63 protein-coding genes, 1 tRNA gene and 1 pseudogene (1 of these 65 cut by a window edge) are annotated in these 53,989 nt (G+C 66.8%); 32 read left to right on the top strand and 33 right to left on the bottom strand.

The features are described 5' to 3' along the window. Positions 1-712: 712 nt before the first annotated feature. The 5 genes from C474_RS23670 to C474_RS10610 all read right to left on the bottom strand — a co-directional run bounded on the left by C474_RS23670 (position 713) and on the right by C474_RS10610 (position 4,407). Complete coding sequence (locus C474_RS23670; RefSeq protein ID WP_449404851.1) at positions 713-928, bottom strand: DUF7835 family putative zinc beta-ribbon protein; 216 nt, start codon at positions 926-928, stop codon at positions 713-715. Between the two features lie 85 nt (positions 929-1,013). Further along, positions 1,014-1,358, bottom strand: coding sequence for a DUF7344 domain-containing protein (locus C474_RS10595; RefSeq protein ID WP_152421648.1), 345 nt, complete (start codon positions 1,356-1,358; stop codon positions 1,014-1,016). Between the two features lie 103 nt (positions 1,359-1,461). After that, entirely contained in the window at positions 1,462-2,130 is a 669-nt protein-coding gene (locus tag C474_RS10600) for a helix-turn-helix domain-containing protein (RefSeq protein WP_008386638.1), read from the bottom strand. 509 nt (positions 2,131-2,639) lie between these two features. Then, positions 2,640-3,317 carry a helix-turn-helix domain-containing protein gene (locus C474_RS10605; protein ID WP_008386640.1) on the bottom strand — a complete coding sequence of 226 codons (678 nt, stop codon included), beginning with the start codon at positions 3,315-3,317 and terminating at the stop codon, positions 2,640-2,642. A gap of 448 nt (positions 3,318-3,765) precedes the next feature. After that, positions 3,766-4,407, bottom strand: a complete 642-nt coding sequence (locus tag C474_RS10610) for a helix-turn-helix domain-containing protein (RefSeq protein ID WP_008386641.1) — start codon at positions 4,405-4,407, stop codon at positions 3,766-3,768. 356 nt (positions 4,408-4,763) lie between these two features. On the opposite strand from C474_RS10610, the gene C474_RS10615 reads away from it, so the two are divergent. Continuing rightward, complete coding sequence (locus C474_RS10615; RefSeq protein WP_152421650.1) at positions 4,764-4,979, top strand: hypothetical protein; 216 nt, start codon at positions 4,764-4,766, stop codon at positions 4,977-4,979. Between the two features lie 3 nt (positions 4,980-4,982). Here the strand turns inward: C474_RS10615 and C474_RS10620 are convergent, their stop codons facing one another. Continuing rightward, positions 4,983-5,402 (bottom strand): RNA-binding domain-containing protein, encoded by a 420-nt coding sequence (locus C474_RS10620; RefSeq protein ID WP_008386645.1) that lies wholly within the window; start codon positions 5,400-5,402, stop codon positions 4,983-4,985. Further along, entirely contained in the window at positions 5,399-6,019 is a 621-nt protein-coding gene (locus C474_RS10625) for an AAA family ATPase (RefSeq protein WP_008386648.1), read from the bottom strand. The genes C474_RS10620 and C474_RS10625 overlap by 4 nt, the downstream gene beginning before the upstream one ends. Positions 6,020-6,224: 205 nt before the next feature. On the opposite strand from C474_RS10625, the gene C474_RS10630 reads away from it, so the two are divergent. The 3 genes from C474_RS10630 to C474_RS10635 all read left to right on the top strand — a co-directional run bounded on the left by C474_RS10630 (position 6,225) and on the right by C474_RS10635 (position 7,173). Next, on the top strand, positions 6,225-6,602 hold the full coding sequence (locus C474_RS10630) for a hypothetical protein (RefSeq protein ID WP_008386650.1): 378 nt from the start codon (positions 6,225-6,227) through the stop codon (positions 6,600-6,602). Positions 6,603-6,650: 48 nt separating this feature from the next. Further along, positions 6,651-7,079: a group I intron-associated PD-(D/E)XK endonuclease gene (locus tag C474_RS23555; RefSeq protein ID WP_008386651.1), complete on the top strand. Its 429-nt coding sequence runs from the start codon at positions 6,651-6,653 to the stop codon at positions 7,077-7,079. Then, a tRNA-Arg gene (locus C474_RS10635) sits at positions 7,070-7,173 on the top strand. Before C474_RS23555 ends, C474_RS10635 begins: the two co-directional genes overlap by 10 nt. 498 nt (positions 7,174-7,671) lie before the next feature. Here the strand turns inward: C474_RS10635 and thsA are convergent. From thsA to eif1A, 4 genes are all read right to left on the bottom strand, one after another. Next, a complete protein-coding gene (thsA, locus tag C474_RS10640; protein WP_008386652.1) occupies positions 7,672-9,333 on the bottom strand; it encodes a thermosome subunit alpha in 1,662 nt (553 codons plus the stop codon). 287 nt (positions 9,334-9,620) lie between these two features. After that, the gene (locus tag C474_RS10645) at positions 9,621-10,163 is read right to left on the bottom strand and encodes a KH domain-containing protein (RefSeq protein WP_008386653.1); all 543 of its coding nucleotides are present in this window, start codon (positions 10,161-10,163) and stop codon (positions 9,621-9,623) included. A 90-nt stretch (positions 10,164-10,253) separates the two neighbouring features. Beyond that, positions 10,254-11,162, bottom strand: a complete 909-nt coding sequence (gene rio1 / locus C474_RS10650) for a serine/threonine-protein kinase Rio1 (protein WP_008386654.1) — start codon at positions 11,160-11,162, stop codon at positions 10,254-10,256. A gap of 100 nt (positions 11,163-11,262) precedes the next feature. Beyond that, positions 11,263-11,553, bottom strand: a complete 291-nt coding sequence (gene eif1A / locus C474_RS10655; RefSeq protein ID WP_008386655.1) for a translation initiation factor eIF-1A — start codon at positions 11,551-11,553, stop codon at positions 11,263-11,265. Positions 11,554-11,646: 93 nt separating this feature from the next. Here eif1A and C474_RS10660 point away from each other — a divergent pair, with 93 nt between their 5' ends. After that, positions 11,647-11,826 carry a DUF7470 family protein gene (locus C474_RS10660; protein WP_008386656.1) on the top strand — a complete coding sequence of 60 codons (180 nt, stop codon included), beginning with the start codon at positions 11,647-11,649 and terminating at the stop codon, positions 11,824-11,826. On the opposite strand, the gene C474_RS10665 is transcribed toward C474_RS10660, so the two are convergent. Both C474_RS10665 and C474_RS10670 read right to left on the bottom strand, forming a co-directional pair. Continuing rightward, a complete protein-coding gene (locus C474_RS10665; RefSeq protein ID WP_008386657.1) occupies positions 11,827-12,615 on the bottom strand; it encodes an alpha/beta hydrolase in 789 nt (262 codons plus the stop codon). Positions 12,616-12,716: 101 nt separating this feature from the next. Then, a complete protein-coding gene (locus tag C474_RS10670) occupies positions 12,717-13,712 on the bottom strand; it encodes a tyrosine--tRNA ligase (RefSeq protein ID WP_008386658.1) in 996 nt (331 codons plus the stop codon). Between the two features lie 236 nt (positions 13,713-13,948). On the opposite strand from C474_RS10670, the gene C474_RS23325 reads away from it, so the two are divergent. Next, a complete protein-coding gene (locus tag C474_RS23325) occupies positions 13,949-14,074 on the top strand; it encodes a hypothetical protein (RefSeq protein WP_275039811.1) in 126 nt (41 codons plus the stop codon). An 82-nt stretch (positions 14,075-14,156) separates the two neighbouring features. Beyond that, positions 14,157-14,456: a PLDc N-terminal domain-containing protein gene (locus C474_RS10675; protein ID WP_008386659.1), complete on the top strand. Its 300-nt coding sequence runs from the start codon at positions 14,157-14,159 to the stop codon at positions 14,454-14,456. 285 nt (positions 14,457-14,741) lie between these two features. On the opposite strand, the gene C474_RS10680 is transcribed toward C474_RS10675, so the two are convergent. Further along, positions 14,742-16,721, bottom strand: coding sequence for a DUF460 domain-containing protein (locus C474_RS10680; protein ID WP_049916910.1), 1,980 nt, complete (start codon positions 16,719-16,721; stop codon positions 14,742-14,744). A gap of 171 nt (positions 16,722-16,892) precedes the next feature. On the opposite strand from C474_RS10680, the gene C474_RS10685 reads away from it, so the two are divergent. Then, a complete protein-coding gene (locus C474_RS10685; protein WP_008386661.1) occupies positions 16,893-17,831 on the top strand; it encodes a prohibitin family protein in 939 nt (312 codons plus the stop codon). A gap of 1 nt (position 17,832) precedes the next feature. Next, entirely contained in the window at positions 17,833-18,189 is a 357-nt protein-coding gene (locus C474_RS10690; RefSeq protein WP_008386662.1) for a hypothetical protein, read from the top strand. Here the strand turns inward: C474_RS10690 and C474_RS10695 are convergent. Continuing rightward, entirely contained in the window at positions 18,181-19,053 is an 873-nt protein-coding gene (locus C474_RS10695) for a PhzF family phenazine biosynthesis protein (protein WP_008386663.1), read from the bottom strand. The genes C474_RS10690 and C474_RS10695 overlap by 9 nt on opposite strands. Before the next feature lie 60 nt (positions 19,054-19,113). Beyond that, a complete protein-coding gene (rnz, locus tag C474_RS10700; RefSeq protein ID WP_193363651.1) occupies positions 19,114-20,046 on the bottom strand; it encodes a ribonuclease Z in 933 nt (310 codons plus the stop codon). A 95-nt stretch (positions 20,047-20,141) separates the two neighbouring features. Here rnz and C474_RS21450 point away from each other — a divergent pair, with 95 nt between their 5' ends. The 5 genes and pseudogenes from C474_RS21450 (at position 20,142) to C474_RS23100 (ending at position 23,222) form a co-directional block, all read left to right on the top strand. Continuing rightward, positions 20,142-20,681: an SHOCT domain-containing protein gene (locus C474_RS21450; protein WP_008386665.1), complete on the top strand. Its 540-nt coding sequence runs from the start codon at positions 20,142-20,144 to the stop codon at positions 20,679-20,681. Positions 20,682-20,714: 33 nt separating this feature from the next. Continuing rightward, positions 20,715-21,758: an AAA family ATPase gene (locus tag C474_RS10710; RefSeq protein ID WP_008386666.1), complete on the top strand. Its 1,044-nt coding sequence runs from the start codon at positions 20,715-20,717 to the stop codon at positions 21,756-21,758. Beyond that, entirely contained in the window at positions 21,758-22,363 is a 606-nt protein-coding gene (locus C474_RS10715) for a protein sorting system archaetidylserine decarboxylase (RefSeq protein ID WP_008386667.1), read from the top strand. The genes C474_RS10710 and C474_RS10715 overlap by 1 nt, the downstream gene beginning before the upstream one ends. A 158-nt stretch (positions 22,364-22,521) precedes the next feature. Beyond that, positions 22,522-22,587: pseudogene (locus tag C474_RS23560) on the top strand (hypothetical protein); the annotation flags it as partial. 101 nt (positions 22,588-22,688) lie between these two features. After that, positions 22,689-23,222 (top strand): glycerophosphodiester phosphodiesterase, encoded by a 534-nt coding sequence (locus C474_RS23100; RefSeq protein ID WP_008386669.1) that lies wholly within the window; start codon positions 22,689-22,691, stop codon positions 23,220-23,222. A gap of 13 nt (positions 23,223-23,235) precedes the next feature. Here the strand turns inward: C474_RS23100 and C474_RS10730 are convergent, their stop codons facing one another. Continuing rightward, positions 23,236-24,225: a methyltransferase domain-containing protein gene (locus C474_RS10730; RefSeq protein ID WP_008386670.1), complete on the bottom strand. Its 990-nt coding sequence runs from the start codon at positions 24,223-24,225 to the stop codon at positions 23,236-23,238. A gap of 123 nt (positions 24,226-24,348) precedes the next feature. Here C474_RS10730 and C474_RS10735 point away from each other — a divergent pair, with 123 nt between their 5' ends. From C474_RS10735 to C474_RS10750, 4 genes are all read left to right on the top strand, one after another. Continuing rightward, complete coding sequence (locus C474_RS10735; RefSeq protein WP_008386671.1) at positions 24,349-24,708, top strand: hypothetical protein; 360 nt, start codon at positions 24,349-24,351, stop codon at positions 24,706-24,708. A 46-nt stretch (positions 24,709-24,754) separates the two neighbouring features. Then, a complete protein-coding gene (locus C474_RS10740) occupies positions 24,755-25,318 on the top strand; it encodes a TATA-box-binding protein (protein WP_008386672.1) in 564 nt (187 codons plus the stop codon). 136 nt (positions 25,319-25,454) lie between these two features. Then, positions 25,455-25,841, top strand: a complete 387-nt coding sequence (locus C474_RS10745) for a DUF7473 family protein (RefSeq protein WP_008386673.1) — start codon at positions 25,455-25,457, stop codon at positions 25,839-25,841. A 48-nt stretch (positions 25,842-25,889) separates the two neighbouring features. Continuing rightward, entirely contained in the window at positions 25,890-26,849 is a 960-nt protein-coding gene (locus C474_RS10750; protein WP_008386675.1) for a CPBP family intramembrane glutamic endopeptidase, read from the top strand. 5 nt (positions 26,850-26,854) lie between these two features. Here the strand turns inward: C474_RS10750 and hisG are convergent, their stop codons facing one another. Both hisG and C474_RS10760 read right to left on the bottom strand, forming a co-directional pair. Further along, positions 26,855-27,700 (bottom strand): ATP phosphoribosyltransferase, encoded by an 846-nt coding sequence (gene hisG / locus C474_RS10755; protein ID WP_008386676.1) that lies wholly within the window; start codon positions 27,698-27,700, stop codon positions 26,855-26,857. Between the two features lie 101 nt (positions 27,701-27,801). Continuing rightward, entirely contained in the window at positions 27,802-28,323 is a 522-nt protein-coding gene (locus C474_RS10760; protein WP_049916921.1) for a winged helix-turn-helix transcriptional regulator, read from the bottom strand. 237 nt (positions 28,324-28,560) lie between these two features. Between C474_RS10760 and C474_RS10765 the strand changes: the two genes are divergently transcribed. Continuing rightward, on the top strand, positions 28,561-29,859 hold the full coding sequence (locus tag C474_RS10765; RefSeq protein ID WP_008386679.1) for an amidohydrolase: 1,299 nt from the start codon (positions 28,561-28,563) through the stop codon (positions 29,857-29,859). Positions 29,860-29,865: 6 nt separating this feature from the next. Here C474_RS10765 and C474_RS10770 read toward each other — a convergent pair whose 3' ends face one another. Continuing rightward, positions 29,866-30,279: a rhodanese-like domain-containing protein gene (locus C474_RS10770; protein WP_008386681.1), complete on the bottom strand. Its 414-nt coding sequence runs from the start codon at positions 30,277-30,279 to the stop codon at positions 29,866-29,868. 162 nt (positions 30,280-30,441) lie between these two features. On the opposite strand from C474_RS10770, the gene C474_RS10775 reads away from it, so the two are divergent. Then, on the top strand, positions 30,442-31,725 hold the full coding sequence (locus C474_RS10775; RefSeq protein ID WP_049916912.1) for an adenosylhomocysteinase: 1,284 nt from the start codon (positions 30,442-30,444) through the stop codon (positions 31,723-31,725). Positions 31,726-31,778: 53 nt separating this feature from the next. Here C474_RS10775 and C474_RS22620 read toward each other — a convergent pair whose 3' ends face one another. The 3 genes from C474_RS22620 to C474_RS10785 form a co-directional block, all read right to left on the bottom strand. Continuing rightward, positions 31,779-31,940 carry a hypothetical protein gene (locus C474_RS22620; RefSeq protein ID WP_008386685.1) on the bottom strand — a complete coding sequence of 54 codons (162 nt, stop codon included), beginning with the start codon at positions 31,938-31,940 and terminating at the stop codon, positions 31,779-31,781. A gap of 69 nt (positions 31,941-32,009) precedes the next feature. Then, positions 32,010-32,207 (bottom strand): hypothetical protein, encoded by a 198-nt coding sequence (locus C474_RS10780; RefSeq protein ID WP_008386687.1) that lies wholly within the window; start codon positions 32,205-32,207, stop codon positions 32,010-32,012. A 51-nt stretch (positions 32,208-32,258) separates the two neighbouring features. Beyond that, positions 32,259-33,083 carry a formate/nitrite transporter family protein gene (locus tag C474_RS10785; RefSeq protein ID WP_008386689.1) on the bottom strand — a complete coding sequence of 275 codons (825 nt, stop codon included), beginning with the start codon at positions 33,081-33,083 and terminating at the stop codon, positions 32,259-32,261. A gap of 96 nt (positions 33,084-33,179) precedes the next feature. On the opposite strand from C474_RS10785, the gene hjc reads away from it, so the two are divergent. Continuing rightward, on the top strand, positions 33,180-33,626 hold the full coding sequence (gene hjc, locus C474_RS10790) for a Holliday junction resolvase Hjc (protein ID WP_008386691.1): 447 nt from the start codon (positions 33,180-33,182) through the stop codon (positions 33,624-33,626). An 82-nt stretch (positions 33,627-33,708) separates the two neighbouring features. Here the strand turns inward: hjc and C474_RS10795 are convergent, their stop codons facing one another. Then, entirely contained in the window at positions 33,709-34,386 is a 678-nt protein-coding gene (locus C474_RS10795; RefSeq protein ID WP_193363652.1) for an SWIM zinc finger family protein, read from the bottom strand. Between the two features lie 203 nt (positions 34,387-34,589). Here C474_RS10795 and C474_RS10800 point away from each other — a divergent pair, with 203 nt between their 5' ends. After that, on the top strand, positions 34,590-34,787 hold the full coding sequence (locus tag C474_RS10800) for a DUF7472 family protein (RefSeq protein WP_008386693.1): 198 nt from the start codon (positions 34,590-34,592) through the stop codon (positions 34,785-34,787). Between the two features lie 145 nt (positions 34,788-34,932). Here the strand turns inward: C474_RS10800 and C474_RS10805 are convergent, their stop codons facing one another. Next, on the bottom strand, positions 34,933-36,069 hold the full coding sequence (locus C474_RS10805) for a DNA primase large subunit PriL (protein WP_008386694.1): 1,137 nt from the start codon (positions 36,067-36,069) through the stop codon (positions 34,933-34,935). Between the two features lie 147 nt (positions 36,070-36,216). On the opposite strand from C474_RS10805, the gene C474_RS10810 reads away from it, so the two are divergent. Both C474_RS10810 and C474_RS10815 read left to right on the top strand, forming a co-directional pair. Then, positions 36,217-36,804: a DUF7474 family protein gene (locus C474_RS10810; RefSeq protein WP_008386695.1), complete on the top strand. Its 588-nt coding sequence runs from the start codon at positions 36,217-36,219 to the stop codon at positions 36,802-36,804. Positions 36,805-36,921: 117 nt separating this feature from the next. After that, entirely contained in the window at positions 36,922-38,304 is a 1,383-nt protein-coding gene (locus tag C474_RS10815; RefSeq protein WP_008386696.1) for an MFS transporter, read from the top strand. A gap of 142 nt (positions 38,305-38,446) precedes the next feature. Here the strand turns inward: C474_RS10815 and C474_RS10820 are convergent, their stop codons facing one another. Beyond that, entirely contained in the window at positions 38,447-39,190 is a 744-nt protein-coding gene (locus tag C474_RS10820) for a DNA polymerase sliding clamp (RefSeq protein WP_008386697.1), read from the bottom strand. Positions 39,191-39,396: 206 nt separating this feature from the next. Here C474_RS10820 and C474_RS10825 point away from each other — a divergent pair, with 206 nt between their 5' ends. Both C474_RS10825 and C474_RS10830 read left to right on the top strand, forming a co-directional pair. Beyond that, positions 39,397-39,867, top strand: coding sequence for a low molecular weight phosphatase family protein (locus C474_RS10825; RefSeq protein WP_008386698.1), 471 nt, complete (start codon positions 39,397-39,399; stop codon positions 39,865-39,867). Between the two features lie 71 nt (positions 39,868-39,938). Beyond that, entirely contained in the window at positions 39,939-40,712 is a 774-nt protein-coding gene (locus C474_RS10830) for a 23S rRNA (uridine(2552)-2'-O)-methyltransferase (protein ID WP_008386699.1), read from the top strand. Positions 40,713-40,805: 93 nt separating this feature from the next. On the opposite strand, the gene C474_RS10835 is transcribed toward C474_RS10830, so the two are convergent. The 4 genes from C474_RS10835 to C474_RS10850 all read right to left on the bottom strand — a co-directional run bounded on the left by C474_RS10835 (position 40,806) and on the right by C474_RS10850 (position 44,241). Continuing rightward, a complete protein-coding gene (locus tag C474_RS10835) occupies positions 40,806-40,997 on the bottom strand; it encodes a hypothetical protein (RefSeq protein ID WP_008386701.1) in 192 nt (63 codons plus the stop codon). Positions 40,998-41,062: 65 nt separating this feature from the next. Further along, a complete protein-coding gene (locus C474_RS10840; RefSeq protein ID WP_008386703.1) occupies positions 41,063-41,782 on the bottom strand; it encodes a queuosine precursor transporter in 720 nt (239 codons plus the stop codon). Further along, positions 41,775-41,948, bottom strand: a complete 174-nt coding sequence (locus C474_RS10845) for a ribbon-helix-helix domain-containing protein (protein WP_008386704.1) — start codon at positions 41,946-41,948, stop codon at positions 41,775-41,777. Before C474_RS10845 ends, C474_RS10840 begins: the two co-directional genes overlap by 8 nt. A 112-nt stretch (positions 41,949-42,060) precedes the next feature. Then, a complete protein-coding gene (locus C474_RS10850) occupies positions 42,061-44,241 on the bottom strand; it encodes a twin-arginine translocase subunit TatC (protein ID WP_049916914.1) in 2,181 nt (726 codons plus the stop codon). A 125-nt stretch (positions 44,242-44,366) separates the two neighbouring features. Between C474_RS10850 and C474_RS10855 the strand changes: the two genes are divergently transcribed. Next, complete coding sequence (locus C474_RS10855) at positions 44,367-45,782, top strand: twin-arginine translocase subunit TatC (RefSeq protein ID WP_008386708.1); 1,416 nt, start codon at positions 44,367-44,369, stop codon at positions 45,780-45,782. Between the two features lie 6 nt (positions 45,783-45,788). Here the strand turns inward: C474_RS10855 and C474_RS10860 are convergent, their stop codons facing one another. The 3 genes from C474_RS10860 to larE all read right to left on the bottom strand — a co-directional run bounded on the left by C474_RS10860 (position 45,789) and on the right by larE (position 48,223). Beyond that, on the bottom strand, positions 45,789-46,691 hold the full coding sequence (locus C474_RS10860; RefSeq protein ID WP_008386710.1) for a carbohydrate ABC transporter permease: 903 nt from the start codon (positions 46,689-46,691) through the stop codon (positions 45,789-45,791). Between the two features lie 79 nt (positions 46,692-46,770). Next, complete coding sequence (locus C474_RS10865) at positions 46,771-47,244, bottom strand: SRPBCC domain-containing protein (RefSeq protein WP_008386712.1); 474 nt, start codon at positions 47,242-47,244, stop codon at positions 46,771-46,773. A gap of 64 nt (positions 47,245-47,308) precedes the next feature. Continuing rightward, entirely contained in the window at positions 47,309-48,223 is a 915-nt protein-coding gene (larE, locus tag C474_RS10870) for an ATP-dependent sacrificial sulfur transferase LarE (RefSeq protein ID WP_008386714.1), read from the bottom strand. 103 nt (positions 48,224-48,326) lie between these two features. On the opposite strand from larE, the gene C474_RS10875 reads away from it, so the two are divergent. From C474_RS10875 to C474_RS10895, 5 genes are all read left to right on the top strand, one after another. Continuing rightward, complete coding sequence (locus tag C474_RS10875; protein WP_008386717.1) at positions 48,327-49,409, top strand: ferredoxin--NADP reductase; 1,083 nt, start codon at positions 48,327-48,329, stop codon at positions 49,407-49,409. Between the two features lie 337 nt (positions 49,410-49,746). Then, positions 49,747-51,732 carry a MutS-related protein gene (locus tag C474_RS10880; protein WP_008386719.1) on the top strand — a complete coding sequence of 662 codons (1,986 nt, stop codon included), beginning with the start codon at positions 49,747-49,749 and terminating at the stop codon, positions 51,730-51,732. Positions 51,733-51,777: 45 nt separating this feature from the next. Continuing rightward, positions 51,778-52,101 carry a hypothetical protein gene (locus C474_RS10885; RefSeq protein WP_008386721.1) on the top strand — a complete coding sequence of 108 codons (324 nt, stop codon included), beginning with the start codon at positions 51,778-51,780 and terminating at the stop codon, positions 52,099-52,101. Positions 52,102-52,250: 149 nt separating this feature from the next. Next, complete coding sequence (locus C474_RS10890; protein WP_008386722.1) at positions 52,251-53,375, top strand: ORC1-type DNA replication protein; 1,125 nt, start codon at positions 52,251-52,253, stop codon at positions 53,373-53,375. A gap of 43 nt (positions 53,376-53,418) precedes the next feature. Next, positions 53,419-53,989: the 5' portion of an SDR family oxidoreductase gene (locus C474_RS10895; RefSeq protein ID WP_008386724.1), read on the top strand. The gene runs 134 nt beyond the window's last position; 571 of the gene's 705 nt are visible here — the first part of the coding sequence; its start codon is at positions 53,419-53,421; the stop codon falls past the right edge of the window.

The raw sequence follows: 53,989 nt of genomic DNA on the forward strand, positions 1-53,989 counted from the left end.
CGCTGGTGGACACCGGTCTGTGCCCCAATCCCCCAACGGTCGAATGTCGACCAAACAACGTCGCCTCCCCCGGGCGACGTTCACCCTACCACAACAGTTAGTCTGCCGTAGTTCACGCCTCTTCCGACGCATCTGACTGCGACAGCGACAGGCGGAGGGTCCATACGTGTGTCCCGTTAACGACCACCGTGGAAATCGTATGCCAGCGGTGTCGCTGGTCAATGAGTGATTCAGGCGATCTAACGCCCTATGAGTTCAATAAGCGGTCGATAGAGCACTTCGTAGAGACGGGCCATTCTGTCTGTAGTACCGACCACCATCCGAGAGAAAAGGGCTATTAGCTCCGACTGGCGGATTATTCTCTCCGACGACGATATGTCGCAGTAGACACGGTGAAGGCGCTGTTCTGGGGAATTTCACGGACAGTTGGTTACCGTTGTCGATTCTCTTTCCGACCGGGGTCTTACGCAGTTCAAGTGTGCTGTGCGTTTTCGTTCGTCACCATAGGTTTCGCAGTACGCAGATTCACGTCATGTGACACCGTCTGTCTCGCTTAGTGCGTCTGCGTTTAGTATACCGATCAAGTCAACGAACGGGTAGAGATATGCCAACCGTGACAAATTCAATGAATAAGCCGAATCGAGAATCACGTGCTGATGGTAACATTCGACCCGAAAAACGATAGCGTCGATGTCCGCGACGGGGTTAACCGCTACGCTCGTTCAGGACGCGCGTGACCGCAGTATGCACACTCGTAGACTCGGTGGGGTTTTCTGGCGCACTTCTCGTTTTCCGGCTTCACGTTGTCTCGCCGTACCACCGGCGTAATCGTCAGCGATATCTCGTGCTCGCGTTCCCCTCCGCAGTTCGAGCAGTGTCTGAGTACCATTCCATCCCGTTCTGGCCATTCAGATGTTGTCTTTGACATCGTTATACGAGGCTACTACTGAGCGGTCGATCTCCCGAAACGATTGCCGAGCGAGATGCGAACGCCGTACGCTGAATGCGGAGCATCAGCTATCCACCGTCTCCGTCGGAGGCTTCGACTCGCGGGCCCCGGAGCCTAGCACGGTCTCCATCTCCTCGTCGCCGTTGTACCGGACCCTCTCGGTCCGGTCGTCGACGTCGATAACGCCGCGGTCGGCCAGTATCGGAAGGTGACGATGGTACAGGTCGAGGGCGACCTGTTCTCTGTCCAAGGTCGACGACGGTCCCTCCCGCCCGATTACGTGGTCGACGAGGTCGTCGAACGATGCGGTATCGCCGTCGCTGTTCCGAACGTAACCGAGAATCTGCCGTCGCCGTTCGGTGGCGAGACAGCGGAAGGCCGAATCGGGGACAGGGTCTTTCGTTCGCATCATCCCTCGATACTCCGTCCGCCCGGTTCAGCGGTCGGGTTGACATATTCTGGTCGGGTCTTCTGAACCGAACATAGAAAGCAGCTTTAAGACGAGGCCGGTGTTACGCTTCGTCCGCCGGTTCGAGGGTATCAGAAACCAGACCAATCAGCGATTTCCGGAGGACCGTTTCGGCCCCGCGTCGAACGCGCTCGGAGGCGGCCTGTTTGGTGATACCCAACTGGTCGGCGATCTCGTCGAGTTTCGTCTTTCGAGGGACGGAGAAGTAACCCTCTTGGACGGCCATCATTAGGGCCTCGCGCTGTCCGGATGTGAGACCGAAGTTGTACTCCGTTCGGGAGGCCTCTTCGGGATCGTACACGCGGTCGATAGCGACCGGGTAGTCGTGAGCCTGATAGAACTGGTGGAACCGCGTCAGGTCGGCGTGACTCCGAAAGCGGACGGTGAACGACCACTCGGAATCGCTGTGGGCGTCCAGAATCGATCCGTTGTGCTCGCTGAGACCGTTCAGGAACGTCTCCTTGTCGGTGTCCCACTCGACGTAGTAGAGAACGCTGTCGCCGAGTCGCGTGACGGCCTCGACGTGCGTGACTATCTCGCTGTCTCGAAGATGCCGCTCGAACTGAGTGAGCTCTGTACCCGTCGCCCACAGCAAGGGGATGCGGGATTCTCTGAGGGGGACGAGTCGCTCGAGTTGGACCCGAACGCTCGGGTCCCCGCTGGTGGCCCGTCCGAACGGGAACGAATCCGAGGGGAGCGTAAACTCAAGCACGACGCTTACCGGAACGGTTCCTCCACGCGGTGAGCGGGGAGTGGACGGACGAGCTATCCGACGACCGGGGTATACGGTCGGTTCTATGGACCGGATACGTGAGTACTGTCATGCGTGACTGATGAGATTGCGGAACGTGTGTACTGAATAACATGCTCCGCGAGATTGCTACGCGAGGAGAACGAGGAGATTGTCCCCCTCAACCGGATATCTCGGTTCAAACGGCCCCTTCATAATTGGGGCGCGAACACAGGGTATGCAGCTGTAGTTCCGTACTACAAGTGAGGTGACAGAGACGGATAAATTTAGGTATTACCCACAGATGATTAATCGGAAACTATCCGAGAACGCGCCGTCGTCGTTCAGTGGCGGGCGCTGGGACGCCGAACTGAGAGTGGAGTAACACTAGTACCGATTGTGGTCCGTCTGTTGTGTTGGCTATCTGAGCAGATATGAGCTCGAAGCGGTCGACCCGTCGACATAGAAGCTACCTCGAAACGCAGCCGAACCTACCCCCTGTCTTCCGACTCGAAGTCTTCAGCGATCAGCCCGATCAGCGCCTTCCGGAGGACTGTCTCGGTTCCGCGCCGGACGCGTTCGGGCGCGGCCTGTTTGGTGATACCCACCTCTTTGGCGATTTCATCGAGGGTCGTGCCTCGGGGGACGGAGAAGTAGCCGTTTTCGACGGCCATCATCAGCGTATCGCGCTGTTCGGGCGTGAGTCCGAAACCGTACTCCGTTCGGGACGTCTCGTCGGGGGCGTACACCCGGTCGATGTGAACGGGAAAGTCGTGCGCTTGATAGAACTGGTGAAATCCGGTGAGGGCGGCGTGGTTCGGGAAGCGGACGGTGAACGACCACGTGGAGTTGCCGTGTGCTTCCATGATCGCCCCGTTTTGGTCGCTGAGACCGTTCAGAAAGGTTTCCTTGTCCGTGTACCATTCCGTCTGATAGAGGATGCTGTCGCCGAGTCGAGTGACCGCCTCGACGCGTTTGACTACCTCGCTCTCGCGGAGATGCCGCTCGAACTGGTCGAAGTCCTCGCCCGTCACCCACAGGAAGGGGATACGAGATTCGTTGAGCGGGACGAGACGTTCGAGTTGGACCCGGACGCTCGGGTCTCCGCTCGTGGACCGTCCGAACGGGAACGACTCTGAGGGGAGCGTAAACTCGACGACGACGCTCATCGAGTCTCCACCTCAAAGGAACGAACGGGCAAAACAAACGGTTTTGCGGATAGCCGGGGTGTGGGACGCGCCTCGCGGGCTGAAAGCGTGGCTTCTGTCATGTATGACTGGTCGCTGGTGCGGAACGTGATTCCCGTGTGATGGGTTCCGCGTGACGACCACGCGAGGAGAACGGGGGGGGGCTGTCTCTTATACACATCNCGCTCAGAGATGTGTATAAGAGACAGCTGCTCGACCGGGTACCCCGGTTCAAACGGCCCCTCCATAATCGGGGCGCAAACACACAACGTGCGGTCGTGGTTCCGTTACTCAGATTTTCGTTACAGAGACCAATAAATGATTGCCGCTACGAAGCAGACTGTCAACCGAGGAGGGTGTGTACTTCACCTGCCGGTCGAAGGTGTGTCGGAGTCGGGCATTCTCCCCCTCATAGTTTCCGAGGCAGCCCTTAATCCAACGCAATCGTGTTCGAGATAAGCGTGCTCGTCCCCCGCCGTATCCGAGCGGACAAGGCCTGCTGACTGATATCGAGCCGTTCGCTGAGCTCGGCCAGCGTGACGTTCTCCCCATCGGTATAGTATCCCGCCTCGAACACGAGCAGAAGTGCATCGCGTTGTTTCTCCGTCAGTCCGTACAACAGTCCGTCACGGTCGTCGCTGTTCGACAACCGCTTTACCGTGATCGGGAATCCGCCCCTGTGACAGTGGGTCTGAAACGTCTCGAACACGTCTCGACTCTCGGCGAGAAGAGTGAATCGCCACTCGCTACCTGTCGTCTTCGCCTGGAGAACCGCGAGGTCGTGAGCCTGGAGGATGTCGAGCAGTCCGTCGAGACGCTCCGTCCACTCGATCCGATAGAGCGTCGGACCTCTCGCTCCGTCGAGTTTCTGGAACGCCGCGACGCACGGCGAGTCGAGTACCGTCGACTCGAACACCTCGTGGTCGTCTGTTGTTACCCAGATATACGGGATAAAGCCATCTCCGACGGGAACGAACGGCGTGAACTCGATGCGATGCACGGCATCTACGTCCAATAACCTCCCCAAGACGAATTCGTCACTCGAGATCCCGAAGTCCAGAAGCGCCGTCATTTCCTAGCGTCGGTCGGTCGAGACCGGACGGAGTAGAAATCCCCACCGTGGCGGGTCCGATTGTGAACATTCCGTTGCTCGTCACCTGTCGATAGCGATAGGACGACCGTAGTCTGCATTCGACTTCTTATCGACGTGTACTGCTGATCTCCGTTCGGCTTGACCGGTAATCGGCTAATCTCCCCCGCTGGACATGGCAAGCACAGTTAAACCGAAACGTCGATTCCCGCTGGTGATTCTACGTTGACTGTTTCTCTCCCTCGCTGCCTTCTCTGGAACTAATTGCGTCTCGTGACAAACGCGCTTGACGCGTGGCCGGACGCGGGTATATCTCCGCACCGCTCGTAACCGACCCCGTGGCCGAGATTCGACGGTGCCCCGACTGCGGTGTGAGCATGGAGGCGATGAAGGTGCAGACCGCCGAAGGCTTCGCTCTACAACTCGTGACGAACGAGCGGAAGAAAGGAATCCTCGGCGGGTTCGGGATAAAAGAGCGACTCGAACCGACCGCGTACGTCTGCCCCGAGTGCGGATTGATACGCTCGTACGCCGAACGCGACGAGTCGGAGTGAGTCCTACTCGCGGTCGTCCGGGTGGACGGGTTTGCCGTCCTCCGTCGGCGGCGCGATGTGGTCGACGAACTCGTCGACGCCCGGGTTCTCGACGGTGACGTGCACCTCGATGTCGCCCAGTTCGTCGGGGTTGCCGACGGAGAAGTTGACGACGCCCTTGAACGCCGCCTGTTTCTTCAGCGCGAAGGAGAAGCCCGAGTCGTCGCCGCGCTTCGTGAACTCCCGCCGCGCCGTGTCGAGGATGGTCTGTTCGTGAAGCTTCTCGGAGAACTGTTCGAGCGAATGCGTCTCGCCGACGATCTGTCCCGCCTCTCGCTCGAACTCCACGTTCGGGAAGATGTTGCGCACGGCGTCTTCGACGCGGTCGGTCACCTCCGTGTCGCGCACCGGAACGACGATACGCGCGTGAGCGCTGTATATCACGTCCGACCCTCCGCTTCGGTCTCGACCCCGGCCTCGTCACCGTCTGCTTCCCCGGTGTCCGACCCCTCCTCGTCCTCGTCTTCTTCGAGGAGCGTGCGAATCCGCCCGCGGAACCGTTCGAGCGAGTCGGTGTTGTCGACGACGACGTCCGCGCGGTCCATCACCTCGTCCATGCCGAAGCCGAGTTCGCGCTCCTCCCGTTTCCGCAGGGCCTCGCGGTCCACGTCGCTGTCGTCGCGGCCGCGGTCCGAGAGGCGTTCGGCGCGGAGGTCGAACGGCGCCTCGACGCTCACGAGGACGAACTCCTCGCCGAACCGCTCCCGGAATCTGTCGAGTTCGTGCTCCGACCGGAGGCCGTCGACGAGCACCACCTCGCTCGATTCGAGTTCCACCTCGATGAGCGGAAGCGAGCGCTCGGCGATTGCGGCCGGACCTTCCTCCTCGCGAAGCGCCGTCGCTATCTCGCCGTGGTGCTCGGCGGGTTCGAGCCCTCGCTCCCGGCACTCGGAGCGAATCACGTCGCCCATGGTCACGACCGGGACCCCCGTTTCGCGGGCGACCGACGCGGCCTCCCCCTTTCCGCTTCCGGGGAGACCGACGGTTCCGATGACCTTCATCGTCGTCGCTTCTCGTCTGTCGGACTTAGGGCTGCCGCTCCACCTTTTTCCGCCTCGGGTCACACTTCGTGCGACCGCTCGGCGCAAAAATCTGGACCGAAAAACGACGCTCGCTCCCTCCGGTCGCTCGCGGTTCGACTGTTCGACTCCCCTTCGTCGGTACTTTTGCGGCGACGCTTTGCCCTCTGAACGGCTCTCTTCCCGCATGAACGAACGTTCCCTGTTGGTCCGCGCGCTGTGGTTCCTCCTCGTCGGCTGGTGGGCCATCCCCGTCATCGTCAACGCCGCGTGGGCGCTGAACGGGACCGTGGTTCTCCTTCCCCTCGGCATCAAGGTCATCAACCTCGTCCCGACGGTGCTGACGCTGATGGAGCCCCGTTCGCTGTCGGCACCGGATTCCGCGCGCGGGCAGCGCTCGCTCCCCGTCCGCGCCATCTACTTCGTCCTCGTCGGCTGGTGGCTCAGTTTCTTCTGGGCCAACCTCGCCGCGTTCCTGGCGATTACGGTCGTCGGCCTCCCCGTCGCCTACTGGATACTCAACCGCCTGCCGTTCGTCACGTCGCTGTACCGCTTCGACGGCTGATCTACACGAAAAGAATAGTTCTCTCGCGGTGTATTCACTGCTACCAGAATGCATCCAAAAGATAAGGGAGAAAAAGTGGAGGCTGCAGTCCTCTCATCGTTAGTCATGCGAGACATCGCCGTACTAACTCCATTCGGAGAGAATCATCGATACGATTTCGTTATCGAAATCGATGGCTCGTTCTATCGTCTGCAATGCAAAACTGGTCGTGATGAAGGCGACAAAATCATATTTAGCACGAGAAGCACGGGACCAAGCCGTACTGATCTCTCAACCAGCGACTATGACGACGATATCGACTTTTTCGCTGTTCGCACACTAACTAACGACCGTGTGTATCTCGTCTCTGTGGACGAAGCATCCAGTAACGAAATGACTCTTCGAACCGCACCACCCGGCAACAATCAGTCAAAGGGTATAAACTGGGCTGACGAATACACTCTGGAGAGGCGGTTACCGCAACTTTCGGGCGCGTAGCTCAGTCGGACAGAGCGTCGGACTTCTATCCCCACGCAGACTTCTGCTGGGGGAAGACATCCGATGGTCGCGGGTTCGAATCCCGTCGCGCTCGCTCGGCCTTCGGCCTCGCTCGCGCGACGACCCCCCGATCACTTCGTTCGCGGGGGTTCCGTCGCGCTCTTCTCTTCGCTTGTTGAGACTGCCGAGCGATAGCGAGACGTGTCGGAACTGTCCCTTGCGGAACTCGAATCGGAGAGTGAACGGAGTGAGCGAATGCCCCGTCCCACTTTCGATATTCGACTGCCGCGTCCGGCGAGAACGGCCTACCGAATCTCCAATTCCCGTCCGCACCCCGGACACGTCTCGTCGACTATCGTCACCTGCGCGTCGCAGTCCGGACAGAACTCCCGGTAACAGGCGCGGTCACCCATGGCCGGGTCTACGGACGCGGCGGTGTTGTATGTTACTCCGTCTCATCGGGTACGGCGAGGCGCGCCGCTCTCGGTTGGCGTCGAAAGAAATCGGATTCGGTTCGGCCCGCGTGCCGACGGTCCTGCGACGATTCGCGGTCGGGTCGGATGTGGGTGAGGTGTGCCTGTTCAGACCGACTTCACATGGCACCGCCCATGCCACCCATACCGCCCATGCCGCCCATGCCGCCGCCCATTCCGCCGCCGCCGGGCGGCATCTCGTCGTCGCCGTCGTCGTCGCCGACCTGACCGCCGGAGAGGTCGCCCGCGGCGATGACGTCGTCGATGCGGAGGATCATCACGGCGGCCTCGGTGGCCGACTCGATGGCCTGCGTCTTCACTCGGAGGGGTTCGACGACGCCCTCCTCCTCCATGTCGATGACTTCGCCCGTGTAGGCGTCGAGGCCGGCGGCGAACTCGCCGCCGTCGTGACGCGCGCGCAGGTCGACCAGCGAGTCGATGGGGTCGAGACCGGCGTTCTCGGCGAGCGTGCGCGGGATGACGTCGAGCGCCTCTGCGAACGCCTCGACGGCGAGCTGCTCGCGGCCGCCGACGGAGTCGGCGAACTCGCGAAGCTGCAGGGAGAGCTCGGTCTCGGGGGCGCCGCCGCCGGGCAGGACCGTCCCGTCGTCGAGCGTCGTCTTGACGACGCCGAGGGCGTCCACGATGGCGCGCTCCAGTTCGTCGACGACGTGGTCGGTGCCGCCGCGCAGGATGAGCGTGACGGACTTGGCGTCGTCGACGTCCTCGACGAAGATGCGCTCGTCGCCGCCGATGTCCTTCTGGGAGACCGACCCGGCGAAGCCGAGGTCGTCTTCCTCGATGTCGTCGAGCGAGCCGACGACGCTGGCGCCCGTCGAGCGGGCGAGGCGCTTGAGGTCGGAGGACTTCGCGCGGCGCACGGCCAGGATGCCCTCTTGGGCGAGGTAGTGCTGTGCCATGTCGTCGATACCGTCACCGACGAAGACGACGTCGGTGCCGATGTCGACGAGCTGGTCGACCATCTCTTTCAGCTGCTTTTCCTCTTGGTCGAGGAACTGCTGAAGCTGGTCGGGGTCGGTGACGTTGACTTCGGCGTCGATTTCGGTCTCGCGGACTTCGAGGGCGCCGTCGAACAGCGCGACGTTGGCGTCCTCGACCATGTAGGGCATGTTCTCGTCGACGCGCTCTTTGTCGACGATGACGCCCTCGACGAGCTCCGAGTTGTCGATGGAGCCGCCGACGACCTTCTCGATGGAGACGTTGTCCGTGTCGACGTTGTCTTCATCGGCGACGGCCAGCACGGCGTCGACGACGAGTTCGGCGAGGAGGTCCTTCGCGGACTCCGCGCCCTTGCCCGTCATCGCCGTCGAGGCGATTTTGACGAGCGTCTCGCGGTCGTCTTCGGATACGTCGATTGCCTCGTCCTCCAGCACTTCCTTGGCCTTCTCGGCGGCCTGGCGGAAACCCTGTGCGATGGTGGTCGCGTGGACGTCCTGATCGATGAGTTCCTCGGCCTGGTCGAGCAGTTCGCCGGCGATGACGACAGCGGTCGTCGTACCGTCTCCGACCTCGTCCTCCTGCGTTTCGGAGACTTCGACGATCATGTTCGCCGCCGGGTGGTCGATGTCCATCTCCTTGAGAATCGTCACGCCGTCGTTCGTGACGACGACCTCGCCGGAGTTGTCGACCAGCATCTTGTCCATCCCCTTCGGACCCAGCGTGGTCCGGACGGACTCGGCCACGGCCTTGCCGGCCGAGATGTTCATCGATTGCGCGTCCTTCCCTTGTGTGCGCTGGGAGTCGTCGCCCAGAATGATCATGGGCTGTCCCTGCTGCATTCGCTGAGACATATTCAGCCGATTGGTTGTTTGCGATTCTATAAAAAACTTTCTCACGACGCTCGGCGAAACCGGCGCACGGGGGCGCTATTTGCATGTTAGGTAGTGGCACGAAAACATGCCTATATATACCTTTTACCCTTCCGCGAGGGGTCGACCGGAGGCGACTGCAGGCGACTGGCCGTGGACGCTGCGTCTCGGTCGGCGAACGACGCAGTCGCTCGAACGTTTGCGTCGAAACGGGATTCGTGAGGGACGCGCCGACGGGATCAGTCCGAAGGCTGGACGTCGAAGTCGCGCGTCAGTTCGTTGTGCTTGCGTTCGAGGAACGAGTAGACGGCGCCGTGCGGCGCGCCGTCGAGGAGCATCCCCGTGGCGCGGCGGACGGCCTCGACCTCTTCGGGTTGGCCGATGATACCGAGCGTCGTCCCGCGGATGACGACGTCGGCGCCGGACAGTTCCTCCATCAGTTCGCGCGTCCGGCCGTTCTCACCGATGAGCCGACCCTTCTGTCGCTGGAGGTCGTTCTTGTTTCGCGTGTGCTGCTGTAGGTCGATGAGCTCGAACGTCCGCATGTCGTCGTCGAGAAGCGAGAGCGCCGCTTCGGGCGTGAACCCGCGACCGATCGCGCGGACGATGTCGGGCGCGAGCATCCCCGCGACGGGGTCCCCGACTTCGTCGATGGCGACGGCGCCGCTCTCTGAGTCGATATCCAGACGAACCTCGGCCCGACGCTCTATCTCGCGCATCGTCTCGCCGCCCTCGCCGATGAGGACGCCGATACGGTCCTGCGGGACCTTCACGTGTTGCATACCCCTCGCTATCCGGCGAAGCGGTTTAAGAGTTTTTCCGTCGGTTCGGACCGTGTGGGCGCGCCTCGTGGCGTCGTAGCCGATTTCGACTCAGGTGTCGCCCCCCGCCTCGCGGCCGTGCACGTCGGGATCGCCCGTCGGGTCCGCCTCCGCCTCGGTGACGAACTCGTACAGTTCGTCGGCGGAGGTGTCGGTACCCTGCCGCGAGAAGAACTTCGCCACGTTGTGGCAGTCCCGGCGCAGGAACTCGTCGGCGTTCGGGTGGTGGACGGTGACGGCCTGTCCCAGGTCGATGACGACGAGTTCGCCGTCGTGGATGATCATGTTGTACTCCGAGAGGTCGCCGTGGACGAGGCCCGCCGAGTAGAGACGGCGCATGTACTCGCGGGCGACCTGATAGGCCGTCTCGGGGTTCTCGACGTTCACCTCCGCGAGTCGCCGCGCCCGGTCTTCGACCAGTCCGACCAGTTCCATCACGAGGACGTTCCGTTCGACGGCGATGGGTTCCGGTACTCGGACACCCGCGCGGCGGGCCCGTTCGAGGTTGGCGAACTCCTTTTGGGTCCACGCGAGGACGACGCGCTTCTTGTCGTTACCGAGGCCCTCGAAGCGTGGGTCGCCTTCGAGGTAGTCGCGCATGTGGCGGAAGTTCGAGGCGTTTATGCGATAGATTTTGACCGCCACGTCGGTGTCGTCGGGACCGAGAGCCTCGTAGACGTTCGCCTCCTTGCCCGTCGAGATGGGACCGCCGAACGCGTCGATGTGGCCGTCCTGGACGAGTTTGTAGATGGCGGCGAACGTCGCGTCGTCGAACACCGACTGCTCGACTTTGAACTGGTCGGCGTCCTTCAACCGGGTTCGAAACTGGTCGAACTTGCGGTCGCGTTTCCGGGCGATGCGGTCGGCTTCCGTGTCGGAGACGTCTATCGACTCCCACTCGTCGCCGGGCGTATCCGCCTCGTCCGGCGCGATGAGGCCGAACTCTTCGCTCTCGGTCATCTATCTCGACGTACGGGACGGACCCTGAAAATCCCACAGGTCGTCGCGCCGGAGTCGACGGCGCGCACGCGGGAAGAAGAACGCGCGAAGAGGGGGAGAATCAGGCGATGTGGCCCTCTTCGCGGAGTTGGTCGGCTTCGGCCTTCTCGTAGCGCCACGCCACGTCGCCCTTCTCGTCCTGCCAGTCCCACGGGTCGACGAGGACCACGTCGTCCTCCCGAATCCAGATGCGCTTTTGCATTCGGCCGGGGATTCTGGCCGTCCGTTCGACGCCGTCGGCACAGCGCACTTTGATCCGGTTCGCCCCGAGCATGTCCTCCACGACAGCGAACACCTCGTCGCCCTCGGGCATCCGCAGGTCGCCGCGACCCGCGTTTTCGTTGTCGCTCATGGGGTCGCATTCGTTCTCGCTTCGGTTAAAACCGCCCGTTCGTTCGCGGTCGCGGAGCGGCACGTTTAGGTGACTGTCGGGGCGAGCGACGGTATGCTCGACAAACTCGGCACGAAAGGTATCGCCGGTATCGTTCTCCTGGTCATCGGTATCGCGCTCGTCGCCTACAGTTCCCCCGTCGTCGCCGCCGGCCTCGCTCTGGTCATCGCCGGACTCGCCCTCGTCGCCTCCGGCCTCATCCAGTCGGCGATGGGCGCGTTCGGGATGATGTAACTACAGCGTCCGACCGAGCCACGAGAACACCGACTCCCGAATTTCCGGGTACCAGTACGAGGAGTGGAGGTAGACGTGGTCGGCCCCCGCGTCGGTCCGCAACTCCGTCGTCGCGCCCGCCTCCGACAGTTTCGCCGCCATCCCCTCGGAGGATTCGACGGGCACCGTCTCGTCCGCTTCCCCGTGCAGGAGGAACGCCGGCGGCGCGTCCGCCGACGCGTGCGTCACCGGCGACGCCGCCGCGTACCGCTCCGGAATCTCGTCCTCGCTCCCGCCGAGGAACCGCCGGACGACGCCGTCCTCGTCCGAATCGGCCCGGAGGTCGTACGGACCGCTGATTCCGACGGCGGCGTGGACCGTCGGTTCGGGGTCGTCCTCGTCGCCGAACGACCCTATCGGCGCCACCGCGGCGAGGAGCGAGAGGTGCGCGCCCGCGGAGTGGCCGACGGCCGCGACTCGGTCGGCGTCGCCGCCGAACCGGTCGGCGTTCGCGCGGACCCACGAGAGGCACGTCCGCACGTCGCGTATCTGCGCGGGGAACGTCGCCTCGCCGCTCGGGCGGTACTCGATTTCGACGGCGAGAAAGCCCGCCTCCGCGGCGTCGAGCGCCCACCGCGAGAACTGCCCGCGCGCGCCGGACTCCCAGGCGCCGCCGTAGACGAGGACGACGACGGGGGCGTCTTCGACCCCCTCGCGCCGGTAGATGTCGACGGCGAGTTCGTCGGTCACCTCGCGGTCGCGTTCGACCACAACCGTCTCTTCCGCGTCCGTTCGGTCGGTTTCGTTCACGACTCGAACTGCGGGTCGACGGCCCGAGAAAGTGTAGGATTAGCGTTCGGCTCGGATTCGGAGTTCCCGACGGAGCGCACGGTCCGCGCTCGGAACGGCGGTCAGGAGCGCTGTTCTCGGATCTTCTCGCGACCCGGGGCGACGAGTTCGTTCAGGTAGTCCGCCAGCGCGCCCTTCGCGTCGGCGGGGTGGAGTTCGCCCGAGTCGAGGTCCGCGGCCAGCGACTCGTAGTCGTCGTACGTCAGGTTCCCGCCGTACTGCTCGGGGCGTTCGACGACGACGTCGCAGAAGCGGGGGAAGATGTGGTACTCGAATATCTGCAGCACCGGGTTGTCCCGGTCGGCGCCGTCGTCGGCCGGTTCGGGGTCGCGGGAGGGCGGACAGAACGCCTTGTTCACCTTCTCGCGGAGTTCCTCCTCGGAGTCCTCCATCGAGATGGAGACGCCCGCGGAGGAGGACATCTTGCCGACGCCCGTCGACAGGTCGGCGATGAGCGGCGTGTGCAGACAGGTCGGCGCCTCCTCGTCGATGCTCGGCAGGGTGTCGCGAGCGAGCATGTGCACCTTCCGCTGTTCCATCCCGCCGATGGCGAGGTCCACGTCGAGGTAGACGATGTCGAGCGCCTGCATCAGGGGGTAGACGGCCTGCGCCACCGTCGCGGTGTCGCCGCTCTGTATCTCGGCCATCGCGCGTTCGGCGCGCGAGAGGTTCGTCTCCAGTTCGAGGGCGTGCAGGTCTAACGTGTACTCCTCGTCCAACTGGAACTCCGACCCGAGGACGAACTCGGTGTTCGACTCGTCGAGGCCGTAGGCGACGAACTGCTCGCGCATCCGGTCGGCCGTCTCGCGAATCTCCTCGAACGTCCCCTTCCCGTTGAGGTAGGCGTGCACGTCCGCGAGGAGGACCACCACCTCGAAGCCGGCCTCCTGTAACTCGATGAGTTTGTTGGCCGTTAGCATGTGACCGATGTGGAGGACGCCGGAGGGTTCGTAGCCGACGTAGGCCCGTTTCCCGTCGGGGTCCTCGGCTAACGAACGTACCTCGTCCTCCGTGACCACCTCGGCGGCGTTCTGGGTGATCAGGTCGTACGCGTCCATACCTGTTCGTGTCCGGGGGGGAGGATATGACTTCTGGAACGGTTCGACCCGACAGCGCTCCGACGGTGTGCACACGTCGAATTCGACGCATCGAGCGTCGCTTTCCTCCGCCGTCGAGCGGCTTTCCGCACCTGCGGTCGACGCCGACTGCGAACCGCTCTCGCCTCACCGTCCGACCCGCGCCGCTGAACGGTCGGCACGGTACGGTTATTAACAGAGGGACTGCTAGCGGTGCCGTGAGCCAATCGAGAGAACACGGTGGGAGCGACGGAATCGACGAACTCGTTCTGGGTGCCAGCATCGGAACCGCCGTCGGCTTCGGAACCGGAACCGTCGCAGCGGTCGTGTTCTCCCGTCGGTAGTTCGAATGACCTGACACCTCGCGCACGGCGCTCTCGAACGGGGTGGAAACGCTCATCACCGTGCCACCGCTAGTCTCGGAGGATGGCTACGCGTTCACCGCTGTCTCTCCTCGCGCTTCTCGTCCTCGCGGCGTTCGTCCCCCTCGTGGTCATGTGGGTCGCCGTCTCCGGGTGGGACGGTATCGGCTACCTGATCGGGTTCGCACTCTACTTCGTCCTCTTCCACCTCCTCGTTCCGGCGCGGGTGTACGTCCACGCCCGCGCCAACGGCAGCAACGCCGTCCTCGCGTGGACGGGACTGGCGTTCGTCCTCCCGATTCTGGGTGCGCTCGTCTACTTCCTCGTCGGGATGGTGTTCGACCGGGCGGAGGCGAGCGGATAGCCCACTCCCGTCCCGCCTTCACGCGCGGATGTTCGATACAACTCCAACCTTGTCACTCAGTTCGTCAAACGTTCAAAGATACGTAAAGACGGTACCTCTTATCGCTGTGCATTGTGTCCTTGTTCCGGGGAATAGAGGCGAGTCGGTATTCCCCTCAGGAGGAGTCCTTGCGGTGGACCGGCCCTGCTCTTCCCTCGGATCGGGTCTCGACGTCCCGTCGGTGGTGGGACGACGGCGGGTGTCACGGGGACGGCCGAGAGTCCGGCTCTCGGCGCCGATTCGACGTCAGCGACCTTCGCTTCGCGATTCGGCCCGGTGTTCGGAGATGATGCGGTCGACCATCTCCGATTGCTCCTCCTTCCGCCTGTCCTCGGCGCGCCGCTCCCAGTCCTCGATGACCGTCCCGACGTCCGCCTCGCGGGCGACGGCGAGTTCGTCCACCTCCTGCATCGTCACGTCCGCCGCCGGCCCGACGGGTATCTCGTGCTCGAAGAGCACCTCGTCGGCCACGTCCGAGAGGCCGCCCGTCCGCAGGACCGCCCGCGGGTTCGTCTCCGCGAGTCGCTCGGCGGTCGACCGGCCCGCGCCGGAGGCGTCTCGGAGGTACACCACGTCGCCCGGCGAGAGGCCGTACGCCTCGTCCGCGCGGCCGATGGCGTCCTTCGTGAACTGCTCGACGACCTTCACGGGGACGAGATTCCGGTTCGTGTTCACGTCCGCGAAGTTCGAGTGGTCGAGCTTCCAGAGGCGCTTGAGACGTTCGAGTTTGCTCGATAGCTCCTCGTTCTCCTCCTCCAGCGACGCCAGTTTCCGTTCGAGGCGGCCGTTGTCGCGTTCGAGGCGCTGGACTTCGCGGCGCTCCCGGGCCTCGCGTCGCTCCTCGCGCTTGGCCTCCGAGAGCTCCTCTTTGTAGTTCTCGATGGTCTCCTCTTTCTTCTCGACGGTGGCTTCGAGGTTCTCGGCGTGTTCTTCGAGGCGCTCGACGCGGCGCTCCAACCGCCGTATCTTCTTTTCTTCCTCCGTGAGTTCCCGCTCCTCGTGCGTCGACTCCTCCGTCTCCTCCTCGCCGTCGTCGCCGGTCATCTCCCGGAGGACCGCCTCGACGGACTCCTCGCCGGCGACGACGCGGGAGATGACCTCTCCGCTCTCGATGTTCGGCGGCACCTTCCGCGAGATGCGCTGGAACTGGTCCTCGTGGGCGTCGAAGGCGAACAGGGCCGCAGCGAGGGCGTCGCGCTCGTGGTCGTTCTCGTAGCCCGCCTCGCGCGTGCGGTGCAGTTTCTCGTCGACGGGGAGGTCCTTCTCGGGCTCCCACCCGGCGGCGTCGAAGCTCCGACGGAACTTCTTGACGGTTTCGGGCATCGGCTCCACGTCGGCGGCGACGATGACCGGCCGCCCGCGTTCGATGAGCCACTCGATGACGTCGGCGGTGTCGGCCGTCCGCGTCGAATGGACGTCGAGTTTGTTGCCGTCCAGGTCGATGACTGCCGCCGCCGTCGTCGTCCCGGGGTCGATGCCGACGATGACGTGGTCGCGGCGCTTCACGAGCGGTTCGAACTCGATGCCGTCGCGCCGCTCTCTGTCTATCTCGACCCGCGTGTCGCCCGCGCGTCCGCTGGACACGGGAATGTCCGAGGGCCGCCCTTCGATGGTAAACACCGCGTTCGAGTAGCCCCCGTACTTCTCCGTCACGTCGACTTCGTACTCCAACCCGGCCTGCTTCAGTCGGTCTTCCACCTCGCGGCTCCGGCGCTTGACGGAGCCGTGGATGCGGCGGGTGTAGCGGTCCTGACTCCATCCGCCCTTCCCCGTCGAGCGCCCCCGAGAGACCTTCAGCTTCGTGGTGTTGGTGAAGGCGGACACCTCGTAGCCGACGTTGACCGCGGCGAGTCGGGCGGCGGCTTCGGCCTCTTTCATCGGCTTCTTCCCGTACGGGACGCCGTGGCGGGAGGCCACCCTAGAGAGCGGTTCCGGGCGCTCGGCGCCCGTCACCTGCACGAGTTTCGTCTCGGCCGGGAGCGAACGCAGGAAGTGGACGAGTTCGTCCTTGTCGGCGGCCAACTCGTACATGTTGTCGGTGGCGAGGATGGCCGGCCGCTCTCGCTCGATGAGTCGCCGCAGCTTCCGGTGTGAGACCACGTCTCGGTCGATGTTCTCGCCGTCGAAGGCCACGACGGCGTACGAAGGGGCGTCGCCGCGCACGTCGCCGCTCTGGATGTCCACGCCGAAGACGAGAGAGTCGAGTGCGCTCGTCCGGTCGTTCACGGAACACGGTTGGTCGTGTGTGGATATGAATCCCACGCCGGGGGGTGTCTTCGACGACACCCGACTGTCAGCCCGCATTTGATTCGTAACTAACATATTCTCGGAGGCCGACGTTCGCTCGTGAATCCAGACGTTTCGCCGCCCTCCACGTCGCCGCAGTCGCTGGCGCGGATGGCTCTCGTCGGCGGTATCGCGCTCCTCCTCATCGCGGCCCCGATAGCCGGCCTCCTCGCGTGGGAACCGGTCGAGGAGGGGAACGTCAAAGTCGTCAAGAGGTGGGGTGCGACGACGGGCGAGGTGTTCGGCCCCGGCGCGCACTTCGTCAACCCCGTCTCGCAGTCCACGGTTCCGCTGTCGGTCCGCCCGCAGTCGTACACGATGTCATCGCAGCAGGGTGAAGGAACGCAGGCGGGCCGCGACGACGCCATCACCGTCCTCACCGAGGACGGCCTCCGCACCGACATCGACGTGACCATCCGCTACCGCGTCGACGCCGGGAACGCCGTCACGTTCTACCAGCAGTACCGGACGCTCGGCGCAGCCGAAGAGCGCCTGATTCGTCCCTCCATTCGATCGGTGCTCCGGACCGAGGCCGGTAGACTCCCGGTCACGGACATCTACACCGGCGAGGGGCAGACGCGACTGAAGCAGGCCGCCGAGAAGGAACTCGGTGCGGAGTTCGCCGAGGCGGGCCTCATCCTCGAAGCCGTCCAGGTCCGCAACGTCGAACTACCGGCGCAGTACGCTCAAGCGGTCGAGCAGAAGGAGATAACCGAGCAACGCCGCCAGCAGAAGCAGGACGAACTCGAAGTCGAGAAGCTCGAAGCCGACCGGAAGCGCATCGCCGCGCAGGGGGAGGCCGACGCCAACCGCATTCTCTCCCAGTCGCTCGACCAGCGCATCCTGACGCAGAAGTACATCGACAAACTCGACCAGACCGACACGGTGTACATCCCCGTCGGCGGCGACGGCTACCCGCAGTTCGTCCGGTCGATAGAACCCGGTTCGAACGCGGGCGACGCCGCGAACGTCACGGCCGATACGTCCGGTTCGAGCGGTTCGGGCGGTTCGAGCGGTTCGACCACTCCGACGACCCCCGCGAGCGCCTGAGATGCGCTCCCGGCGCGGACTCGCCCTCGCAGTCGCCCTGTTCGCTCTCTTCGCCGCCATCGGCGCACTCGCGCGGACGCCCGCCGGACGGGTCGTGTTGCCGTTCGTGAGCCTCGCCGTCCTCGCCGCGTTCGCGTTCCTCCTGACGCGCGAGGCAGCCTACGCGCGGACGGCGGCGGGCGTTCGGACCCGACTGCTCGACTCGCCGGCCTCGGCCGGCGGCGACGACGACTGTGCGGCGTGCGGCGCGCCCGCGACGACGACGCGGCGGTACGTCCGCGAGTTCGTCGTCCTCGGCGTCCCCCTCGTCCTCCTGGACGACGGGACGAACCGCTACTGCGCGGACTGCTTAGACTAATTCCCCCTCGGCGACGAACTCGACGCGCCCGCCGACGCGGACGCTGACCTCGTCGCCGTCCTCGGCTTCGAGGTGGAGGACGGACGGTCGCCCCATCTCGTAGCCCTGTTCGACGGAGGCGGCCACTTCGTCGTCGCCGAAGTAGCGATTTCGGGCGAGATAGCCGGCGAGGTTGCCGTTCGAGCTCCCGGTCGCGGGGTCCTCGTCGACGCCGTGGCCGGGCGAGAACATCCGCGCCGCGAGGTGGTGGTCGGCCTCCCGCGGGTCCGCGCAGAACGGAAAGACGTTCTCGACGCCGACGTCGTCGTAGAGAGCGTCGTACGCTGTCCGGTCGATGTCGACCCGTTCGAGGGCGTCGCGGTCCGTCAGCGGAACTAAGATCGAGGGGAGACCGGTCGAGACGACCTGCACGGGCCACTCGCGGTCCACGTCCGCGTCGTCGAGTCCGAGGACGCGGGCGAGGCGCGCGTGGTCGAGTTCCGCGCCGAACTCGGGGGCGTTCTGGGTCATCCAGTACGCCTCGCCGTCGCCGTCGGGGCGCACCTCGACGGGGATGTCGCCGACGCCGAGTCCGAGGGTCACGTCGTCGCCGGCGTCGAAGCGTTCTCGCAGGACCGCCGCGGTGCCCAGCGTCGGGTGGCCGGCGAACGGAATCTCCTCTTTCTGCGTGAAGATGCGGACGGGCCACGCGCCGTCGACGGGGCCGCCCTCGACAAACGTCGTCTCCGAGTAGTTCATCTCCCGCGTTATCGAGAGCATCTCCTCGTCAGAGAGCGATTTCCGACTCTCCACGACGGCGAGTTGGTTGCCGGCGTAGCGCCGTTCGGCGAACACGTCCACGAGGTGGAACGGAGTCTCGGTCATACGGCGCTCTGCGTCGGCATCGGAGAAAAGGCTGCGGTGGGCGTGCCAGTCGGTGTCCCGCTACTCGCCGTCCGCGTCGGGGTACGGCACCTCGAACTTCTGACCGTCGTCGGGGACGAACGCCTCGCCGTCGAACGCCGCCTGCGCCTCGCGTTCGATGGGCGAGGCGTCGCCGGCGTACCGCGAGGAGATGTGCGTGAGGGCGAGGCGGCGCGCCCCGGCGCGGGAGGCGATTTCGGCGGCCTCGCGGCCCGTCGAGTGGCCGGTACCGCGCGCCCGGTCGGCCCTGTCGTCCGCGAACGTCGCGTCGTGGACGAGGAGGTCCGGTTCTGCGGCGACCTCGACGGTGGCGTCCACGGGCCGCGTGTCGCCCGTGTAGACGAGTCTCCGACCGGGCCGGGACTCGCCGACGACCTGTTCGGGTCGGACGACGGTGCCGTCCTCCAGTTCGACCGACTCACCTTCGTGCAGGCGACCGAACGCCGGACCGACGGGGACGCCCAACGCCTCGGCCTTCTCGCGGTCGAACCGCCCCCGCCGGTCGTCCTCGACGAGGGCGTACCCCATCGACCGGACGTTCCGGTGATTCGTCTCGAACGTGCGGACCTCGTAGTCCCCGCCCGAGAGCGCGACGTTTCCGGGTTTGACCTCGTGGATGTTGATCGGAAAGCCCGGCCGGTAGCCGCCGGATTCGACGAGGTTCCGGAGGTGGCGCTTCGACCCCGGCGGCGCGTGGACGACGAGGGGTTCCTCGCGGTCGTTGAAGTCCCACGTCTGTACCAGCCCGGGAATGCCGAGGACGTGGTCGCCGTGGAGATGCGTGACGAACAGGTGCGAGACGGTGAAGCCCGTCCCGAAGCGCATCATCTGCCGCTGGGTGCCCTCGCCGCAGTCGAACAGCAACCGCTCGCCCTCCCGGTTGACGAGGAGGGCGCTCGGGCCTCGTTCGGTCGTCGGCACCGCGCCACCGGTCCCGAGGAACGTCACGCGCATCGACATACTCCGACCCAGTGGGGGACGCGGTAAACGGGTGTCGAATCGACCGGGCGGAACACAGCCTTTTGCGCTCGGAAGGCGATTAGCGGGGTATGAGCGAGCGACGCCGAGACGCCGACGGAGACGACTTCGGGGGAGACGACTCCGACGGCGGAGGACCGTGGACCGGGTGGTGGGACGAAGAGGAGGACGAGGAGGACGGCGACTGGGCGGGCATCGCCTCCCTCCTCGTCCTCGGTCTCGGGTTGGCCTCGCTGTTCGGACTGCTCCCAATCGGCCCGTTCTGGGCCATCTTCGCTATCGGGTTCGCCGTCGTCGTCCCCATCGTGGCCGTGCTCGAATCGCGATATAGGGGCACTCCGGAGCCGACGCCGCCGGAATCGGGAGTCCGGCGCCGGGCCGAACGCGCCGCCGACGAGGACGAGTCGGTCGCCGACGCCCTCGACAGCCTCCGCGACCGGTACGCCCGCGGCGACCTCTCCGACGAGCAGTTCGAGCACAAACTCGAAGTCCTGTTGGAGACGGACACCCCCGAGAACGCTCGCGAGAGAACCGCCAGACGGCGTAGTGGACGGGAGCGAGAACGGAGCCGAGAGGAACGGGAGCGCGAATCCTCCGAGCGGGAGACGTAGGGTTTCTTACGCTCCGGCGGCTAGGCGAGTCCGATGGACGCGCCCCTGTGGACCGACACGCACGCCCCGTCGCTGTCGGACCTGCCCCAATCGGAGGTCCGCGACCGACTGGGCCGCACGGTGGACGAACCGATGAACCTCGTGCTGCAGGGGCCGCCGGGCGTCGGCAAGACGGCCGCCGTCCGGGCACTCGCCCGCGAGGCGCACGACGACCCGGACAACGACCTCGTGGAGATCAACGTCGCGGACTTCTTCTCGCGCACGAAAAAGCAGATTCGGACCGACCCGCGCTTCGAGCAGTTCCTGACCGGCCGGAGTCGGATGGCGAAGCGCGACATGATAAGCCGCGTGCTGAAGGAGTCTGCGGGCTACGCCCCCGTCTCGGGGGACTACAAGACCATCCTGCTGGACAACGCCGAGCACATCCGCGAGGACTTCCAGCAGGCGCTCCGCCGCGTGATGGAACAGCACCACCGCACGACGCAGTTCGTCATCACGACGCGGCAACCGACGAAGCTCATCCCGCCGATTCGCTCGCGCTGTTTCCCCGTCCCCGTCCGCGCTCCCTCGACGGAGGAGACGAAGGCCGTCCTCCGCGGCGTCGTCGACGCCGAGGCCGTCGAGTACGACGAGATGGCGCTGGACATGGTGGCCTCGAAGGCGAACGGCGACCTCCGCGAGGCGATTCTGTCGGCGCAGAGCGCCGCCGTCGAGGGCGACGGCGAGATAACGACGGAGGCCGCACAGACCGCGCTCTCGGAGGTCGGTCACGACGACGAGTTGAAGGACGTCCTGGAGACGGCGCGGGACGGCGACCTGAAGGACGCCCGGAAGTCGCTCACGGCGCTTCTGGACGACGAGGGCTTCGAGGGACAGGAACTGCTCCGGGACCTCCTGCGCATCGCCGACAAGTATCCCGAGGAGTTCGGCGAGGCCGACGTGGTGCGCCTGCACCGCCTCGCCGGGTCGGTCGACTTGGACCTCGCGGAGGGTCTCGACGACCGCCTCCACCTCACGCACCTGCTGTCCGCGTGGGCGACGGGACAGCACGAACTCGACGAGGAACGGGTCGTCTGATGCGCTACGCGCCCGGCGTCCGCAGGTTCGCGCTCCCGGCGTTCCTCGCGGCCGTCCCCCTCGCGTTCGTCGCGCCGCCGCTCTCCGCCCTCTCGCTTCTCGTCGGCGGGTTCGTCCTCTGGTTCTTCCGCGACCCCGACCGGAAACCGTCCGCGCCGGGCGTCGTCTCCCCCGCCGACGGCCGCGTCTCCGTCGTCCGCGAGGAGGGCGAACAGCTTCGGATTGGGGTGTTCATGAACGTGACCGACGTGCACGTCAACCGCGCGCCGTTCGACGGCCGAGTGGACAGAGTCACCCACCGCCCCGGCGCGCACCGCCCGGCGTTCTCGAAGGAGTCCGAGCGGAACGAGAGAGTGGACATCGACGTGTCGACGCCCGAGGGCCCGGCCGAACTGTCGCTCATCGCGGGCGCGTTCGCCCGTCGCATCCATCCGTACGTCGGCGAGGGCGAGACGCTCTCTCGGGGCCGTCGAATCGGCCACATCGACTTCGGCAGTCGCGCGGACGTGCTCTTGCCCCCCTGTTACGACGCCGAGGACGTGACGGTCGAGGTGGGCGACCGACTGCGGGCCGGCGAGTCGGTGGTCGCCCGGCGCGAGGGGTAGCGGGTCGGGCGGTCGCCCGCACGGACGGCCGACACCAACGCGTATCGGCTCCCGGCCTTTCCCGGCGTCGCGGAGACGGCGCTGGTCCGCCCGAGACGCGTCGCGGTCAGTTGACTCAGCCGCAGGCTTTCTTTCGCCCGGTTCCCTCGTTGTCGGTGATGGGAGTCATCGCCCATCGCGGATTCGGACATCGATATCCGGAGAACACCGCGTTCGCCGCCAAGAACGCGAGTCGGGAGGCCGACGCCATCGAGGTGGACGTCCGACGGTGCGGGTCGGGGAGTTGGTCGCCAGCCATTTCAGCCACCTGCGCTGGGTGTCCGATATGTCGGGTCGAATCGCCGACTGCTCCGTCGAGACGCTGGCGTCGGTTCGCGTCGCCGGGTCCGAGTACGGCATCCCGACGTTCGAGGAGGCGTTGGCGGCCATCCCCTCGCACATCACCGTGGAGGTCGACCTGAAGGAACCCGGCCTCGTCAACGACGTCCTCGACGCGACGGACGCGGTCGAGAACGACGCCGTGCTCACCTCCTTCTACTCGGATACGCTCTGGGAGGCCCGGTCGGCGTCCGACGAGGTGGAACTGGCGTACAACTTCGACGTCCGACTCGACAGGAACCTACACACCGCCGAACTGATCGACTGCGCTCGGGTGAACGTCCACTGGGCGCTCTGTCTGGGAACCGACATCGTCGAACGCGCCGCGGAGCAGGGGATAGACGTGTACGCGCGGCCGGTCAAATCGCGGGCGGTCGCCGCGGCCGTCGGCGCCGCGGGCGTCGACGGCGTCCTCGCGACTCGGCCGGGAACGGAGACGTGGGCCGTCCGCGGGCGCAAACTGCGGGACGCGTTCGTCTGACCCGGTCGCCGACTCACGCCCGCGAGAGCACGTGAACGTGCCGGTCCAGCGAGCCGTGGACGCGGCGCTCGAACCGGGCGTCGACGCGCCACCCGGCGTTCTCGGCCGTCTCCTCCCACGAGCGGTCCGCGACGAGGAGGGCCGACGGCGCGATGCGCGCCGCCTCCGAGAGCGCCCCCCCGACGAGGTCCGAGAGTTCGTGCCGGGCTATCTTCGACTGCCGGCCGTACGGCGCGTCGAACACGACGGCGTCGGCGCAGTCGTCGCGGAGGGGCAGGGAGGTGGCGTCGCCGCGGACCGCCTCCCAGTCGGCGTCGGGGAGGTACGCGTCGAGGTTCGTCTGCGTCCCGCGGGCCATCTTCCACTGGGCGTCGCTACCGACGACGCGCGCCCCGGCGAGTCCCGCCTCGACGAGGAGGCCGCCGGTGCCGCACATGGGGTCGACCACCGTCGCGTCCGGTAGGGCGGGGCCGGCGGCGAGGTTGACGTACGCGCGGGCGTCGAGCGGGTTCATGCTCCCCGGTTGGAAGAACGGCCGGTCGGTGGGCACGCGGGTGCCGAAGTCGCGGACGCTCTCGGCGGCCCGCCAGCCGAGCAGGCAGCTATCGGCCGAGAAGAGGGCGCACAGGACGTTGTCGGGGTCGTCCAAATCGACCTCGAACCCCCTGTCGACGAGGACGCCGCCGAGGGCCCGTTCGGCCGCCGAGGCGCTCACTCCCGAGGAGGAGCGAACGTCGCGGGCGCGGACGGCGACGCTCCCTTCTTTCTCGAAGGAGGCGGCCGACAGGAGGGCGACGGCGCCCTCCACGTCGGCGTCGGCCCGCCCGAGGAGTTCCGAGACCCGGTGGGTGTACGCGAGCGTCGGCACCCGGTCCACTCGGACGCCGCGGGCCGTCGCCAGTCCGGGGGCGACCCGTTCGACGGCCGAGGCGGCGGCGCGTTCGGCTTCGAGGAGGGCGAGCGGTTCGTCGCCGGCCTGGCCGGCGAGTTCGAGGCAGTACACGCTCGGAACTTCCCGGCCGCGAGTATCAGCGTGTCGACTCGGCGTCGGTTCGACCGTTCGGCGGGGCGGCCGCGGTCCGTCGGAGGGTATCGTATAAGTCGCCGGGCGCAGTCGTCTCCGACGATGCTCCCGGTCACCGTCCCGTCCCTCCCGGTTCCGGCGCTGGACGCGGCCCTCTGGTTCTCGGCCGTCGCCCTCTACGGCGTCGGCGACTACGTCACCACCGTCGCCGCCGTGACGCGACCCGGCGCGCGCGAACGCAACCCGCTCGTCCGCCGCCTGTTCGACGTCGCTCCCCTCCCGCCGTCCGTCTCGTTCGCGGTCCTCAAACTCGCCGCGTTCGCCTGTTTCGCCGCGGGATATCTCTTCGTCGACGCGTCGCCGCTTCGCCCCCTCGTCCCGGCGTTCGTCGCGGCCGTCGGCGCCCTCGTGACCGCACAGAACGTCCGCGTCCTGAACGGCCGCCGTTCGCCTCCCCGGTGACTGCACTAACCTTTTTCAACCTTTATTACGTCATTTAAGTCGTCGCATGACCGACCCCAAGGATACTATCAACATCGAGAACGTCGTCGCCTCGACCGGTATCGGTCAGGAACTCGATCTCCAGAGCGTGGCGATGGACCTCGAGGGTGCGGACTACGACCCCGAGCAGTTTCCCGGACTCGTCTACCGGACGCAAGAACCGAAATCTGCGGCCCTCATCTTTCGCTCAGGCAAGATCGTCTGCACCGGCGCGAAGTCGACCGACGACGTGCACGAGAGCCTCGAACTCGTGTTCGAGAAGCTTCGCGCCCTGCAGATCCCCGTCGAGGACGACCCCGAGATCACGGTGCAGAACATCGTCACGTCGGCCGACCTGGGCCGGGACCTGAACCTCAACGCCATCGCCATCGGTCTCGGATTAGAGAACATCGAGTACGAACCCGAGCAGTTCCCGGGGTTGGTCTACCGTCTGGACTCGCCGGACGTGGTCGCGCTTCTCTTCGGGTCGGGCAAACTCGTCATCACGGGGGGCAAACAGCCCTCGGACGCCGAGAAGGCGGTCGACGAAATCGTCTCTCGGCTCAGCGACCTCGGTCTGTACGACGGCTGAGACGCTCTTCGCTTTCGGACCGGACGGATGCGCCCCTCACCCGCACCCGTCCCGTGCTCTCGCCCGACCGCGCGACCGTAGCGAACGGGGGCCGTTCGGACGCCACTATAAGTCGCCGGCGTCCGTGACTTCCGGTATGTCGATACGCGTGACTCCGTTGCAGTCCGGCACCGCCGGCGGCAGCGCCGTCGCCGTCGCGGGTACGTTCGTCTCGTTGGCCCTGTTTCTCTCCTTGACCGCACACATCGCGGCGAGAAACGTCCTCGGGGACGTGCCGGTGAAGTACGCCCTCGTCGTCGGTCCCGTCCCGGCCGCCGTCGCCGTCGTCGTCACCACGTTCGGGCTGAACCCCCTCCTCGGCATCCTCCTCGCCGTCGTTCTCGACGGCGTCGCCGTGCAGTACCTCTACGGGCAGTCGAGGGGACTGACGGCGTACATCACCTTCATCCACGTCGTCGTCTCGATCCTCCTCGGGACGGTGCTGTACGGCGTGCTGGCGCTGTGGGCGTCGGCGCCCGGCTAACCGACCTCGACGGACCACTTTCTTGCTTCGCCGATTCGAACGCCCGGCGTGAACTTTCCGCCCGCCGTTCGCACCGTCGTCGGCGTCGTCTGGAACTGGAGCGAGCGCCGCCCGCGCGCTTTCGTCCGGTTGTTCGTCGCCGTCGCCGCGCTACCCGTCACGATACTCCTCATCGGCCTCGCCTTCAGCGTCTTTCCCGGGCTGTTCGGCCCGGTCGGCGGCTTCGTCACCACTTTCATCTCCATTCTCCTCCCCGGTTTCGTCGCTCTCGCCCTCGCCGTCGTGGTCGACAGGCGGACCGTCGCGGACCTCGGACTCGGCGTCGACCGCGACTGGTGGGTGGACCTCGGGTTCGGCCTCCTCCTCGGCGCGGCGCTCATGACCGGCGTGTTCGTCCTCGCGGTCGCGCTCGGGTGGTTCCGAATCGAGGGGACGTTCACCGGCGGCCCTCGCGGCTTCCTCGCCGGATTCGTCCTCCTGACGCTCCAGTTCCTCGCGGTCGGCGTGAGCGAGGAGGTGCTCTCGCGGGGTTACCTCCTCACGAACGTCGCGGAGGGGCTGGCGGGTTACACCTCCAGAACCGTCGCCGCCGGCGTCGCCGTCCTCGTCTCCTCGGCCGTGTTCGGCGCGGCCCACTTCACGAACCCGAACGCGACGCTCGTGAGCACCCTCGGAATCTCGCTCGCCGGTATCTTCCTCGCCGCGGGCTACGTCCTGACCGACGAACTCGCCATCCCCGTCGGCCTCCACGTCACGTGGAACCTGTTTCAGGGCGGCGTGTACGGCTTCCCGGTCAGCGGACTCGGCGTCGATGCGAACGTCGTCAACACGACCGAGACCGGACCGGACCTGTTCACCGGCGGCGCGTTCGGCCCCGAGGCCGGGTTGCTCGGGATGGGCGCCGTCATCGTCGGAACGGTCGCCGTCGTCGCCTACGTCCGGTGGCGCTACGGCGAGGCGCGACTCGCTCCCGGCGTGTTCGTCCCCGACCTGCGCTGGCGGAACTGAGCCCGTTACTCCACCAGACGCTCTATTTCGGTGACGAGGATGCCGGAGGCGCCGACCGCCTTCAGGTCGTTCACCGCCTCGAAGACGTGACGCTCGTCGACGACGGCGTGGACCGCGACGCCGTCGTCGCCGGCCACGTCCATCACCGTCGGACCGCCGAGACCGGGGAGCACCTCGCGGATGTCGTCGAGTCGGTCCCGGGGGGCGTTCATCATCACGTAGCGTTTGTCCTCGGCGGCGAGGACGGACCGGAAGGCCGTCACCAACTGCTCGACCTTCGGGTCGTCGACGGCGTCGGGGTGGGCGAACAGGCGCACCGAGGAGGAGAGTACCTCGTCGACGACGGCTAAGCGGTTCATACGCAGGGTCGTCCCCGTGGAGGTGATGTCGATGATGGCGTCGGCCATCTCGACGTGCGGGGTGAGTTCGGTCGCGCCGGTGACCTCGACCACGTCGGCGTCGACGCCTTTCTCGGCGAAGTACTCGCGGGCGATGGTGGGGAACTCCGTCGCCACCGTCTTCCCCGCCACGTCCTCGACCGAGGTGATGTCGCCGTCCTCGGGCGCGGCGAGGACCAACCGACAGGACCCGAACTCCAGGTCGACGAGTTCATCGAGGTCGTGGCCCGACTCGCGCATCTGGTCGAGGCCGGTGACGCCGACTTCGGCGGCCCCGTCGCGGACGTACTCGGGGATGTCGGCCGCGCGGGCGAACAGCACCGTCACCTCGGGGTCGACGGTGTCGGCGTACAGTTTCCGGTCCGCTCCGTTCTTCACGTGGAGGCCGGCGCGCTCTAAGAGTTCGACGGTCGGGTCGTGGAGACGCCCCTTGTTGGGCACGGCGATACGCATACGTCCCCGTCTCGGCGGTAGAACCTACGCCTTTCGCTCCCGTCGGCCGGGCGAGGGGAGGGCCGAAAAGGGGTCGCGTCAGTCGGGGTGTGCTTTCGGTCTCAGTCGGCGTCGACGGGCGCCTCGCCCGTCCCGGCGGCGTCGGCGTTACGTTCCATCGCCGCCACCGCGTCGGCGTCGAGACGCGAGAGTAGCGCCGCCGTCGCCGCCGGCCGGTCGAGCACCAGCGTCACGCGGTTCCGGATGTCGCGTCTCTTCTCCACGACGCCCTCGGCTTCGAGGTGGCCGACGTGCCACTCCAACGTGCTCCGGGCGACGTCGAGGTCCTCGGCGAGGGCCGCCGGGCGCGCCTCCTCGTCCTCGAGGAGAGCTTCGAGCACCTCGCGCGCGGTCCCGCGGTGATAGAGCGCGACGGTCGCGCGTTCCCACTCGGTGAGGCCGGGCGAGTAGTAGTGCGTTCGGCCGTAGAACTCCTCGCGGACGACCGCCTCCGCTTCGACCAAGCGGCGGACGTGGTGTTGGACCTGACCGGGTGCGAGGTCCAGCGAACGGACGAGTCCGTTGAAGTGGACGCCCGGGTGCGAGTCGACGTACGTGCGGATTTGGGTTCGTGTCTCGGTCATCTGTCGCTCCATCGGCGCGTCGGGGGACGCGCCGACGTGTTAGTCGTACACTCGGCCCGCGCCGAGGGTAAGATGGGTTCACGATTCTCGGAGTTCGGGAATCGGGCCGCTCAGCGCTCTACGGCCGCTTTCTCGTCGGAATCGACTCGCGCGACCTCGCCGCACGCATCACTCGGCTCACGGGTCGGGAGGACGGAACCCGATGGAGTGATACGCCCGCCGTCGGTACGCCCGTCCATGAACGCGCTCTGTATCGCGGGCGGGCGGGTGCTCCGACCCGACTGCTCCGTCGAGGACGCCGACGTGGTCGTCGACCGGGACGCCGGCCGCGTCCAGGACGTGGGCGAGGGAATCGCCGCCGAGTACGACGGCCAGACGCTGGACGCCGAGGGCGGCGTGGTGATGCCGGGCCTCGTCAACGCCCACACGCACGCGGCGATGACGCTCCTCCGGGGGTACGCCGACGACAAACCGCTCGGGTCGTGGCTCCGAGAGGACATCTGGCCCGCGGAGGCCGCCCTCGAAGCCGAGGACGTGCGCGCCGGCACCGAACTCGGCATCGTGGAGATGATTCGCTCGGGGACGACGGCCTTCGCGGACATGTACTTTGAGGTGCCCGAAGTCGCCGCCGCTGTCGAGGAGTCGGGGATGCGGGCCCGCCTCGGCCACGGCGTCGTCACCGTCGCGAAGGACGACGAGGACGCCGCCGCCGACATCGAGGAGAGCCTCCGCGTCGCCCGAGAGTTCGACGGCGCCGCAGGCGGGAGAATCGAGACGGCGTTCATGCCCCACTCGCTGACGACGGTGGGCGAGGAGTTCCTCCGCGAGTCGGTGGCGACGGCCCGCGAGGAGGGGATTCCGCTACATTTCCACGCGAACGAGACGGCCGACGAGGTATCCCCCATCGTCGACGAGCACGGGACGCGTCCCCTGTCGTACGCCGACGACCTCGGGATGCTCACTGAGGAGGACTTCCTCGCGCACGGCGTCCACGTCGACGCCAAGGAGATAGAACTGCTCGCCGCGCGGGGCACGAGCGTGATTCACTGCCCCGCCTCGAACACGAAACTCGCCTCCGGCATCGCGCCCGTCCAAGAGATGCTGGACGCGGGCGTGAACGTCGGCATCGGCACCGACGGCGCCGCCTCGAACAACGACCTCGACGTGTTCGACGAACTGCGCGACGCGGCGATGATAGGGAAACTCGGGGCGGACGACGCCGCGGCCGTCCCCGCCGCCGCCGCCGTCACCGCCGCGACGGCCGGCAGCGCCGACGCCGTCGGTCTGCCCGGCGGCCGAATCGAGAAGGGCGAAGCGGCGGACCTGATAGTGGTCGACTTCGACGCCCCGCACCTCGCGCCCGCCCACGACGCGGTGAGCCACCTCGCCTACGCCGTCCGCGGGTCCGACGTGCGCCACACCGTCTGCGACGGGCAGGTGCTGATGGAGGACAGAGAGGTGCAGACGCTGGACGAGGAGCGAGTCGTGGAGACGGCGCGGGAGCGAGCGGCGTCGCTGGTCAAGCGAGCGGAGTGACCTGATTCAGTTCTTGTAGTCCTTCTGCGGCACGTCGACGACGTCTCTGCCCGCCTCCTGCCACGCGGTGAAGCCGCCGCCGAGGTGGGCGACGTCGCTATAGCCCATCTCTCCGAGTCGCTTGGCGGCCAGGGCCGACCGACCGCCCTCGTTGCAGTAGCAGATGTATCGCTTATCGGGGTCGAAGTAGTCCTTGTAGTACTCCGTCTCCGGGTCCGCCCAGAATTCGAGCATCCCGCGGGGCGCGTGCTTCACGCCGGGGATGGAGCCTTCGAGCCAAACCTCTCGGATGTCGCGGATGTCGAGGACGACGACGTCCTCTCGACCGAGTTCCGCCGCCAACCGCTCGACGTCGACGGTCTCTATCTCGTCCTCGGCCGCCTCGGCCATGCCCCAGGCCGTCCGCGTCAGTTCGGTCATGTTCGTCTTCCGTTCCGGCCGCGGTGACAAATACCGTTCGCCGGCTATCGATGACGGTCGGTCTCGTCGCCCGTCTTCGACTCACGTTCGGCGGCCGTCGACCGCCGACGCGCCCAACCCGCCTTCGGTAGGGTTTTGCCGCACCTGCTCAAACCCTCGCCCATGAGTGACTATGCCCCCGTAAGCGAGCATCTCGACGACGTGGAGAGCGCCCGCGAAGAGGGACGACGCAAGATGGACTGGGCGCTCCAGCACATGCCCATCCTGACGGAACTCCGCGAGCAGTTCGAGGCCGACCAACCCCTCGACGGCGAGGTCATCGGCATGGCGATGCACGTCGAGGCGAAGACGGCGAACCTCGTCGAACTCCTCGCTCTCGGCGGCGCCGAGGTGGCCATCACCGGCTGTAATCCGCTGTCGACGCACGACGACGTGAGCGCCGCCCTCGACGCCAACGACGCCATCACCTCCTACGCCGTCCGCGGCGTCGGCGACGAGGACTACTACGCGGCCATCGAGTCGGTCATCGACCACGAACCTACCATCACCGTCGACGACGGGATGGACATGGTGTTCGCCATCCACGAGGAGCACCCCGAACTCATCGACACCATCGTCGGCGGGTGCGAGGAGACGACGACGGGCGTCCACCGCCTCCGCGCGATGGACGAGGACGGCGCGTTGGACTACCCCGTCTTCGCCGTCAACGACACGCCGATGAAGCGCCTGTTCGACAACGTCCACGGCACCGGCGAGTCCTCTCTCGCGAACATCGCCATGACGACGAACGTCTCCTTCGCCTCGAAGAACGTCGTCGTCGCCGGCTACGGCTACTGCGGGAAGGGCGTCGCCAAGAAGGCCTCGGGGCAGAACGCCAACGTGGTCGTCACCGAAGTCGAACCCCGCCGCGCCCTCGAAGCGCACATGGAGGGCTACGAGGTGCTCCCGATGAAGGAGGCCGCGAAGAAGGGCGACATCTTCGTGACGACGACCGGAAACCGCGACATCGTGACGGAGGAGGACTTCGAGGTGATGAAGGACGGCGCCATCCTCTCGAACGCGGGCCACTTCGACATCGAAATCGACCTCGACGCCCTCTCTGACCTCGCCGTCGAGGAGTACGACGCCCGTGACGGCGTCCGCGCCTACGAGATGGACGACGGCCGCCGCATCAACGTCCTCGCGGAGGGCCGCCTCGTCAACCTCGCCTCGCCCATCGCGCTGGGTCACCCCATCGAAGTGATGGACCAGTCGTTCGGCGTGCAGGCCGTCTGCGTCCGCGAACTCGTGGAGAACGGCGACGACTACGACGCGGGCGTCCACGACGTGCCGGATGGACTGGACAAGGAAGTCGCGGAGATAAAACTCGCCGCCGAGGGCGTCGAGATAGACGCGCTCTCGGACGAACAGCGCGAGTACATGGGGAGTTGGAGCCACGGGACGTGAGGGTGAGGTAACCGACGCGGCGTCGGTTCGCCCTCTCCCTTTCCCCGCGCCGCTCACTCGATTTCGTCGAACGAGTCGAACGCGCCCCAGCACTCGCAGTCCAAATCGTCCAGCGACGTGACTTCGTCCGGTAGACTGGATACCGGCATCCCTCCTCCGACCGCGTCGCAGTCGCTCGTGTGCATCGTGAAGTCGTCGCTCGACATCGTGTACATCGACTATTGGTCAAATTCCCAACTATAAAAACCTCACTCGAAATCGCAACTACGGCGACCGATGGCCGGCTATCGGGACCGCCCGTCGATTTCGTCCGCCTGTCGCTCGATGTCGTCAAGCGCCTTCTCCTGTTCGCCGCGCGCGATACCGCCGGATTCGACGTGGAGGCCGTCGTACTGCCACCGCGGGATGACGTTCCAGACGGAGTCTCGCTCCCGGTCCGAGGAGACGAACGCGCGGAGTCGTTCAAGCAGTCGGAGGGGCATGAGCGAAAGTACCACGCCACGGGAAATAACGCTACGGGTGATGCCGCGTCCTCACCGCGCGGTCGTCGACCCGCCGCGGACGACGTGTCCGTACTTCAGGAGGGCGACGAAGACGGTTCCGCCGATGGCGTTCCCCACCGTGGAAACGACCATGAACTCCACGAACGTGGCGAGTCCGATCTCCGAGGAGAACAGCATGGCCGGGAGCACCTCGACGATGCCGGCGATACAGTGCGGCAGGTGGGCGATGCCGATGGTGGTGGCGACGAGCCAGACGAAGAGCGTCCGGCTGATGGTCTCCTGCGCGGCGGAGACGAGCCACGAGAGGAGGCCCATCAGCCACCCGGCGAGGATGGCGGCGGTGAACTTCGCCTCCACCGGATGGTCGACTAGTTGCTTGCCGAGTTCGACGAACGCGCTCGGTTCGACGATGCCGAACGAGGGGGCGACGGTGACGGCGATGACGGAGAACACGCCGGCGCCGACGACGTTACCGGCGTAGACGACACCCCATAGACGGCCGAGTTGACTCGTGGAGGCGTCGCCGTTGAGCACCGGAATCACCGCCAGCGTGGTGTGTTCGGTGAACAGTTCCGACCGACCGAGGACGACGAAGACGAACCCGATGGCGTAGAGGTTCGCGAGGACGAGGCTCTGCGTGACGTCCGCCCAGATACCCGCCGCCGTCGTCGCCACCGTCGCCATCAGCAGGGGGCCGAAGCCGATATCCAACCCCGCGGACAGCGCTGAGAGGAACAGACCGCCCGTCGGGCGTTGCAACTCGTTCAGGCCGTGCTCTATCTCGGATTCGAGGATCGCCCGCTGTGGCGTCTGTTCGTCCGACGATGCGGGCCCACTTCCTTCCGTCTGACTCATGTGGTAATCTTCTCAAATCGAGAGTTGATAGGTGCTTTTGCCGACCGGTTCGGTTCCTTCGTCTCATTTAAGAACGGCCGCGGCCGAGAGTCGTCCATGTCCTCGAATCGAAAGGGCGACCGCAGGGAACGCGAACTCGTCAACCGCCTCGACGAGGCCGGGTTCGCGGTCATGCGCGCGCCGGCGTCGGGGAGCGCGACCGAACGCGAACTCCCGGACGTCCTCGCGGGCAACGGCGAGACGTTCTACGCCATCGAAGCGAAGGCGAGTTCGGGTCGGCCCATCTACCTCCAGGGCGAAGAGGTGGAGGCGCTCATCTACTTCTCGCAGAACTTCGGCGCGAAGGCCCGCGTCGCCGTTCGGTTTGACCGCGAGGACTGGTACTTCTTCCACCCCGGCGACCTCTACACGACCGACGGCGGCAACTACCGGGTGAAAAAGGAGACGGCGCTGGCGGAGGGGGAACCGTTCGAGTCGTTCGTCGGCGGCCCCGCTCAGAGCAAACTGACGGACGTGAGCGAGGAGTCGGCGGACGGCGACTGAACGCCGCCGCCCGGACTCCCGAACCCGCCCGCTCGAACCCCTTCGTTTCCACTGTACGATGACGCGCGTCTGACGGCGCCGACTAGACCAGCGACGCCTGTCTCGTCTTCGGCCGGTCCTGCGCCGTCGCGTGTCGGACCGCGTCGGCGTCGGCGAAGCCCGATTTGACCGGACGGAGGCGCGAGGCGGGGAAGCGATAGCGCGTCCGCCCCGCCAGGTCGGCTACGCCGCCCGAGAGGGGCAGCGAGTCGACGTAGACGGCCTCGAAGACGGGTTCGTGCCGTCCGTAGTTTGCGTTGCTCTCGTAGTCGGCGACGAGCGTCCCGTTCTCGGTGGTCGACTCGTCGGCGCGTTCGCCCGTCGCGCGGACGACGACGAGGAGGCTCTTCGTCTCCCTGTCGCGCACCAGGTCGCCGGGGACGTGGTCGTGCCGTTCGCAGAGGGCGGGCGCGGGGTCGAACATCGGGACGAACGTCCGGCGGCCGCAGACGGCGCAGACGCTCGTTCGCTCGCCGGGCGTCGGGACCAGCCCCTCGTTTATCTCGATGGCGACGCGGCGCAGGTGCTTACAGCGGGCGTGTCTGATGGCGCTGTCCGGGCAGGTGCAGTTTCCGGTCTCCACGTCGACGACGTACGTTCCGCCGGCCGTCTCGACGACGTACCGCCCGTCTCTGAGCGGTCGGATGGCCATCGCCTCGGCGCGGGCGCGGCGGGTGCGGCCGGCGAACCCCTCCGCGGGGAGGGTCGTCATCCGCCTCACGGGGTGGACGGCGGGCGCGGAACGGGCTGTCGACGCGGGTGTGTTTCGGGTGTGCGTCATGGTTGATTCGTGCCGAGAGAGCGTCTCTCTTGCCGCTCTCTCGTTATATTCTTCTACGCTCCGAACGAAGATAAACCCTCGTTTCATATGGAGTCCGGACGCTCTTCGAAGCGCTTTTAGAACGGCCAGCGGAAGGCAGGGGCATGGCTCTCGAAGCGGAGATGCGTCGGAAGATCGCCGTCTCCGTCGTCGCAGTCGGCTTCTTTATCGCGCTCGTTGTGGGCGTCGGTGCGACCTACAACGACGGCGGACTCGTCGGGGACGGCGGCCTCGTGCTCGTCGGCATCCTCGCCCTGTTCGTACTGGTTATGGGTATCATCGGTTTCGTCCTCGACCGCTGAGCGCGGCGCTCTCGGTCGTTCGGTCTTCTCCTCCCTCCGGAGCGACGCTCGGGTTCAGCCGCCGTCGGGTGCAGTCGCGTCCGCACGTCTTCGCTCGCTCGACCGCACGATATCGTGCGGTCGGACCGGTACTCAGTTGCGGACGCTACGATAGCGCCTCGCGCCAATCGCGCACCTCGCCGGCGTCCCGCAGGGCGCCCGCGTAGTACGACAGCGGGTGCGAGATGGTCTCGCAGCGCTCGTCTCTGTTCACGCAGTCGCCGTACGACTGCATGCTCGCGCAGGACGGGGGAGCGAACTGCGCCCCCTCCGCGTCGGCGAGATACTCCACGCGCGTCTCCATGCGCGACGCCGCCTCCCCGTCGGCCCCGAGGAGCGTCGTCACTTCCGTCGCGTCCATCCCGAGGGCGACGAGGAAGGAGACCAAGGAGAACTCGCTGTGTGCCGGGAGCGACTCGTCGCTGCGGGCCCGTTGGACCAACTCCTTCATGCAGGGCGGGAACAGGCCCGGGACGACGGCGTCCACCTCCGCGCGCCCCGCGGCGTCGTGGTCGTTCAGGAGGTTCCGCAGCGCGGTCACCTCGTCGTCGAGGGCGTCGGCTATCTCCTCGCCCGCCGCGCTTCCGCGCACCGAGAACGGGAGGCCCTCTGCGACGCGGCGGCGCACCGCCTCCTCCAGCAGTCGACGGAGTTCCTCGTCGGTCACGCGCACGTCGCCGGCGGCGAGTTCGCGGTTGACGAGGCGCCAGCGCTCGCCCCACTCGGCCGTCGAGAGCGTCAGGTACGCGCCCACGTCCACCCAGTAGTGCGAGGGGCGCCGTTCGCCGCTCCGCCGGGCGCTCGACCCCCCCGACCCGTCCGGGCCGTCTCGTTCGGGCCGCACGTCGCCCGAGAGGTCGAACTCGCGGAGCACGTCGTTGAGGGAGACGGGTCGCGTCCCCGTGCTCTGCAGGCCGTCGTCGTCCGACTCGAAGTCCGCGCGGAGACGGTCGTGCGCCGTCGCGGCCTCCGCGGCGGCGTACTTGTCGACGGCGGCGGGCGTGTCCACGAGGGAGACGAGGATGCGCGCGATGGGGTAGGAGAGCAGTTCCTCGCGGTCGGTCCAGCGTCGCTCGTCTTCGGGCGCGACGGTGCCCTCCATCAGAGCGCGCTCGACCCGCTCTAAGCCCCGCTCGACGGCGGGAGCGTCCTCCGCGATGAGTTCCGCCGGCGAGATGTCCGCGTCGCCGACGGCGGCGCGCGCGCCGTCGAAGAACGGATAGCGGGCGAAGTGCGGGTCCATCGGTTCGGCTCGTCGTTGCCGGTCTGACTGAATAAACACGACGATTGTCGCGGGTCCGTTCCGGTTCCGTTCCCCCCGGTCCCGCTCTCGGACGGCTCGAAACCCACACCGCACGACCTAAGACGGCGCGACGCCTTCTCCCACGACGTGCCGCAGTTCGACTACCCGTGCCCCGACTGCCGGGCCACCAACAGCCTCCACGACGTGGACTGCCGCTTCGAGGGGACGCCGTGGCCCGCCGTCGAGAAAGCCTACGTCGACGTGGTCGCGCGACTCACGGCCGGTCCCGTCTCCGCGGACGACCTCGAATCGAACGTCCACGGCGACTGGGACAACCTCCACCGCGCCGCCCTCCAGCGTCTGGAGCGCGACGGTCGGGTGTCGGAGGCCAACGGCGTCCTCCGACTGCTGACCGCCGAGGAGTTCCGCGAGGAGGTGTCCGAACCCACCGCGGAACCGATGAAGACCATCTACCGCCGCGGGAGCGTTCCCGGCTGTCACGACAACGCCGTCTTCGCCATGATCGCGTGGTACGAGATGGTCGGCCTCTCGTGGTCGGAGACGCGCGAGAAGGTGGTGTCGTGGCTCGAAGAGAGCGGGACGTGGTCCCGCGGCGGGTTCGAGGAGGCCACGCCCGCCCAACTGGTCGACAGCAAGCGCCACGTCTACGAGGCCGGATACGGCTGGAAGGAGAAGGCCCAGTCGGCAAAGCGCGTCATCGACCGTCACCACTGACCCCGCGGTCGACTCCCGCTCCCGTTCACCTTCGTTCCCCGGCGTACTCGGACCGTCCGAGCGCACCGCTCGCACGGCCCGCGCCCCATTTACGTTCTCACCGCCCGTCTCTCCTCCGTGAGCGAACCAGAGGCGACGGGCGGCGACGACGGGGCGCCGACGCCCGCGTCGGAGGTCGTCGACTCTCCCCGTCGAGCCCTTGCCATCGTCGTCGGCATCGTGTTCATCGACCTGCTCGGGTTCGGCGTCGTCATCCCCGTCCTCCCGTTCTACGTCCGCAGCTTCGCGGTGAGCGACGTGCTCATCGGCCTGCTCGCCGCGTCGTACTCGCTGATGCAGTTCCTCTTCGCGCCGTTACTCGGCCGCCTCTCGGACGCGCACGGTCGCCGGCCCGTGCTGATGCTGTCGCTGTTCGGCAACGTCCTCGCGTGGACCGTCTTCGGCCTCGCCGCCGAAGTCGGCGTCCTCCTCGGCACGACGGCGGCGCTCGCGACGCTGTTCGCCTCGCGGATGCTCGCGGGAGCGATGGGCGGCAACATCGCGACGGCGCAGGCGTACATCGCCGACGTGACGACGGCCGAACGCCGCGCCGCCGCCCTCGGACTCGTCGGCGCGGCGTTCGGCCTCGGATTCGTCTTCGGCCCGGCCATCGGCGGCGCCGCCGCCAGCGACGGCGTCGTCGCCGCCGCGGAGTCGGTCCTCCCGTCGTTCGTCCCGGCGACGCGCTTCTCCCTGCCGAGTTTCGTCGCGGCCGGCCTCAGCCTCCTCGCACTCGCCGCCACCGCGGCCTTTCTCCCCGAACCAGACAGACAGCGCGGGACGGCGGAGCGCGCGACGCTCGTCGGCCAGTTCCTCTCGGCCCTGCGCGCCCCCCCGCTCCGCGGCCTCGTCGTCGCCTTCTTCCTCCTCTCGCTGGCGTTCTCGGGGGTACAGGTCATGTTCATCCCCTATGCGGCCGACCTGTTCGGCTACGACGAGACGCAGACGGCGCTGCTTCTCACCTACATCGGCGTCCTCGGCGTGCTGAACCAGGGCGTCCTCGTCGGCCGCCTCTCCCGCCGCTACCCCGAGCGCCACATCGCGCTGGCGGGCGCGGTCATCCTCGTCTTCGCCCTCGCTACGATACCGTTCTCGCATCTCGTCGGCGCGGCCGTTCCGCTCGGCAGCGTCGGCCCCGCGTGGTTCACGGGGCCCGTGGCGGTGCTCCTGGCGGTCCTCGCGTGTCTCTCGGTCGGAAACAGCCTGCTGAACGTCGCCCTGTCGACGCTCGTCTCGCGCGCCGTGCCGGCCGACCGGCAGGGGAACGCCTTCGGCGTCACGCAGGGGGCGGGGAGTCTCGGTCGGACCGTCGGCCCGCCGCTGATGGCGGCGCTGTACGTTCTCGCCTACTGGTCGCCGTTCGTCGCGGGCGCGCTACTGGCCCTCCCAATCGTCGCCATCCTCGCCGGCCGCACCCTCGGCGCCGTCGCGCCGGCCGCGCCGCCGAACGAGTCGAAGTAGCGATATCCGCCGTCGCTGCAACGGGCGACCGAACGGGAACAGGGAGACGAGAAGGGAGAGAACGAGTAGAACCGAGAGACGCGTCGAACGCCGTCGGCGGAGGGACATCGAACGGTCCGAGCGCCCTCGGACGGCCGTCCGCTCAGTCGCTCTGGATGCGCGGGGCGAGCATGTAGGTGACGTTGCCCTGTCCCTCGGCGATGCGGTAGTGGAGTTTCACGGGGAACTCCTCGCCGAGTTCCATGGTGACCTCGGCGTCCTTCGGGATGGCCTTGTTCATGTCCTTTAGGTAGTCCAAGGAGAACAGCGAGTCGGCCGTCCCCGAGGTGAGGTCGATGAGGTCCTCGGCGTCGAGTTGGAAGTCCACGTCGTCGGTGTCGCCCTGCGCCTGGATGTGGAACGCCTCCTCCTCGGCGTCGACGCGGAGGCGGACGTGGTCGGAGACCATGTCGGCGGCCTTGATGCCGCGGTCCAGTTGCGCGCCTTCGAGGACGATTTCGGCGGCGAGGTCCAGGTCCGGGATGTCGGGTTCCTGCCGGATGGAGTCGGGGTCGATGAGGGCGAGCGTCGAGGTGAGGCCGTCGATGCGAATCTGGAGCTTCCGCGTCTCTTCGTCGAGTTCGAGTTCGACCAACTGGTCGGAGTTCGCCATGCCGACGAAGTCTTCGAGTTTCGAGAGGTTGACGCCGATGACGCCGCCGTCGGCCTCGTAGGACTCGAACGAGGCGGCGTCGAGCGTCAAGTCGACCATACCGACGTTCGCGGGGTCGACCGCTCGAATCGAGAGGTCGTCCTCGTTCAGTCGGATCTTACACTCGTCGACGAGCACGCTCACCGAATCCAGCGCGTCCCGGAGCGTGGAGGCGCTCACGATGGCCTTGAACATGTGGACTCAGCTACGACAGCGGGCTTAAAAATACCCTTGATTCGCCCGCTCACAAAGTGTGTTCTCGCACGCCCACGCGGGACGGCGCGCGACCCTTTCTCGCATCATGTCGCGCCACCCCACAGAACAGCTATGTGCGTTCCTCCTCACGGGTTTCTCATGGAACGAGACGCGAGATTCGGTTACGAGACGGCGCGAGGGACGCGATGAGCGACGCCGACCGCGCCGCCCCCGAGGTCGACCCCGTCGACGCGGTCCGGGTCGCGTTCGTCTGCGTCCAGAACGCGGGCCGGAGTCAGATGGCGACCGCCTTCGCCGAACGAGAGCGAGACCGGCGGGGACTGGAGGACCGCGTGAAGATACTGACCGGCGGGACGCACCCCGCCGACCACGTCCACGACGTAGTCGTCCGCGTCATGGACGAGGAGGGGTTCGACCTCTCTGACCGCACACCGCGGGAGATTTCGACCGAGGAACTGGAGACGTGCGACTTCGTGGCGACAATGGGCTGTTCGACGCTCGAACTCGACACCTCCGGCGGCCTCGACGTGCGCGACTGGGCGCTCGACGACCCGGACGGCGAGGGCGAGGACGGCGCGAGAGCGATTCGCGACGAGATAGAAGAGCGGGTCGTCGCCCTGTTCGACGAGGTGGAGGCGGAGATAGACGGGACCTGAGCCGCGAGTCGGCACGCCGGCGCGAGGCGATGGCGGTAAATCGTTCGAGACGGTATCGAGGGTACGAGACGATGGCGCGCAAGGACCACTACTACAACAAGGCGAAACAGGAGGGCTACCGCACCCGGTCGGCGTACAAGCTGAAACAGTTGGACGAGGAGACGGGGCTGTTCGGCCCCGGCAACACCGTCGTTGACCTCGGGGCCGCCCCCGGCGGGTGGCTACAGGTCGCCGCGGAGGCCGTCGGCGACCAGGGAGCGGTCGTCGGCGTCGACTTCCAGCGCATCCGCGACCTCGATTCGGGGAACGTCGAGACCATCAAGGGCGATATGACCGAGGAGGCGACGAAGGAACGGCTCCGCGAGCGAATCGGCGAGGAGGGCGCCGACGTCGTCATCTCGGACATGGCGCCGAACATGACCGGCGAGTACTCGCTGGATCACGCCCGCTCTATCCACCTCGCCCGGCAGGCGTTCGAGGTGGCCCTGGAACTCCTCCCCGCCGGCGGCGACTTCGCCGTGAAGGTGTTCGACGGGCAGGACCTCGCGGACTTCCGCGCGGACGTGGAAAAAGAGTTCCAGTACGTCCGCTCGGTCCGCCCGGACGCCTCCCGCGACGAGTCCTCGGAGCAGTATCTCGTCGGCAAACACCGCATCACGGCGCCCGTCACCGAGGGCGAGGAACTGGACGTGGTCGTCGACGACGTGGGAAGCGAGGGCGACGGCATCGCCAAGGTCGACGGCTACACGCTGTTCGTCCCCGGGACAGAGGCCGGCGAGGAGGTTCGGGTGCGCGTCACCGACCTCAAGCCGAACTTTGGGTTCGCCGAAGTCGTCGACGGGTGAGCGGCGAACGGTAAGCGCCTCGCGCCGTCGCTTCCCGCTTTTCCCCCGCTCTTCGCCGCTCTTCACCGGTCCATCCTTTTCCCTTCGCCGCCGTCACTCCGGCCGATTCTCCACGACCACGTCGACGCGGAGTCGGGCCTCGCAACTGCCCCGTCCTCCCCCTCGTCGGCACTGCCCGGTGGTGATGATGTCGGAGAACGTCGTGTACGTCCCGCACTCCGGGCATCGAAGCCCGCTCTCCATCGTGTCTCCCTCTGTCAGGCGAACGCGTCGCTCTACGTTCATGCATGCCGTACGATACCGTCCCGCATAAGATGGTTAGTCCCGTCGCTGACTGGTCAGAAGCCCGGTCACTCCAGCGCCCACGGGTCCCGTTCGTCGGGACGGCCGCCGCCGAGGGCGGCGACGACGCCGTAGACGAACGGCGTGTCGACGACGGCGATGAGAAGTTTCAGGAGGTACTGCCCGACCATGAGCGAGAGGAGGGCGCTCCAGGGGAGGGCGTCGCCGATACCGAGCACCCGCGGCGCAACGGAGAACGCGACGAGGACGAAGATGACCGTGTCGATGGCCTGACTGGTCGCCGTCGAGGCGACGTTGCGGAGCCACAGGTGGCGGCGTCCGGTCGCCTCGCGGATGCGGTGGAAGACGAACACGTCCCAGTTCTGACTCACGAGATAGGCGAGGAGGCTCCCCGCGACGACGTTCGTTCCGGAGGCGAGGACGGCGCGAAACTGCCCGGCGAACTCCGGGTCGGCGGCGGGCATGAGGATGGTGACCCACACCAACGCGAGGAGGACGAAGTTCATCGCGAAGCCGACGTTGACCATCACCTGCGTCGGTCGGCGGCCGTACAGTTCCGAGTAGCAGTCGGAGGCGAAGAAAGTGAGCGCGTACGCCACCGCCGCGCCGGGCATCAGCACCGTCGCGCCGACGACTGGGAGCGTCCCGATAGCCTCCGGGACGGGCACGGCAAGCAGTTTCGAGGCCGTGAGTTGCGCCGTCGTCAACGCGGTGACGAACAGGCCGAGGAGGACGACCTGCCCGGTTTCGAGTCGCCCCTCACTCATTGTCGATTCTGTCGTGGCGGGCGTCTATCTCGTCGAGTAGGTCGAGGGTCTTGCGGACGGACGCGCGGATGGCGTCGCTGCGGTTGACGAATTTCCTGTCGTCTCCGACGTGTTCGTCTAGGTCGGCGAGGAGTTCGTCGGGTATCTCGACGCTTATCTTGGACATACTCGTGGATTCTCGGGCGCATATTTACGGCTTTTCAATAGCCTGTCGGCAGAGCGACATCCGCAGTCCGATAGGGCCCGGAGAGCCCTCTCGCCTTCTCCGCCCGGTCGACTCAGTTCGACCGGGCGGGTGCGAGGTTGCGCCGGCCGCCGAAGGTGACGACGAGCAGGACGCCGAGTCCGACGCCGTAGGCGACCATCAGCGGAATCGTGACGAGGAACATCGTGAGGATGCCGGCGGGCGTGAACACCGCGGCGAACGCGAGGACGACGACGGTCACCTCGCGCCAGCGGTTGCGGAGCGTCTGGTAGGGGATTCCCGACCCGTTGAGCAGCAGCATGAGGATGGGGATGTCGGCGAGGAGGCCGATGCCGCCCGTCGTGAAGAAGATGAGCCAGAAGAAATCGGTGATGCGGTAGGTGATTATCATGTTCGCCTGCACCGCGTCGTTGACGAGCCACGAGATGACCGCGGGAGCGACGTAGAAGTAGCCGAAGATGAACCCGGCGAGCAGGCCGCCGACGAGCGACCCCGTCCAGAGAAACACCGTGCGGCGGCGACGGCGGACGATCTGACGCTCGCGCAGGGCCGGCCACGCGAAGTACGCGACGACGGGGAGGGTGACGAGCACGGCGACGAGCGTCGAGAACTTCACCTCGAACAGCAGCGCCTCCATCGGGTGGAGGGCGACGACGTTCAGCACCTCGTCGGGCGTCACGGAGGCGGGCAGGCGGTCGAGGAAGCTCTCGTACACCTCTCGGAAGCCGACTGTGTACAGCCACATGAACGTCCCCGTCAGGGAGAGCATGAACACGCCGACGATCCAGAACGCCCGCGTCGTGACCGATTCGAGGATGAACGTGATATCCTTGTAGTAGCCGCCGATGTCGTCCTCGTCCGTCTCGCCGTCGGTGAGTTCGCTGAAGAACGTGCCGCCGGCGCGCGTCGTCCGGTCTTCGAGTTCGCTGGGTTCCTCCCCCTCGCTCGTCCGGGTTCCGTCTCCTGCCTCGCGTCCTTCCTCGGCCTCGTCGAACCGGTCGAGGATGGCCTGCGCGCGTTCGTTGTCCCCCTCGTCGAGGGCGTCGCCCGCTATCGCCATCACCTCCTCCTCGCTCAGGTCGGCGAACGCCTCGGGCGGCGCGGCGCGGACGCCCGCCGTGTCGAGTTCGCGGACGTCGATGTTCGAGGGGTCGCCCACGCCGCGGTCGAGCGGTCCGACCGACTCCTCGAGGTCCTTGTAGATGGCGTAGCCGACGCCGAGGAGGAGGAAGGCGAGGCCGCCGAGCACCGACAGGAGAACGAGAGCGCTCCCAGCGGGGAGTCCGAACATCCCGTCGGGCGTGGGGAACTGATAGTCGCTCCCGATGAGACGGAGTGCCCGGTCGACGGCCGCTGGGCCGCCGTAGGTGTAGAACAGGTAGACGGCCGCGCCGCCGAGGACGCCGGCGCCGGCGACGACGTTCCAGCGCTTGCCGACGGCGCCGCGGGCGTCGAGGCGTTCGCTGCCGCGACGCGCCGTGACGAGAATCTTCGAGAGATAGAGGCTGACGCCGTACAGCGTCAACACCGGGATGGCCCAGAGTATCTGCGTGAACGGGTCCGGCGGCGTGAACAGCGCCCCGGCGAGGAAGACGCCGATGACGGCGTAGCGCCACTGGTCCCGGAACGTCTCGTACGGGACGATCTCGGTGTACGACAGCAGCGTCATCACCAGCGGAAGCTGACTCGCTAACCCGAACGAGACGGTGAGCAGGAACATGAACTGCGCCCACTTGACGATGGAGTAGGTGGGCGCGAAGCCGATGTTGTAGGTGTTCTTCGCGAGAAAGGAGAACGTGATGGGGAAGAAAAAGAGGTAGCCGTAGGCGACGCCGAGGGCGAACAGGCCGACCATCCCGCTGAGGATGAGCCCGAGTTGCCACTTCGGTACCGGCGCGGACGGCCAGTAGCCGCGCTCTCTGAGGGCGTCGCGCGAGAAGTAGATGAACACGGGCGCGGCGAGGATGAGCCCCGTCACCATCCCGATTTTCGCCTGCAGGAGGACCACGTCGAACGGCGTCTGGGCGATAATCTTGACCTGCTCGTTGATTATCTCCGACATGTTCTGCCGCATCACCGCCTTCAGGAAGTCCCAGACGTACAGACGAAGCGCGTAGAACGTGCCGAGAAAGCCGATGAGAAAGACGATGAAGACCTTCTGCAGGTCCTTTTGCGCCGCGCGGAGCATCGCCCCCGCGGTCTCCCGACCCTCGTCGAGTGCGCGGCGAGTATCACCGTCTAGCGCGCTAGACATACCCGACGAAAGCCGTCTCGCGGTTATCAATCTTTTTCATACGGTCGGCCGCGGCCGACCGCGCCGTCTCGCTGGCGCGGCCATCCGGAAAGGCCTATAAGAACCGGGCAGTGAATCTCTGGTGAATGGCCGACGATTCGGAGTCGGAGCGTCCGCCGACGGACCCCGACGAGTCCGACGATTCGACCCCGGACGCCGACGCGCCCGAGTCGTCCCAGACGCCGACCGACGGAGCGTCCGCGTCGTCGGACGACGCCGAGAGCGACGGCTCCGTCCCCGACGACACCGACGAAAGCGACGGCGGCGAGGACAAAGACGCCGACGACGGCCGACCCGGTGCGGACGACGACTCGGATGGCTCGGACGAGGTGGACGACGTGAACCTCGAACGCGAGGACCTCATCCCGCCGCCGGAGGAAGACCGGGAGGCGGACGCCCCCTCGCCCCCCGACGACGGGATGAGCGCGGCGGATACTGACGACTCGCACGTCGACGCCGCCGCCGACACCGACGACGTCGATGCTACCGACGCCGCCGCCGACACCGATACTGCCGACGCCGACGACGCTTCCGACGTCGAGAGGGAGGGCGACGAACCGCTCTGGCCCGAGGGTCACGAGTACCCCGATACGGAGGCGACCGAACGGAGAGAGGTGTCCGACGACGGATCGCACGCAGTCGCCGACACCGACGGCGGCGCGCCCGCCGTCGCCGGGCAGTCCCGGAACGACTTCGCGGACGACGACGTCGACGAGGGGATGTTCGGCGACGGGCCGGAGTCCGACCAGGAGATGCCGCTGGCCGAGCACATCGAGGAGATGATCAACCGTCTCGCGGTGGTGTTCCTCATCGGCGGCCTCATCACCCTCCTGCTGTACCCCGGCGCCGACCTAGCCAACTCGGCGCTGAATCTGAACTTCGTCAGCTCGACGGAGGTCATCAACTTCCTGTGGAACAAGCACATCCCCGGCGCGCCGGAGATAGCCGACCGCCGCCCGCGAGTGTACGGCCCCCTCGAACTCGTCCTGACCGAACTGAAAGTCGCCGCCTTGGGCGGCCTCATCGTCGGACTGCCGGTGTTCGTCTACGAGACGTATCTGTTCATGCGCCCCGGTCTGTTCCCCCGAGAGCGCCGGTACTACCTCGCCGCCGTGCCGACGAGTCTCATCCTCGCCTTCATCGGCGTCGCCTTCGCGCACTTCATCGTCCTCCCGTCCATCTTCGCGTACTTCACCTCCTACACCACCGGGACGGCCGTCGTCGCCTTCGGTCTGAAGGAGACGTTCAACCTCATCCTCATCCTGATGGGCTACAACGCCATCATCTTCCAGATTCCGCTGTTCATCATGCTCGCCATCATGATGAACCTCGTCACGCGGGAGTGGTTGGTCCAGCGCCGCCTCATCTTCTGGGCCTCCTTCCTCGGACTGGCGTTCTTCGTCAGCCCCGACCCGACGGGGATGGCGCCCATCATCATCGCGGTGACCATGATAACGCTGTTCGAGGGGACGCTGTTCCTCCTGCGCTGGACCGGGAACTGAGGCCGCTCAGTGCTCCGCCGGCACCGTCGCGGCGAGACTCTTCACGAGGTAGTCGTTGGCGACGAGGAGAACCACGACGACGGGGAGTAATCCGAGGATAGCGGCGGCCGCGCCCAGCGTCGCCTCCGAGTACCGAAGCCCGTAGACGAACGGCGCGAGCGGTGCCCAGTGGTCCGGGTCGCCGTCGGTCATGAGATACGAGAAGAAGAACTCGTTGTACACCTGGACGAACGTGAAGACGCCCGCGGTGGCCACGCCGGGTCGGGCGAGGGGGAGGACGACGCGTCTGAGCGCGCCGATTCGGGTCGCCCCCTCGACGCGCGCCGCCGCCTCCAACTCGTCGGGTATCTGCGCGTAGAACACCGTCAGCACGTAGATAGCCAGCGGCATCGTCAGCATCGACGTGGGCAGGACGACGGCCGCCGGCGTGTTGTACAGCGTGGGCGTCGTCAGCGTCACCGGTCCGAGTGACGCGGACACCCCGGTGAACAACCGGAACAGGGGGACCAGAAACGCCGCGGGCGGGACGTAGGCGAGGGCGAGAAACAGCAGTAGGAGGGGCCGACGACCGGGAAACGAGAGGCGGCCGAACGCGTAGCCCGCGAGCGACCCGACGACGAGGACGAGCGCGGTGCTGAGTGCGGCGACGAGCAGCCCGTTGCACAGATGTCTGAGAAACGGCGTGAACGCGGCGACGGCGACGAAGTTCGACGCCGTCACCGCCTCCGGTGCGAGGCCGAGGCCGTTGACGGCCGCCGGCGGGGTCACCGCCAGTACGAGCAGCCAGTAGAGGGGGAAGCCGAACAGCAGGAGGACGAACGCGACGAGGACGCCGAACAGCAGGCGATACACGATGCCGGGCTGTTCGATGGCGTTTCGGACGCCGCGCTGGAGGACGTTCTCGCTCACGGCCGATTCGCTCCTCGAGTGGGACGCACGTCTCGTCGTGTCAACTCTAGCGGATAAAAAGGGCGGGGACTCGCGCGTCTCACTCGGCCGTCGACGGACGGGGCGTCCGACTGCTCCCGACGCTCTCCTCAGCGCGGCGCTTCAGCGCCTCGTTCATCGCCTCGAACCCGGCCCGCGTGTCGTCGCCGGACACGCGGAGGAGCGGACCGGCGAGCACGCCGGAGAACGTCTCGCCGTGGACGAAGCGCGTCCGCGCCCCATCGTCGAGCGGTTCGAGGACGAAGCGGTGTTCGCCGTCGAACAGTCCCGAGAGGTAGAGGTGGCCGACCCACCGGAACTCGCGGTTCGGTTCGGCGACGGTCACCTCGGGCCGGAACGCCATCCCGCGACCGCTCGGCGGCGTCAGGCGCACCTGCGGGCGGCTTCCGACGTTCGGTTTTCCGACGATTCGGAGGAACGGGTTCCACTCGTCGTACGCCTCGAAATCGGTGAGAACGGTCCACACGCGCGTCGGCGGCGCGTCTATCTCCACGTCCGTCAGAATCTCTTTCACTCCCTCTACGACGTCGTTCGAGGGGATAACCGTCGCGTGCGACGCCGTCGCGCCCGCCGCGGCGTCACTTCGTGGGGTAGTCGGAGGCGAACACGTCCTCGACGAGGGGTTCGTCGCTCGCGGCGTCGGCGGCGTCGGCCTCCGCGGCCGGACTGACGCTCCCCGTCTGGTAGCCGTGCAGGTCGAGGGTGACGTGGTCGAACCCGAGGTCGGAGAGGCGTTCGCGGACGGCGACGACGAAGTCGGGGTCGAGCGCCGTCTCCAACTCCTCGCGGGCGATTTCGATGCGGGCGAGGCCGTCGTGGTCGCGGACGCGGAACTGCGAGAACCCCCACTGGCGGACGGCGCGTTCGGCCTTCTCGACGCGGCTCAGTCGCTCTTCGGTGACTTCCAGACCCGTAGGGATACGCGAGGACAGACACGCCATCGACGGCTTCTCGGCCACCGAGAGGCCGTACTCGTCGGCGATTTCGCGCACCTCCTCCTTCGAGATGTCGTGTGCGAGAAGGGGAGAGAGCACCTCCAACTCCTCGACGGCGCGGAGGCCCGGCCGGTGCCCCTCGCCGGGGTCAGAGGCGTTCGTGCCGTCGCACACCGTCTCGATGCCGCGTTCGCGCGCGGCGTCGTACATCCGACCGAGGCGCATCGTGCGGCAGTGGTAGCACCGGTCGCCGTCGTTCTCGACGAAGTCGGGGTTGTCCAGTTCGGAGAACTCGACGACTTCGTGTCGGATGCCTATCTCCTCGGCCACGCGGCGGGCGTCTTCTAACTCCTCGGCGGGGAGCGTCTCGGATTTGGCCGTGCAGGCGACGGCGTCGTCGCCGAGGGCGTCGTGGGCGAGTGCGGCGACGACGGCGGAGTCGACGCCGCCGGAGAACGCGACGAGCGCGCCGTCTCGCTCTCGGAGCGACGCGCGCGCCGCCGCGGTCTTCTCCGCGAACGGGGGGGCTGAGTCGTCGGACGTGTCCGCGTCGGGCATGTGGGAGTGTTTCCCCCGGAGCGGCAAAAGTACGTTGTCCTCGGCCGGGGCCGCCGGCTCTCCGCCGTCAGGGTAACAACGCTCGCCGACGAACCGGCGGGTAATGCCGGTTGACCCTGCCATCGAATCGCGCGCGGCCGAGGCGGAGATAGAGGACCACGACGCCACCGTCACCGACGTCACCGCGATGGACCGAGACCGGGAGGCAGAGATCGATGCGGCGGTCGACACCAGTCGCGAGGCGATACGCCGACGGCTCGACATTCAAGAGGCGCTCGGTCCCCTGGGCGAGAGCGGGGACGCCTGGGACCGGGTGACCGCGGAACTGTCGGCGCAGGGCGAAGAGGAACTCAACGGGAAGATAGAGGCGCTGAAAAAGCGGCTCGAACGGCCGTACCCCTCGCTCGTCCGCATCCGCTTCGAGGTGGGCGGGGCGGCGGACGACCCCGACGACACCTCCTTCGACTACGTCCCCGGCCAGTACGCCCGAATCAGCTACGACGACGAGGAACCGCGCGTCTACTCCATCGCCAGTTCGCCCAACCGCGACTACGTCGAACTCTGCATCCGGCGGGTGCCGGGCGGCGAACTCACCCCGCACCTGTGCACGGAGACGAAGGTGGGTGACTCCCTGTTCGTCCGCGGGCCGTACGGCGACGAACTCATGCTGCAGGAACCGTCCGAACGCGACCTGGTGTTCATCGCCACCGGGACGGGCGTCGCGCCGTTCAAGAGCATGATAAACTACGTCTTCGAAGAGGGGATGGACCAGTACGACGGCGAGGACCGGGACGTGTGGCTGTTTCTCGGGTCGTCGTGGGAGGACCACCTCCCGTACCACGAGGAGTTCCGCCAGTTGGACGAGGAACGGGGGAACTTCCACTACGTGCCGACCCTCTCCCGCGAGAACTACCTCACCGACTGGGCGGGCGAGACCGACTACGTCCAGTACTGTCTCCTCCGATATCTCGACCGCGAGGCGACGGACCTCGATGCCCTGCCCGAGGAGTTCGCCGACTACGCCGACAAGGAACCGACGGTGGACGTGGACGGCGACGCCCGCGTCGACCCCTCGAAGATGGAGGTGTACGTCTGCGGCATCGGCGCGATGTGCGACCCAATCGAGGACGTCGTCGCCTCCCTCGGCGTCGGCGAGGAGTTCCTCGACGTGGAGAGCTACGGGTAATCGAGACCGTCGAGTGACCTCCCTCTGAAACTACTTCTGGATGCATACGCAACGTATGCATATGTGGTGTACGAGCACGGGTCGGCGCTTAATCGACCCCGTCCACTCCGGACGTTGGCGCCGTCTGTCAGGTCGAAGCTTTGGCCGCAATCACCGGAATACGGCATCGAACCGAACTCTCTCCCTCGTGCGACGGGCGCGTTATGCATCCAGCACGATTTCTGAACCTATCGCAGTCTGTGGGTCTCGGCAGAGCCGGTACCCGTTCGCAACTGCCGGACCCGGTCCCGGAGACGACCCGTAACGTTTTCTCCGAGGGGGCGATACTCCACCCCGAATGGAGTTCGAGGCCATCCCGGGCGTCGGGGAGAAGACGGCGAAGTCGCTGTCGGAACTCGACGACGCCGAGCGAGCCCTCGCGGCCGGGGACGTGGCCGCCCTCGCTCGTGCCCCGGGACTCACCGAGGGTCGCGCGGCGGCCATCGCCCGCGGCGCCATCCGCCGCCGCCACGACGACGACGGCGACTTCCTCGCCACCGACCGCGCCCGCGAAGTCTATCGCGACGCGCTCTCTTTGCTCCGCGAGCGGACCGTCACCTCCTACGCCGCCAAACGACTGGAGACGTTCTACCCCACCGCCTCCGAGTCCAGAATCGAGGAGGTGCGCGCGTTCGCCGACGAGGCGGTGGCGCGCGACCCGGACCCGGCGGTCCTCGACGCCCTCGACGGCGTCGGGTCGCTCGAACCCGCCTCGGGCATCCGCGTCAGAGAGCGCTGTCTGGCCACCGCCGACGCCGAGCGCTACGCCGCCGCGAAGGACGCCTTCCCCGAACTCTCCGTCGAAGTCGTCGAGGACGCCCGCGGCCTCGCCGAACTCGCCCGGTCGTACGCCACCGTCGTCGCCCTCGACGAGGGCTTTGCAGGCGTCGACGTCGAGGGCGACGTGCGCGTCCGCCCGGACGCCGAGGAGCATCCGGACGAAATCGTCCCCGAACGGGTGCTGGCGTTCTTCGCGCAGAACCGCGGACGCATTCGCGCCGCCGCCGACGTGCACGAGACGGCGGGGATGGACGCCCCCTGTGACCTCGACTCGCTCCGCGACGCGCTCACCCGGTTGGACGACGACGGCACCGTCGTCGGCGACGAGGAACTCGACCGCCTGACGAACGCCGTCGACGACGTGGACGCCGCCGTCTCCACGGCCGAGTCCGTCGCCAACGACCACCTCCGCGACGCCATCCGCGAACGAGACGTGACCATCGAGGGGACGGACTTTCTCTCCTTGGTCGAACAGGGCGCCCGCGTCGACTCGCTGCTCTCGCGGGAACTCGAAGACCAGTACGCCGGGGCCGTCGCCACCGCCCGCGAGCACCTCGTCGAGTCGCTCTCGTTGCGACCCGAGGAGGCCGACATCGCCACCCGCATCTTCTCCGACGACCCCTCCTTTCCCGTCGGCTACGACGAGGAACGGCTCTCGCGCCTCCGCACGGAGTTGAAGGCGGGTCGGGACCGCCGCGCCGTCCGCCTGAAGCGCGAACTCGCCGCGGACCTCTCGGCGCTCCGCGACCCCGCGAACGAGATGGTGACCGACGCGCTCGAACTCGACGTGGAACTCGCCGTCTCGCGGTTCGCCCGCGACTTCGACTGCGCGATGCCGGAGTTCGTCGATGAGGGGGCCGGACCGACCGGATTCGCCATCGAGGGCGGCCGTTCGCCCCTGCTCGACGTGCCGTTCGCGGAGGCCGACCCCGTCGACTACGGCGTCTCGGGCGTCACGCTCCTCTCGGGGGTCAACTCCGGCGGGAAGACGTCCACGCTCGATTTGGTGGCGCTCGTCGTCGTCCTCGCGCACATGGGTCTGCCCGTCCCGGCTGACCGCGTCGAACTCGAACGCTTCTCCGAACTCCACTACTACGCGAAGTCGCAGGGAACGCTCGACGCCGGCGCGTTCGAGAGCACCCTCCGCGACTTCCGCGAACTCGTCGACGGCGAGACCAACCGATTGGTCCTCGTCGACGAACTGGAGAGCATCACCGAACCCGGCGCCTCCGCGAAGATAATCGCCGGTATCCTCGAAGCGTTGGACGACCAGTCCTCGACGGCGGTGTTCGTCTCCCACCTCGCCGACGAGATACGCGAGGCCGCGGGCTTCGCCGTCGCCGTCGACGGCATCGAGGCGGTCGGACTGGAAGACGGCGAACTCGTCGTCAACCGCTCGCCCGTCAAAGATCACCTCGCGCGGTCGACGCCGGAACTCATCGTGGAGAAACTCGCCGGCGAGGACACCTCGGGGTTCTACGACCGACTGTTGGAGAAGTTCTGAGATTCCCGACAGGGATTTATCACGTTTCGAGGGCGATGGTTCGGTATGGTCTCCGAGAGAGACGCCTCCACCGCGACGGACGACGGCGTGACCGACGGTGTGGCGGTTGACGGCGGTTCGACGGCGACGGATTCCAGGGACGACGCGACGTATGACGTAGTGTACCGCGCCACCAGAGACGCGATGTGGGACGTGGTGGGGACGGCGGTGCTCGTCCTGTTCTACGTCGCCCTCGGATTCGTCGGTCTCTCCGTCGCATGGACCGGTCTGGGGTTCGGCGTCAATCCGTTCGCCCTAGGAATCGGACTCATCGGGTTGCTCGTCGGTCTGGTCGCCGCCTCCCGCGTCTACGTCCTCGCCACCGAGTGAGCGGCCGTCGTCCAAACATCCGCCCGCCCCGGAAACACTCGTCTTCATGACCGTGCACGTTCGCGGTCTACAGCCGATTTCCGTTACGGTTTCACTTCCACTCCGGGGCTGGGGAACGGTTAAGTAGACTGCTCTGCGTGATTCAAGCGATGAGGGACGACCCCGAGGAGGGGATGCTGTCGTGGGACGAGACGGTGTTCCGCGACGAGCACGTCTTCGAGATAGACTACGTTCCGGAGACGTTCAACCACCGCGAGACGCAGTTGCAGAGTCTCAAGTACGCGCTGCGTCCGGCCGTTCGGGGGTCCCGCCCGCTCAACACCACCGTCCGCGGTCCGCCGGGGACGGGCAAGACCACCGCCGTCCAGAAACTGTACGGCGAACTCGGCGCGCAGTCGGGCGTCCGGACCGTCCGCGTCAACTGCCAGGTCGACTCCACCCGGTACGCCGTCTTCTCGCGCATCTTCGAGCACATCTTCGAGTACGAACCGCCCTCCTCGGGCATCTCGTTCAAGAAGCTGTTCGGGCAGATAACCGATAGATTAGTCGAGGAGGACGAGGTGCTCGCCGTCGCCCTCGACGACGTGAACTACCTGTTCTACGAGAACGAGGCGTCCGACACCCTCTACTCGCTGCTCCGCGCCCACGAGACGCACTCGGGGGCGCGCATCGGCGTCATCATCGTCTCCTCGGACCTCTCGCTCGACGTCATCGACGAACTCGACGGGCGCGTCCAGAGCGTCTTCCGGCCAGAGGAGGTGTACTTCCCGGTGTACGGCGTCGACGAAATCGTCGACATCCTCCGCGGGCGGGCGAAGCGCGGGTTCCACGACGGCGTCGTCGGCGACCCCGAACTCGACCGGGTGGCCGAACTCACCGCCGAGAGCGGCGACCTCAGGGTGGGAATCGACCTGCTTCGACGCGCCGGCCTCCACGCCGAGATGCGCGCCAGTCGGACCGTGACGCTCGAAGACGTGGAGGCGGCCTACGACAAATCGAAGTACGTCCACCTCTCGCGCTGCCTCCGCGGCCTCTCGGACTCCGAACGCGCCCTCGTACGCGTCATCGCCGAGTACGACGGCGAACAGGCCGGCGCCGTCTACGAGGGGTTCCACGACGAGACCGGACTCGGCTACACGCGCTACTCCGAAATCGTCACCAAACTCGAGCAACTCGGAATCATCGACACCGAGTACGCCGAGATAGACGGACGCGGCCGCTCCCGGTCGCTCTCGTTGGCGTACGACACCGACGCCGTCCTCGACAGACTCTAATTCCGTCCCGAAGCTACATTTTCCGCGCCGTCGAGTCCCGCCTATGGACGACCAGCGAGTCGCTATCGTAACGGCGGCCGGCCGCGGCATCGGCGAGGCGTGCGCGCGACGACTGACCGAGGACGGCTACGCGCCCGTGCTCCTCTCGAAGTCGGGCGCGGCCATCGACGTGGCCGAGGACCTCGGCGGAGTCGGATTCGAGGGCTCCGTCACCGACCCCGACGACCTGTCGGCCCTCGTGGAAGCCGCTACCGAGCGATACGGGCGCATCGACGCGGTGGTGAACAACACCGGCCACCCGGCGACGGGGGATCTCCTCGACATCGACGACGAGGCGTGGCACGAGGGGCTGGATCTCGTGCTGTTGAACGCCGTTCGCACGGCGCGACTCGTCACGCCGGTCATGCGCGAGAACGACGGCGGCGCATTCGTGAACGTCTCGACGTTCTCCGCGTACGAACCGAGCGCGGAGTTCCCCGTCTCGTCGGTCCTCCGGGCGGGACTCGGCGCGTTCACGAAACTGTACGCCGACCGCCACGCCGCCGACGGCATCCGGATGAACGCGGTCCTGCCGGGATTCGTCGACAGTTACGAGGTCGACGAGGCGACCCGCG

It is taken from the genome of Halogeometricum pallidum JCM 14848 (assembly GCF_000337095.1).
GTDB lineage: Archaea > Halobacteriota > Halobacteria > Halobacteriales > Haloferacaceae > Halogeometricum > Halogeometricum pallidum.

Coding starts and splice junctions, on each gene's coding strand:
- C474_RS23670 (WP_449404851.1), bottom strand. CDS start 928: ATGTCAAAGACAACATCTGAATGGCCAGAACGGGATGGAATGGTACTC.
- C474_RS10595 (WP_152421648.1), bottom strand. CDS start 1,358: ATGCGAACGAAAGACCCTGTCCCCGATTCGGCCTTCCGCTGTCTCGCC.
- C474_RS10605 (WP_008386640.1), bottom strand. CDS start 3,317: ATGAGCGTCGTCGTCGAGTTTACGCTCCCCTCAGAGTCGTTCCCGTTC.
- C474_RS10610 (WP_008386641.1), bottom strand. CDS start 4,407: ATGACGGCGCTTCTGGACTTCGGGATCTCGAGTGACGAATTCGTCTTG.
- C474_RS10625 (WP_008386648.1), bottom strand. CDS start 6,019: ATGAAGGTCATCGGAACCGTCGGTCTCCCCGGAAGCGGAAAGGGGGAG.
- C474_RS10630 (WP_008386650.1), top strand. CDS start 6,225: ATGAACGAACGTTCCCTGTTGGTCCGCGCGCTGTGGTTCCTCCTCGTC.
- C474_RS23555 (WP_008386651.1), top strand. CDS start 6,651: ATGCATCCAAAAGATAAGGGAGAAAAAGTGGAGGCTGCAGTCCTCTCA.
- thsA (WP_008386652.1), bottom strand. CDS start 9,333: ATGATCATTCTGGGCGACGACTCCCAGCGCACACAAGGGAAGGACGCG.
- C474_RS10645 (WP_008386653.1), bottom strand. CDS start 10,163: ATGCAACACGTGAAGGTCCCGCAGGACCGTATCGGCGTCCTCATCGGC.
- rio1 (WP_008386654.1), bottom strand. CDS start 11,162: ATGACCGAGAGCGAAGAGTTCGGCCTCATCGCGCCGGACGAGGCGGAT.
- eif1A (WP_008386655.1), bottom strand. CDS start 11,553: ATGAGCGACAACGAAAACGCGGGTCGCGGCGACCTGCGGATGCCCGAG.
- C474_RS10660 (WP_008386656.1), top strand. CDS start 11,647: ATGCTCGACAAACTCGGCACGAAAGGTATCGCCGGTATCGTTCTCCTG.
- C474_RS10670 (WP_008386658.1), bottom strand. CDS start 13,712: ATGGACGCGTACGACCTGATCACCCAGAACGCCGCCGAGGTGGTCACG.
- C474_RS10675 (WP_008386659.1), top strand. CDS start 14,157: ATGGCTACGCGTTCACCGCTGTCTCTCCTCGCGCTTCTCGTCCTCGCG.
- C474_RS10685 (WP_008386661.1), top strand. CDS start 16,893: ATGGCTCTCGTCGGCGGTATCGCGCTCCTCCTCATCGCGGCCCCGATA.
- C474_RS10690 (WP_008386662.1), top strand. CDS start 17,833: ATGCGCTCCCGGCGCGGACTCGCCCTCGCAGTCGCCCTGTTCGCTCTC.
- C474_RS10695 (WP_008386663.1), bottom strand. CDS start 19,053: ATGACCGAGACTCCGTTCCACCTCGTGGACGTGTTCGCCGAACGGCGC.
- rnz (WP_193363651.1), bottom strand. CDS start 20,046: ATGCGCGTGACGTTCCTCGGGACCGGTGGCGCGGTGCCGACGACCGAA.
- C474_RS21450 (WP_008386665.1), top strand. CDS start 20,142: ATGAGCGAGCGACGCCGAGACGCCGACGGAGACGACTTCGGGGGAGAC.
- C474_RS10710 (WP_008386666.1), top strand. CDS start 20,715: ATGGACGCGCCCCTGTGGACCGACACGCACGCCCCGTCGCTGTCGGAC.
- C474_RS10715 (WP_008386667.1), top strand. CDS start 21,758: ATGCGCTACGCGCCCGGCGTCCGCAGGTTCGCGCTCCCGGCGTTCCTC.
- C474_RS23100 (WP_008386669.1), top strand. CDS start 22,689: ATGTCGGGTCGAATCGCCGACTGCTCCGTCGAGACGCTGGCGTCGGTT.
- C474_RS10735 (WP_008386671.1), top strand. CDS start 24,349: ATGCTCCCGGTCACCGTCCCGTCCCTCCCGGTTCCGGCGCTGGACGCG.
- C474_RS10740 (WP_008386672.1), top strand. CDS start 24,755: ATGACCGACCCCAAGGATACTATCAACATCGAGAACGTCGTCGCCTCG.
- C474_RS10745 (WP_008386673.1), top strand. CDS start 25,455: ATGTCGATACGCGTGACTCCGTTGCAGTCCGGCACCGCCGGCGGCAGC.
- hisG (WP_008386676.1), bottom strand. CDS start 27,700: ATGCGTATCGCCGTGCCCAACAAGGGGCGTCTCCACGACCCGACCGTC.
- C474_RS10760 (WP_049916921.1), bottom strand. CDS start 28,323: ATGACCGAGACACGAACCCAAATCCGCACGTACGTCGACTCGCACCCG.
- C474_RS10765 (WP_008386679.1), top strand. CDS start 28,561: ATGAACGCGCTCTGTATCGCGGGCGGGCGGGTGCTCCGACCCGACTGC.
- C474_RS10770 (WP_008386681.1), bottom strand. CDS start 30,279: ATGACCGAACTGACGCGGACGGCCTGGGGCATGGCCGAGGCGGCCGAG.
- C474_RS10775 (WP_049916912.1), top strand. CDS start 30,442: ATGAGTGACTATGCCCCCGTAAGCGAGCATCTCGACGACGTGGAGAGC.
- C474_RS22620 (WP_008386685.1), bottom strand. CDS start 31,940: ATGTACACGATGTCGAGCGACGACTTCACGATGCACACGAGCGACTGC.
- C474_RS10780 (WP_008386687.1), bottom strand. CDS start 32,207: ATGCCCCTCCGACTGCTTGAACGACTCCGCGCGTTCGTCTCCTCGGAC.
- C474_RS10785 (WP_008386689.1), bottom strand. CDS start 33,083: ATGAGTCAGACGGAAGGAAGTGGGCCCGCATCGTCGGACGAACAGACG.
- hjc (WP_008386691.1), top strand. CDS start 33,180: ATGTCCTCGAATCGAAAGGGCGACCGCAGGGAACGCGAACTCGTCAAC.
- C474_RS10800 (WP_008386693.1), top strand. CDS start 34,590: ATGGCTCTCGAAGCGGAGATGCGTCGGAAGATCGCCGTCTCCGTCGTC.
- C474_RS10805 (WP_008386694.1), bottom strand. CDS start 36,069: ATGGACCCGCACTTCGCCCGCTATCCGTTCTTCGACGGCGCGCGCGCC.
- C474_RS10820 (WP_008386697.1), bottom strand. CDS start 39,190: ATGTTCAAGGCCATCGTGAGCGCCTCCACGCTCCGGGACGCGCTGGAT.
- C474_RS10825 (WP_008386698.1), top strand. CDS start 39,397: ATGAGCGACGCCGACCGCGCCGCCCCCGAGGTCGACCCCGTCGACGCG.
- C474_RS10830 (WP_008386699.1), top strand. CDS start 39,939: ATGGCGCGCAAGGACCACTACTACAACAAGGCGAAACAGGAGGGCTAC.
- C474_RS10835 (WP_008386701.1), bottom strand. CDS start 40,997: ATGAACGTAGAGCGACGCGTTCGCCTGACAGAGGGAGACACGATGGAG.
- C474_RS10840 (WP_008386703.1), bottom strand. CDS start 41,782: ATGAGTGAGGGGCGACTCGAAACCGGGCAGGTCGTCCTCCTCGGCCTG.
- C474_RS10845 (WP_008386704.1), bottom strand. CDS start 41,948: ATGTCCAAGATAAGCGTCGAGATACCCGACGAACTCCTCGCCGACCTA.
- C474_RS10850 (WP_049916914.1), bottom strand. CDS start 44,241: ATGTCTAGCGCGCTAGACGGTGATACTCGCCGCGCACTCGACGAGGGT.
- C474_RS10855 (WP_008386708.1), top strand. CDS start 44,367: ATGGCCGACGATTCGGAGTCGGAGCGTCCGCCGACGGACCCCGACGAG.
- larE (WP_008386714.1), bottom strand. CDS start 48,223: ATGCCCGACGCGGACACGTCCGACGACTCAGCCCCCCCGTTCGCGGAG.
- C474_RS10875 (WP_008386717.1), top strand. CDS start 48,327: ATGCCGGTTGACCCTGCCATCGAATCGCGCGCGGCCGAGGCGGAGATA.
- C474_RS10880 (WP_008386719.1), top strand. CDS start 49,747: ATGGAGTTCGAGGCCATCCCGGGCGTCGGGGAGAAGACGGCGAAGTCG.
- C474_RS10885 (WP_008386721.1), top strand. CDS start 51,778: ATGGTCTCCGAGAGAGACGCCTCCACCGCGACGGACGACGGCGTGACC.
- C474_RS10890 (WP_008386722.1), top strand. CDS start 52,251: ATGAGGGACGACCCCGAGGAGGGGATGCTGTCGTGGGACGAGACGGTG.